This window comes from Nitrosopumilus sp., assembly GCA_029862745.1.
Taxonomy (GTDB): domain Archaea; phylum Thermoproteota; class Nitrososphaeria; order Nitrososphaerales; family Nitrosopumilaceae; genus Nitrosopumilus.
In genome coordinates this window covers 57,672-115,342 of sequence record JAOTWS010000006.1, presented here as the reverse complement: position 1 = coordinate 115,342, position 57,671 = coordinate 57,672, and the positions used below count along the sequence as shown (strand labels likewise).

General features: G+C 32.6%; 66 protein-coding genes, 2 tRNA genes and 1 pseudogene. 45 read left to right on the top strand and 24 right to left on the bottom strand.

What is annotated here, in order from left to right; all coding sequences use genetic code 11:
• The first annotated feature begins 39 nt into the window (after positions 1-39).
• From aroE to OEM44_07990, 7 genes are all read left to right on the top strand, one after another.
• Positions 40-861, top strand: coding sequence for a shikimate dehydrogenase (gene aroE / locus OEM44_08020; protein MDH3516744.1), 822 nt, complete (start codon positions 40-42; stop codon positions 859-861).
• Positions 861-1,715, top strand: a complete 855-nt coding sequence (locus OEM44_08015; GenBank protein ID MDH3516743.1) for a shikimate kinase — start codon at positions 861-863, stop codon at positions 1,713-1,715. Before aroE ends, OEM44_08015 begins: the two co-directional genes overlap by 1 nt.
• Positions 1,705-2,976 (top strand): 3-phosphoshikimate 1-carboxyvinyltransferase, encoded by a 1,272-nt coding sequence (aroA, locus tag OEM44_08010; protein ID MDH3516742.1) that lies wholly within the window; start codon positions 1,705-1,707, stop codon positions 2,974-2,976. The genes OEM44_08015 and aroA overlap by 11 nt, the downstream gene beginning before the upstream one ends.
• A 326-nt stretch (positions 2,977-3,302) precedes the next feature.
• Entirely contained in the window at positions 3,303-4,400 is a 1,098-nt protein-coding gene (aroC, locus tag OEM44_08005) for a chorismate synthase (protein MDH3516741.1), read from the top strand.
• Positions 4,401-4,434: 34 nt separating this feature from the next.
• Positions 4,435-5,775 (top strand): aminotransferase class I/II-fold pyridoxal phosphate-dependent enzyme, encoded by a 1,341-nt coding sequence (locus OEM44_08000; protein MDH3516740.1) that lies wholly within the window; start codon positions 4,435-4,437, stop codon positions 5,773-5,775.
• Positions 5,772-6,623: a prephenate dehydrogenase gene (locus tag OEM44_07995; protein ID MDH3516739.1), complete on the top strand. Its 852-nt coding sequence runs from the start codon at positions 5,772-5,774 to the stop codon at positions 6,621-6,623. The genes OEM44_08000 and OEM44_07995 overlap by 4 nt, the downstream gene beginning before the upstream one ends.
• A 5-nt stretch (positions 6,624-6,628) precedes the next feature.
• A complete protein-coding gene (locus OEM44_07990; protein MDH3516738.1) occupies positions 6,629-7,033 on the top strand; it encodes an NUDIX domain-containing protein in 405 nt (134 codons plus the stop codon).
• Here the strand turns inward: OEM44_07990 and thiC are convergent.
• Positions 7,016-8,350 carry a phosphomethylpyrimidine synthase ThiC gene (gene thiC / locus OEM44_07985; GenBank protein ID MDH3516737.1) on the bottom strand — a complete coding sequence of 445 codons (1,335 nt, stop codon included), beginning with the start codon at positions 8,348-8,350 and terminating at the stop codon, positions 7,016-7,018. The genes OEM44_07990 and thiC overlap by 18 nt on opposite strands.
• 459 nt (positions 8,351-8,809) lie before the next feature.
• Positions 8,810-9,001 carry a hypothetical protein gene (locus tag OEM44_07980; GenBank protein MDH3516736.1) on the bottom strand — a complete coding sequence of 64 codons (192 nt, stop codon included), beginning with the start codon at positions 8,999-9,001 and terminating at the stop codon, positions 8,810-8,812.
• A gap of 112 nt (positions 9,002-9,113) precedes the next feature.
• Between OEM44_07980 and thiD the strand changes: the two genes are divergently transcribed.
• Genes thiD through OEM44_07965 form a run of 3 tightly spaced genes read left to right on the top strand, consistent with a single transcriptional unit; the run spans position 9,114 to position 11,609 of the window.
• The gene (gene thiD, locus OEM44_07975; protein MDH3516735.1) at positions 9,114-10,412 is read left to right on the top strand and encodes a bifunctional hydroxymethylpyrimidine kinase/phosphomethylpyrimidine kinase; all 1,299 of its coding nucleotides are present in this window, start codon (positions 9,114-9,116) and stop codon (positions 10,410-10,412) included.
• Positions 10,413-10,461: 49 nt separating this feature from the next.
• Positions 10,462-11,163 carry a nucleotidyltransferase family protein gene (locus tag OEM44_07970; protein ID MDH3516734.1) on the top strand — a complete coding sequence of 234 codons (702 nt, stop codon included), beginning with the start codon at positions 10,462-10,464 and terminating at the stop codon, positions 11,161-11,163.
• 8 nt (positions 11,164-11,171) lie between these two features.
• Positions 11,172-11,609: a GNAT family N-acetyltransferase gene (locus OEM44_07965; GenBank protein ID MDH3516733.1), complete on the top strand. Its 438-nt coding sequence runs from the start codon at positions 11,172-11,174 to the stop codon at positions 11,607-11,609.
• On the opposite strand, the gene OEM44_07960 is transcribed toward OEM44_07965, so the two are convergent.
• Positions 11,606-12,046, bottom strand: coding sequence for a hypothetical protein (locus OEM44_07960; protein ID MDH3516732.1), 441 nt, complete (start codon positions 12,044-12,046; stop codon positions 11,606-11,608). The genes OEM44_07965 and OEM44_07960 overlap by 4 nt on opposite strands.
• A gap of 42 nt (positions 12,047-12,088) precedes the next feature.
• Positions 12,089-13,105, bottom strand: coding sequence for a galactose-1-phosphate uridylyltransferase (locus tag OEM44_07955; GenBank protein ID MDH3516731.1), 1,017 nt, complete (start codon positions 13,103-13,105; stop codon positions 12,089-12,091).
• A 166-nt stretch (positions 13,106-13,271) separates the two neighbouring features.
• Between OEM44_07955 and OEM44_07950 the strand changes: the two genes are divergently transcribed.
• Entirely contained in the window at positions 13,272-14,603 is a 1,332-nt protein-coding gene (locus OEM44_07950) for an alkaline phosphatase family protein (GenBank protein MDH3516730.1), read from the top strand.
• Here the strand turns inward: OEM44_07950 and OEM44_07945 are convergent.
• Positions 14,587-15,147 (bottom strand): DUF309 domain-containing protein, encoded by a 561-nt coding sequence (locus tag OEM44_07945; protein MDH3516729.1) that lies wholly within the window; start codon positions 15,145-15,147, stop codon positions 14,587-14,589. The two genes, OEM44_07950 and OEM44_07945, sit on opposite strands and share 17 nt — an antisense overlap.
• 83 nt (positions 15,148-15,230) lie before the next feature.
• Between OEM44_07945 and OEM44_07940 the strand changes: the two genes are divergently transcribed.
• Both OEM44_07940 and OEM44_07935 read left to right on the top strand, forming a co-directional pair.
• Positions 15,231-15,638 carry a hypothetical protein gene (locus OEM44_07940; protein MDH3516728.1) on the top strand — a complete coding sequence of 136 codons (408 nt, stop codon included), beginning with the start codon at positions 15,231-15,233 and terminating at the stop codon, positions 15,636-15,638.
• A complete protein-coding gene (locus OEM44_07935) occupies positions 15,638-15,811 on the top strand; it encodes a 30S ribosomal protein S27ae (protein MDH3516727.1) in 174 nt (57 codons plus the stop codon). Before OEM44_07940 ends, OEM44_07935 begins: the two co-directional genes overlap by 1 nt.
• Positions 15,812-15,898: 87 nt before the next feature.
• Here OEM44_07935 and OEM44_07930 read toward each other — a convergent pair whose 3' ends face one another.
• Positions 15,899-16,606, bottom strand: coding sequence for a hypothetical protein (locus tag OEM44_07930; protein ID MDH3516726.1), 708 nt, complete (start codon positions 16,604-16,606; stop codon positions 15,899-15,901).
• Positions 16,607-17,307: 701 nt separating this feature from the next.
• Here OEM44_07930 and OEM44_07925 point away from each other — a divergent pair.
• From OEM44_07925 to OEM44_07900, 6 genes are all read left to right on the top strand, one after another.
• Positions 17,308-18,207 carry a transcription factor TFIIB gene (locus tag OEM44_07925; GenBank protein MDH3516725.1) on the top strand — a complete coding sequence of 300 codons (900 nt, stop codon included), beginning with the start codon at positions 17,308-17,310 and terminating at the stop codon, positions 18,205-18,207.
• A gap of 61 nt (positions 18,208-18,268) precedes the next feature.
• The gene (locus OEM44_07920) at positions 18,269-18,601 is read left to right on the top strand and encodes a pyrimidine dimer DNA glycosylase/endonuclease V (protein ID MDH3516724.1); all 333 of its coding nucleotides are present in this window, start codon (positions 18,269-18,271) and stop codon (positions 18,599-18,601) included.
• Between the two features lie 87 nt (positions 18,602-18,688).
• The gene (locus tag OEM44_07915) at positions 18,689-19,042 is read left to right on the top strand and encodes a hypothetical protein (GenBank protein ID MDH3516723.1); all 354 of its coding nucleotides are present in this window, start codon (positions 18,689-18,691) and stop codon (positions 19,040-19,042) included.
• Positions 19,043-19,422: 380 nt separating this feature from the next.
• Entirely contained in the window at positions 19,423-19,551 is a 129-nt protein-coding gene (locus OEM44_07910) for a hypothetical protein (GenBank protein MDH3516722.1), read from the top strand.
• 29 nt (positions 19,552-19,580) lie between these two features.
• Entirely contained in the window at positions 19,581-19,817 is a 237-nt protein-coding gene (locus OEM44_07905) for a hypothetical protein (GenBank protein ID MDH3516721.1), read from the top strand.
• Positions 19,810-20,055, top strand: coding sequence for a hypothetical protein (locus OEM44_07900; protein ID MDH3516720.1), 246 nt, complete (start codon positions 19,810-19,812; stop codon positions 20,053-20,055). The genes OEM44_07905 and OEM44_07900 overlap by 8 nt, the downstream gene beginning before the upstream one ends.
• Positions 20,056-20,081: 26 nt before the next feature.
• Here the strand turns inward: OEM44_07900 and OEM44_07895 are convergent, their stop codons facing one another.
• The 3 genes from OEM44_07895 to OEM44_07885 are packed head-to-tail and all read right to left on the bottom strand — an operon-like array spanning position 20,082 to position 23,262.
• Positions 20,082-21,230, bottom strand: coding sequence for a tRNA pseudouridine(54/55) synthase Pus10 (locus OEM44_07895; protein ID MDH3516719.1), 1,149 nt, complete (start codon positions 21,228-21,230; stop codon positions 20,082-20,084).
• 24 nt (positions 21,231-21,254) lie between these two features.
• Positions 21,255-22,580, bottom strand: a complete 1,326-nt coding sequence (locus OEM44_07890) for a signal recognition particle receptor subunit alpha (protein MDH3516718.1) — start codon at positions 22,578-22,580, stop codon at positions 21,255-21,257.
• On the bottom strand, positions 22,573-23,262 hold the full coding sequence (locus tag OEM44_07885) for a diphthine--ammonia ligase (GenBank protein MDH3516717.1): 690 nt from the start codon (positions 23,260-23,262) through the stop codon (positions 22,573-22,575). The genes OEM44_07890 and OEM44_07885 overlap by 8 nt, the downstream gene beginning before the upstream one ends.
• A gap of 496 nt (positions 23,263-23,758) precedes the next feature.
• On the opposite strand from OEM44_07885, the gene OEM44_07880 reads away from it, so the two are divergent.
• Both OEM44_07880 and OEM44_07875 read left to right on the top strand, forming a co-directional pair.
• A complete protein-coding gene (locus tag OEM44_07880; protein MDH3516716.1) occupies positions 23,759-24,109 on the top strand; it encodes a hypothetical protein in 351 nt (116 codons plus the stop codon).
• Between the two features lie 627 nt (positions 24,110-24,736).
• Positions 24,737-24,862, top strand: a complete 126-nt coding sequence (locus OEM44_07875) for a hypothetical protein (protein ID MDH3516715.1) — start codon at positions 24,737-24,739, stop codon at positions 24,860-24,862.
• Between the two features lie 135 nt (positions 24,863-24,997).
• Here OEM44_07875 and OEM44_07870 read toward each other — a convergent pair whose 3' ends face one another.
• Entirely contained in the window at positions 24,998-25,408 is a 411-nt protein-coding gene (locus OEM44_07870; GenBank protein MDH3516714.1) for a translation initiation factor IF-5A, read from the bottom strand.
• A gap of 12 nt (positions 25,409-25,420) precedes the next feature.
• Here OEM44_07870 and OEM44_07865 point away from each other — a divergent pair, with 12 nt between their 5' ends.
• On the top strand, positions 25,421-25,609 hold the full coding sequence (locus OEM44_07865; protein MDH3516713.1) for a hypothetical protein: 189 nt from the start codon (positions 25,421-25,423) through the stop codon (positions 25,607-25,609).
• Positions 25,610-25,790: 181 nt separating this feature from the next.
• Here OEM44_07865 and OEM44_07860 read toward each other — a convergent pair whose 3' ends face one another.
• Both OEM44_07860 and OEM44_07855 read right to left on the bottom strand, forming a co-directional pair.
• Entirely contained in the window at positions 25,791-26,339 is a 549-nt protein-coding gene (locus OEM44_07860; protein MDH3516712.1) for an HD domain-containing protein, read from the bottom strand.
• Between the two features lie 101 nt (positions 26,340-26,440).
• Positions 26,441-27,052 (bottom strand): hypothetical protein, encoded by a 612-nt coding sequence (locus tag OEM44_07855; GenBank protein MDH3516711.1) that lies wholly within the window; start codon positions 27,050-27,052, stop codon positions 26,441-26,443.
• A gap of 106 nt (positions 27,053-27,158) precedes the next feature.
• Between OEM44_07855 and OEM44_07850 the strand changes: the two genes are divergently transcribed.
• Positions 27,159-27,285, top strand: a tRNA-Tyr gene (locus OEM44_07850).
• 98 nt (positions 27,286-27,383) lie between these two features.
• Here OEM44_07850 and OEM44_07845 read toward each other — a convergent pair.
• From OEM44_07845 to OEM44_07820, 6 genes are all read right to left on the bottom strand, one after another.
• Positions 27,384-27,575: a cold-shock protein gene (locus tag OEM44_07845; GenBank protein ID MDH3516710.1), complete on the bottom strand. Its 192-nt coding sequence runs from the start codon at positions 27,573-27,575 to the stop codon at positions 27,384-27,386.
• A gap of 71 nt (positions 27,576-27,646) precedes the next feature.
• Positions 27,647-27,958, bottom strand: a complete 312-nt coding sequence (gene eif1A, locus OEM44_07840) for a translation initiation factor eIF-1A (GenBank protein ID MDH3516709.1) — start codon at positions 27,956-27,958, stop codon at positions 27,647-27,649.
• 194 nt (positions 27,959-28,152) lie between these two features.
• On the bottom strand, positions 28,153-28,602 hold the full coding sequence (gene rpsI, locus OEM44_07835) for a 30S ribosomal protein S9 (protein ID MDH3516708.1): 450 nt from the start codon (positions 28,600-28,602) through the stop codon (positions 28,153-28,155).
• Positions 28,599-29,063 (bottom strand): 50S ribosomal protein L13, encoded by a 465-nt coding sequence (gene rplM / locus OEM44_07830; protein ID MDH3516707.1) that lies wholly within the window; start codon positions 29,061-29,063, stop codon positions 28,599-28,601. The genes rpsI and rplM overlap by 4 nt, the downstream gene beginning before the upstream one ends.
• Positions 29,056-29,379 carry a 50S ribosomal protein L18e gene (locus OEM44_07825; protein MDH3516706.1) on the bottom strand — a complete coding sequence of 108 codons (324 nt, stop codon included), beginning with the start codon at positions 29,377-29,379 and terminating at the stop codon, positions 29,056-29,058. The genes rplM and OEM44_07825 overlap by 8 nt, the downstream gene beginning before the upstream one ends.
• Positions 29,380-29,448: 69 nt before the next feature.
• Positions 29,449-30,114, bottom strand: a complete 666-nt coding sequence (locus OEM44_07820) for a DNA-directed RNA polymerase subunit D (GenBank protein MDH3516705.1) — start codon at positions 30,112-30,114, stop codon at positions 29,449-29,451.
• 252 nt (positions 30,115-30,366) lie between these two features.
• Here OEM44_07820 and OEM44_07815 point away from each other — a divergent pair, with 252 nt between their 5' ends.
• From OEM44_07815 to OEM44_07775, 9 genes are read left to right on the top strand one after another with little or no spacing between them, the layout of a single operon-like run.
• Positions 30,367-31,209 carry a ribosome assembly factor SBDS gene (locus OEM44_07815; protein ID MDH3516704.1) on the top strand — a complete coding sequence of 281 codons (843 nt, stop codon included), beginning with the start codon at positions 30,367-30,369 and terminating at the stop codon, positions 31,207-31,209.
• A complete protein-coding gene (gene rrp4, locus OEM44_07810) occupies positions 31,209-31,889 on the top strand; it encodes an exosome complex RNA-binding protein Rrp4 (GenBank protein MDH3516703.1) in 681 nt (226 codons plus the stop codon). The genes OEM44_07815 and rrp4 overlap by 1 nt, the downstream gene beginning before the upstream one ends.
• Entirely contained in the window at positions 31,889-32,623 is a 735-nt protein-coding gene (gene rrp41, locus OEM44_07805) for an exosome complex exonuclease Rrp41 (GenBank protein ID MDH3516702.1), read from the top strand. Before rrp4 ends, rrp41 begins: the two co-directional genes overlap by 1 nt.
• Before the next feature lie 2 nt (positions 32,624-32,625).
• Positions 32,626-33,444 (top strand): exosome complex protein Rrp42, encoded by an 819-nt coding sequence (gene rrp42, locus OEM44_07800; GenBank protein MDH3516701.1) that lies wholly within the window; start codon positions 32,626-32,628, stop codon positions 33,442-33,444.
• 1 nt (position 33,445) lies between these two features.
• The gene (locus tag OEM44_07795; protein MDH3516700.1) at positions 33,446-33,658 is read left to right on the top strand and encodes a 50S ribosomal protein L37; all 213 of its coding nucleotides are present in this window, start codon (positions 33,446-33,448) and stop codon (positions 33,656-33,658) included.
• Positions 33,642-33,887 (top strand): KEOPS complex subunit Pcc1, encoded by a 246-nt coding sequence (locus tag OEM44_07790; GenBank protein ID MDH3516699.1) that lies wholly within the window; start codon positions 33,642-33,644, stop codon positions 33,885-33,887. Before OEM44_07795 ends, OEM44_07790 begins: the two co-directional genes overlap by 17 nt.
• A gap of 23 nt (positions 33,888-33,910) precedes the next feature.
• On the top strand, positions 33,911-34,309 hold the full coding sequence (locus tag OEM44_07785; protein MDH3516698.1) for a prefoldin subunit beta: 399 nt from the start codon (positions 33,911-33,913) through the stop codon (positions 34,307-34,309).
• Between the two features lie 53 nt (positions 34,310-34,362).
• Positions 34,363-35,049 carry a helix-hairpin-helix domain-containing protein gene (locus OEM44_07780; protein MDH3516697.1) on the top strand — a complete coding sequence of 229 codons (687 nt, stop codon included), beginning with the start codon at positions 34,363-34,365 and terminating at the stop codon, positions 35,047-35,049.
• Between the two features lie 34 nt (positions 35,050-35,083).
• Positions 35,084-35,842: a rhodanese-like domain-containing protein gene (locus tag OEM44_07775; protein MDH3516696.1), complete on the top strand. Its 759-nt coding sequence runs from the start codon at positions 35,084-35,086 to the stop codon at positions 35,840-35,842.
• Here the strand turns inward: OEM44_07775 and OEM44_07770 are convergent.
• On the bottom strand, positions 35,801-36,307 hold the full coding sequence (locus OEM44_07770) for a nucleotide-binding protein (protein ID MDH3516695.1): 507 nt from the start codon (positions 36,305-36,307) through the stop codon (positions 35,801-35,803). The two genes, OEM44_07775 and OEM44_07770, sit on opposite strands and share 42 nt — an antisense overlap.
• A complete protein-coding gene (locus tag OEM44_07765) occupies positions 36,297-37,112 on the bottom strand; it encodes an NAD(+)/NADH kinase (protein MDH3516694.1) in 816 nt (271 codons plus the stop codon). The genes OEM44_07770 and OEM44_07765 overlap by 11 nt, the downstream gene beginning before the upstream one ends.
• A gap of 89 nt (positions 37,113-37,201) precedes the next feature.
• On the opposite strand from OEM44_07765, the gene OEM44_07760 reads away from it, so the two are divergent.
• The 5 genes and pseudogenes from OEM44_07760 (at position 37,202) to OEM44_07740 (ending at position 41,795) form a co-directional block, all read left to right on the top strand.
• Positions 37,202-38,047, top strand: coding sequence for a sulfurtransferase (locus OEM44_07760; GenBank protein ID MDH3516693.1), 846 nt, complete (start codon positions 37,202-37,204; stop codon positions 38,045-38,047).
• Between the two features lies 1 nt (position 38,048).
• On the top strand, positions 38,049-38,357 hold the full coding sequence (locus OEM44_07755) for a hypothetical protein (protein ID MDH3516692.1): 309 nt from the start codon (positions 38,049-38,051) through the stop codon (positions 38,355-38,357).
• A gap of 36 nt (positions 38,358-38,393) precedes the next feature.
• Positions 38,394-39,341, top strand: coding sequence for a 4Fe-4S binding protein (locus OEM44_07750; protein MDH3516691.1), 948 nt, complete (start codon positions 38,394-38,396; stop codon positions 39,339-39,341).
• 52 nt (positions 39,342-39,393) lie between these two features.
• A complete protein-coding gene (locus OEM44_07745; protein MDH3516690.1) occupies positions 39,394-41,472 on the top strand; it encodes a glycosyltransferase family 2 protein in 2,079 nt (692 codons plus the stop codon).
• A 221-nt stretch (positions 41,473-41,693) separates the two neighbouring features.
• A pseudogene (locus OEM44_07740) lies at positions 41,694-41,795 on the top strand (PEFG-CTERM sorting domain-containing protein).
• Between the two features lie 605 nt (positions 41,796-42,400).
• Here the strand turns inward: OEM44_07740 and OEM44_07735 are convergent.
• Positions 42,401-43,918: a chemotaxis protein gene (locus OEM44_07735; GenBank protein ID MDH3516689.1), complete on the bottom strand. Its 1,518-nt coding sequence runs from the start codon at positions 43,916-43,918 to the stop codon at positions 42,401-42,403.
• 422 nt (positions 43,919-44,340) lie between these two features.
• Here OEM44_07735 and OEM44_07730 point away from each other — a divergent pair, with 422 nt between their 5' ends.
• The 5 genes from OEM44_07730 (at position 44,341) to corA (ending at position 49,715) form a co-directional block, all read left to right on the top strand.
• Positions 44,341-45,663, top strand: coding sequence for a cation:proton antiporter (locus tag OEM44_07730; GenBank protein MDH3516688.1), 1,323 nt, complete (start codon positions 44,341-44,343; stop codon positions 45,661-45,663).
• Complete coding sequence (locus OEM44_07725) at positions 45,656-46,081, top strand: hypothetical protein (protein ID MDH3516687.1); 426 nt, start codon at positions 45,656-45,658, stop codon at positions 46,079-46,081. Before OEM44_07730 ends, OEM44_07725 begins: the two co-directional genes overlap by 8 nt.
• Before the next feature lie 949 nt (positions 46,082-47,030).
• Positions 47,031-47,378: a hypothetical protein gene (locus OEM44_07720; protein MDH3516686.1), complete on the top strand. Its 348-nt coding sequence runs from the start codon at positions 47,031-47,033 to the stop codon at positions 47,376-47,378.
• 35 nt (positions 47,379-47,413) lie between these two features.
• Positions 47,414-47,839 (top strand): transcription initiation factor IIB family protein, encoded by a 426-nt coding sequence (locus OEM44_07715; GenBank protein ID MDH3516685.1) that lies wholly within the window; start codon positions 47,414-47,416, stop codon positions 47,837-47,839.
• 229 nt (positions 47,840-48,068) lie between these two features.
• Positions 48,069-49,715, top strand: coding sequence for a magnesium/cobalt transporter CorA (corA, locus tag OEM44_07710; protein ID MDH3516684.1), 1,647 nt, complete (start codon positions 48,069-48,071; stop codon positions 49,713-49,715).
• A 215-nt stretch (positions 49,716-49,930) separates the two neighbouring features.
• Here corA and OEM44_07705 read toward each other — a convergent pair whose 3' ends face one another.
• Complete coding sequence (locus tag OEM44_07705; GenBank protein MDH3516683.1) at positions 49,931-50,449, bottom strand: ferritin; 519 nt, start codon at positions 50,447-50,449, stop codon at positions 49,931-49,933.
• Between the two features lie 153 nt (positions 50,450-50,602).
• Positions 50,603-52,429 carry a CBS domain-containing protein gene (locus tag OEM44_07700; protein ID MDH3516682.1) on the bottom strand — a complete coding sequence of 609 codons (1,827 nt, stop codon included), beginning with the start codon at positions 52,427-52,429 and terminating at the stop codon, positions 50,603-50,605.
• Positions 52,430-52,905: 476 nt separating this feature from the next.
• On the opposite strand from OEM44_07700, the gene OEM44_07695 reads away from it, so the two are divergent.
• Positions 52,906-54,579: an FG-GAP repeat protein gene (locus OEM44_07695; GenBank protein ID MDH3516681.1), complete on the top strand. Its 1,674-nt coding sequence runs from the start codon at positions 52,906-52,908 to the stop codon at positions 54,577-54,579.
• A 662-nt stretch (positions 54,580-55,241) separates the two neighbouring features.
• Here the strand turns inward: OEM44_07695 and OEM44_07690 are convergent.
• Positions 55,242-55,315, bottom strand: a tRNA-Gly gene (locus OEM44_07690).
• A gap of 730 nt (positions 55,316-56,045) precedes the next feature.
• On the opposite strand from OEM44_07690, the gene OEM44_07685 reads away from it, so the two are divergent.
• Positions 56,046-56,252, top strand: coding sequence for an Lrp/AsnC ligand binding domain-containing protein (locus OEM44_07685; protein ID MDH3516680.1), 207 nt, complete (start codon positions 56,046-56,048; stop codon positions 56,250-56,252).
• A 541-nt stretch (positions 56,253-56,793) separates the two neighbouring features.
• The gene (locus tag OEM44_07680; GenBank protein MDH3516679.1) at positions 56,794-57,105 is read left to right on the top strand and encodes a hypothetical protein; all 312 of its coding nucleotides are present in this window, start codon (positions 56,794-56,796) and stop codon (positions 57,103-57,105) included.
• Positions 57,106-57,671: the final 566 nt, after the last annotated feature.

Here is a 57,671-nt window from a genome sequence, read left to right as displayed (position 1 = left end):
AGTTGAGAGTTTAAATCAATCATATCTTTGAAGACAATAATGGGAAAATCATTTGCAGTAATTGGAGACCCTATTGATCATTCATTATCTCCAAATATTCATAGTGCGGCATTTAGAGAATTAAATTTAGATTCGTCATACATTGCATATAGAATTCCAAAGGGAGAATTAGAAGAAGGAATTGAAGGATTAAAAAAAATCAAGATTGATGGATTCAATGTCACCATACCACATAAAGTAGAGATGATGAAGTATTTGGATAAAACTGATGAATCTTGTAGTTTGATTGGGGCTGTTAACACAGTTACAAATAAGGATGGAATTCTTAAAGGATACAACACAGATATGGATGGATTCTTAGATCCATTTAAGAAAAAAAAATTAGATATAATAAACAAAAAAGTTCTTCTTATTGGAGCCGGTGGAGCAGCAAGAGCAATTGTTGCAGGATTTTCCAAAGAAAAAGCTAAAAGCATTACAATTACAAATAGAACATTAGAAAATGCAGAAAAGCTTGTAAAGTTTTCAGAACAAATTGGTTTGAATGCCAATGCAATTAAAATTGAGCAAGTCAAAAACATAGGAAAAGAGTATGACATTATAGTTAATGCAACGTCAATAGGTCTGAAAAACGAATCAAGCATCATACCACTCGACGGAATTAACGAGAAGACAATTGTGTATGATATAGTATACATGCCAATTAATACAGATTTTATCAAAAAAGCAAAAGAAAAAAACGCAATCATAATTTTTGGCTATGAAATGTTATTAGGTCAGGCAATCAGAGCATTTGAGATTTGGCATGGCATAGAAGCACCTTATAATGCCATGAAAAGAGCACTTCTAGGAGGATTTTGATGGCAAAGGCAAAAGCTACAGTCCATGGGGCAATTTCACTTGTAAATGCGATTGCAAATCAAAAAGGTGCAACGTTAGGGATTTCCTTAAAAGTAGAAGCAACAGTTGAAAGCACACAAGGTAAGGGAATTGTTATTCAATCTGAAAACCAAAGTCTTAGTTCTCGTCTGATTAACAAAACAGTTGAAAAGATAGTCTCAAAAAAAGATTTAGAGCAAAATAAGATTATGATTACTCTTGATTCCGAAATTCCAACTGGATATGGTCTTAAAAGTTCAAGTGCGATTTCTTCGGCAATTGCTCTAGCATGTGCAAAAATATTCAAACCAAAACTTACTGATCAACAAATACTACTTGCAGGAGTTGATGCATCAATAGAATCCAAAGTAAGTATTACAGGAGCATATGATGATGCATGTTCTTGTTATTATGGAGGATTTAATGTAACAGATAATGCAAAGAAAAAAAGAATTCATTTTGAGAAAGGACCATCAAATTTAGTTGCAGTTATATTTATTCCAAAAAATAGAAAAAGAGGAAATTTAAAAAAATTAAAAATTTTATCATCTGTTTTTGCAGTGGCATGGGAATTAGCAAGAAAGGCAAACTACTGGGAATCTATGACAATTAATGGACTTGCAACAGCATCAATTTTAAATTCAAATCCTAAAATAATTACAGATTTAATTGAAAAAGGTGCACTGGCAGCATCTGTTTCAGGTAATGGACCATCTATTGCAGCAGTAGTTAAAAAAGAAAATGAAGTAGCAATAAAAAAAATATTCTCAGTGTTGGAAGGCAACATAATAGTTTCAAAAATTAATAACGAAAAGGCAGAAGTCCATGAAGTGTAAAGTTGAAAAATCAAAAATTTCTGGAACAATTTTGTGTCCAGCAAATAAAAGTTATACCCACAGAGCAATTTTTCTTGCATCACTTGCAGGAAAAAATAGCAGGGTAGATAACATATTACTTTCAGCAGACACCATTGCAACAATTGAGGCATGTAAAAAATTTGGAGCCAAGTTTGAGATGGAAAATTCATCTATAATTGTCAAAAACCCAATAAAAATAGGAACACATGTATCTGAAATAAATGCAGAAAATTCAGGTACCACAATTAGAATTGCTGCAGGCATAGCAAGTTTATTTTCAGATGAAATCACACTCACTGGAGATTCTAGTCTTCAAAAAAGACCAATGCAATCTCTTCTAGATGCATTATCAAGTATGGGTGCACAGTGTCAATCCTCAGATGGAAAACCCCCAATCAAAATTAAAGGAAAAATTTCAGGAGGAGATGTCACCATTCCAGGAAATTTCTCTAGTCAATTCATATCCTCACTTTTAATTTGTGCTCCACTAACTGAAAAAGGAATTAATTTAATAATTGAAGGAAACTTGGTATCGAAACCCTATCTTGATGCAACAATTGCAGTAATGAGAACATTTGGTGTGTCAGTGCAAACATTAATTCCTTACAAAAGATATAATATCTCGCCACAGATTTACAAAGAAACTGCATTCACAATTCCAATTGATTTTTCAAGTTTAGCACTTCTTCTTTCAGCTAATGTGTTAAATGGTCAAGAAGTTATAATTAAAGGAAGTATTGGGAATTTACCTCAAGGTGATGAAGTGTTTATAGATATTTTAGAGCAATTGGGAGTTTCAGTAATAATTGATAATGATGAAATAAAAATTAAATCTCCTGAAAAATTAAACGGTGGTAAATTTGATTTGAGTAATTCCCCTGATCTTCTTCCACCCTTGTCTATACTAGCACTAAAATCACTAAAACCAATTGAAATAATTAATGTCAAACATGCAAGATTAAAAGAAACAGACAGAATCGCAATCATCACAAGAGAGATGGTAAAATTAGGAATTAGAATTCAAGAGAATGTAGATGGTATGATTTTAGAGCCATCAGAAGAATTGAGTAGTGCAGAATTGAATGCAGAAAATGACCACCGGTTATTTATGGCATTTTGTATCGCAGGAATGTATGTTGGTAATTGCACCATCACAGACCCAGAATCAGTCAAAGTGTCATATCCAAATTTTGTTGAAGAGATGAAACGTCTAGGTGCAAAAATCCAATTATTAGAATAGAACTTTCTAAAAAATAATTCTAAATGTAAAAGGCGCGACTCTGTATAGAGTGAAAAGCATTCTCTTCACTCACTGCACTTTCGTGCAGATAACATGTCTTTTTCGCAGAGCCGCGCAAATCATGCTTTATAATTTACATGTTTTTGCATGTATTGTATATGTTATTCTATTATTTAAGAATATAATGAGAATATTTCGTATTATTGCCTATTAATTTGTAAATATTAACAACTGATTATAAATTCTTAGGAATATGTGTGGATCAGAATAAAACCATTAAAAAAATTCAGAATGAGGAATTATAAGCATCATTTAGCTTTGATAGTATGTTGCCGGGAAGTTCTATTGGCCAGCGTCTTGTTTTAACAAGTTTTGGAGAAAGTCATGGGAAATCAATTGGTGCAGTTTTAGACGGATGTCCTGCAGGATTGGAAATTGATGAAGAAGATATTCAAAAAATGCTAGATCTTAGGAAACCAGGGCAAAATTTAATCTCAACTCAAAGAAAAGAGGGCGATATTGTAGAAATTATCTCAGGCGTGTTTAGAGGTTATACTACAGGGGCCCCAATTACTATGGTGATTTGGAATAGTGATCAAAAATCAAAAGATTATGAAAATTTGAAAACAAAACTAAGACCAGGACATTCAGATTACCCTGCCATGATAAAATATAATCACTACAATGATTATAGAGGCGGTGGAAGATTCTCAGGAAGATTAACTGCAACCCATGTTATGGGCGGGGCAATTGCCAGAAAACTACTCAAAGTAACCTTAGGTATCACAACACACTCTTGCACATCACAAATTGGAAAAATAAAGATGGAAAAAGAATTTAATGAAAAAATGTTTAATTCCATTTACAAAAATGAAGTTAGATGTCCTGAAGATAATACTGCAAAAAATATGAGGGCAAGTATTCTTGATGCAAGGAAAAAAGGAGATTCGCTTGGAGGAATTATAGAATCAATTACAACAAATGTTCCAACAGGATTAGGAGAACCAATTTTTAGTTCATTAGAATCAGATTTGAGTAAAGCAATTTTTTCTATTCCATCAGTAAAAGGAATTGAATTTGGTTCAGGATTCAAAGGTTCAGAATTATACGGTTCTCAAAATAATGATTTGTATACCATCAAAAAAGGAAAAATAGTAACAGAAACAAACAGATCAGGTGGAATTTTGGGTGGCATTTCAAATGGTATGCCAATAACAATGAGAATTGCATTCAAACCAGCATCATCAATTGCTCAAAAACAAAAAACTGTAGATATCAAAACAAAAAAAGAAACTAATCTTCAGGTTAAAGGACGACATGATCCTTGTGTAGTGCCAAGAGCTCCTCCTGTAGTGGATTCGCTTGTATCTTTAACTATTGCAGATCATGCACTGCTAGCAGGGACAATCAAACCTACATTATAAGAAAATGTCAGACATAAACGATCTTAGGAATAAAATGGATGATATAACGCTTCAAATGATAGGATTACTAAAAACTAGAACTGATATTGCAAAAGAAATAGGACAAGTCAAAAAGAATATCGGCAAGGGAGTGACAGATGAATTACGAGAAAGTAATTTACGTGAAAAGGTAATAACATTATGTAAAAACATAGGATTAGATGAAACAATTGCTACAAAATTTCTTAATTTTCTGTTAAATGAATCTGTGAAGGTACAGTCATCAGATAAGCAGACACATCTATCTATTTTCTTAAAAGCAAAATTACTTGAAGAACAAGGTAAAAAAATTATTCATATGGAAGTAGGGGAACCAGATTTTCCACCGCCACCAATTGTAAAGATTGCATTAGAAGAAGTTTTCAACAAAGGATTTCTAAAGTATGGCTCATCAAAAGGAATGCCTGTATTTAGAGAAGCATTATCAAACCATATTTATAAGAAATTCAATGTAAAAGTCACACAAGACAACATTATCGTTAGTCCTGGAGCACGATTCTCAGTTTTTACTGCAATTACAACCCTTCTTAATCCTGGAGATGAAATGATTGTAATTGAACCTGCATGGCCAGCTTACAAAGACTGTGCATTAAATTCAGGAGTTAAAGTAAGAACAATCAATACAACTTTGGAAGACAAGTGGGAACCATCAGTGGAACAAATCAAAAATTTAATCAATTCAAATACAAAAATGATTGTATTGAATTATCCAAATAATCCTACAGGTAAAATTCTAAATGAAACAGTTCAAGACACCATAGTAGAATTAGCTAGAAAAAATGATCTTTACATATTGAGTGATGAGATTTATTCAGAATATTCAACAAATAGTTGGAAAAGTATCCTAAATTATAATTATGAGAAAAGTATAGTCACACGTTCATTCTCAAAATCTCATGCCATGACAGGATTTAGAGTAGGATATGCCATTGCAAATTCAAAAATCATTGAAAAAATGGCAAAATTAGAGGCTTTGTGCCTAACAAATGTCTCAGAACCTATACAATACATTGCTATGAAAGCTCTAGATGCAGACATATCCAACAATTCTAATACTGTGAAAAACAGACTTGATGTATTGGTACAAAAAGCAAAAGAAATAGGACTAGACTTTATGATCCCAGATGGAGGGTTGTATCTTTTTGCAAGAGTTAATCAAGAAGAATTTGATGGAGTCCGATTTGCTAACAGTGCCTTAGAAAGGGGACTGGCAGTGGCACCTGGAGATGGATTTGGAAATTATAAAAATTTCATAAGAATATCTGCATGTCAAGACGAAAAAATACTAATTGAGGGAATGAATACACTAAGTAATATCATGAGTGAAAGTAAATGAAAAAAGTTACAGTTATAGGTGCAGGAGGTCAAATGGGCCAATGGTTTGCAAAATATTTTACAAGTAAAGGTTTTGAGGTTACAGGTTATGATTCAGAAAATAAAGTAGTTGGAAAAGATATTAAAGTTGCAGAATCTCTTGTAGGCGGAATTTTAAAATCAGATTATGTTGTTTTATGTACTCCTACTAGGAGAACCCCTGAAATTATTAGATTAATTGCAAAGGAGATGAAACGAGACACATATCTTATTGAAATATCATCTGAAAAATCAAAAGTAGTTACTTCGTTATCAAAAATGCCATCTAAAATTAATCCAATTTGTATTCATCCAATGTTTGGCCCAGGCATTAAAACGATTAAAGGACAAAATATAATTTCAGTTCCAATCAAAGATGCTAAAAAAGAACTAGCGATGGCAAAAACGCTTTTTGAAGGAGCTAATTTTGTTACAATCGATGCTGCAGAACATGATAAAAAAATTGCAGTCATTTTAGGATTAACCCATTTAATGAATTTGGTTTTTGCAAACATCCTATCAAAGGATGAAAAAATGTTACTTACAGAGAAAATGTCCGGAACCACTTTTAGAGTTCAGAAAATATTGGCAGAGAGCATAATGACTGAATCTCCAGAACTAATAGAGACAATTATTGCAAACCCTGAGATTCGTAGAGTTGCCGAGGAATTGTGGAAAGATATTGGTAGGTTACTTACTTCAATTCAAGAGTCAAAGACAGAGGAAGTGATAGATTATATCAAAGAATGTCAAGAAAGACTTGCCAAGCATAAGGACATAAATGAATCATACAAAAAACTATCAAAAATGGTAAAAACTGTTGAAAAATAACAGATATGCGTTCAACAAAGATAGTTACATCTTTTATTAAAAATGATGATCTATTATTGATTCTCAAAAGAAGTAATAAAGTAAAAACTATGAAAGGATTATGGGCAGGAATTAGTGGAATAATAGAAAAAAATGAAGAACCATTACAAAGAGCTAAAATTGAAATTTTTGAAGAAGTTGGACTTAAAGATGATCAAATCACACTAGTTAAATCAGCAGAAGTAATGAGAGTAAACTCACCACAATACATCAATCACGAGTGGGAGATATTCTCATTTTTGTTTGAATCACATAATTCAACAATTATACTCAATTGGGAAAATTCGGATTTTAAATGGATTAAAGTAGAAGAGTTGAAAGATTATGAAACTGTACCTAGCCTTCAGAAAGTATTATTCAATTTGTTGTAAATTTTCTTTTTCTTTTTCTTTTTCATATTTTTTCTGCTGTGGAAGCATCATGTACACACAAGCACCGCCACACATAGTACAAGGAACATTGTTTCCAGGATGTTGCCCAGTTCTACTATGGATTTTTGCAGCTTCTTCAGGATCTATGGATAATGCTAGTTGTTTTTCCCAATCCAAAGTACGTCTTGCTTCAGTCATTTCAATATCCCATTTTATCACTTTATCACGAATTTTAACAAGATCACCTGCATGAGCTGCAATTCTATATGCAATTAATCCTGCTTTGACATCCTCAGCATTTGGTAAAGAGAGATGTTCAGAAGGAGTAAGATAACATAAAAGATCAACACCTTCACTTGCAGAAACTGCAGCACCAATTGCACTTGCAATATGATCATGACCTGATGCAATGTCTGTAACTAAAGGCCCAAGTACATAATAGGGAACATCGCCAATTAATGATTTGGCTAATCTCACGTTAGCTGCAACTTCGTTTAATGGAACATGTCCGGGACCTTCAACCATTACTTGAATATCTTGTTTATGAGCACGTTTTGTCAATTGTGAAATATTGATCATCTCTTGAACTTGAAGTTCATCATGTGAATCCAAAATTGAACCTGGTCTGAGTGCATCTCCAAGACTAAATGTCACATCATATTTTTTGGCAATCTCAATTAAATAATCATAATGAGTCAAGTAAGGATTTTCTTTATCATGTTTTAACATCCATGCAGCAGTAATAGTTCCTCCCTTACTTACGACTCCTCCATATCTCTGAACTTTAAGAATTCTTTTGGCAATTTCTTTTGTAATTCCACAATGGATTGTAGTGTAATCAACACCATCTTTTGCATTATTTTCAAATGCGTTAAGATAATCATCCTCAGTTAAATTCAAAGGGTTTTTGTGAACTTCTACACCATAATTGTATGCCTCATAAATTGGCACGGTCCCAAATGTAATTGGAGCTGATTGCATTAGGGTTTGTCTAATCATTTTAACATCTCCCCCATCACTGAGATCCATCATTGTATCTGCATGGTATTTTACTGCGATTTTTGCCTTTTCGATTTCTTCTTCTAAATTTACATTTAGAGTTGAAGTTCCTATGTTTACATTGACTTTAGTTTTAAGACCTTTACCAATCCCAACATTATGAATTTTTTGTGGTCTGATATTATTACTTGGAATTATTATTGAACCACGTGCAATCTTTGGGATTAACCACTCTAGTGAAACATCTTCATCTTTTGCTACTTGTTTCATTTCATCAGTAGCAATCCCACGTCTAGCAGAGGTCATCTGAGTAGCCATTAACACTATCTATCCTTTTGCCTGATTTAAACAATCGTGAACTCGTCAAACGAATTGATGGATAAATTTTCTTAGCCTTATATTGATAAATTTGATCTACTTTTTTATGCAAGAATTACTAGTTTACTGTATGAGAGCAAATAGAGAATGCATTCATTGTGGTAGAGAATTTAACAGTATTAAAGATAGTTTTTGTTCTTTTGAATGTGCAACCCAGTCATCAGAATAAACGATTAACTCAAATTCTGTTTGTTTTCTAAAGATCGTCTCTCAGAGATGATTTCTGTAACTTTATTCACAATGGGCGTGACGATGTACCCCGACTCAAGGTGGTTTTACAAAGTTTTATTTTATTTTACTGATTTCACTTTTAATTCAATTTTTGGCTCAAATCAATGAAATGTAACTACCAATCTTATGATTCACAGATTTCAGGAGTTCTATTTCATGGTCCATATGTCATCTAGGAGGACTCCTACTTTCTTCTAGATCTTCATCTCCGTGTTTGGAAATCAAATATTGTTTTCCACATTTGAAACACTGCCATACAAATTTTCCATTTTTCATTGATTGATATTGCATGGGAAGTAAACAAACAGTACACTGTAATACTTCTGGTGGAGAATTGTGCTTTATTGGAATTCTAACCATCGATGAATTAATTCATACAAGTATAAAATAGATATCGTGGGTAACGATCAAAACTCAACTGAATTATTAATTTGAAAGAAAAATAGATTAGTACAGAAAACAACAAAATTTTATGAATTTACTTTCCATAGGCGGATCTGATCCTTCATCAGGTGCAGGAATTCAAAGCGATATCAAAACATTTTTTTCACTCAATGTCTATGGATTGACTGTAATCACAGCTATTACAGGTCAAAACACATCAACTTTTGGAATGATTGAACCAGTTTCTCAGAAAATTCTGAGAAATCAATTAGATTCAATATTAACAGATTTTAAAATTGATGGAATAAAAATTGGAATGGTGTTTAATTCTCAAATTATCAAAATTCTCTATCAAAAATTAAAGAAATCAAAAATTCCAATAGTTGTTGATCCGGTAATAAAATCAACTACTGGTGGATTGTTAATTGAGAAATTAGCAATCAAAGACTTTCAAAAATACATAATCCCACTTGCAACAATAATAACACCAAACGAATTTGAGGCAGAAATATTATCCAAAACTAAGATCAATTCAAAAAATTCTTTTAGAAAAATTGGAAAAATCATCCAAAAAATGGGAGCAAAGAATGTAGTAATCACTGGCATTAGAGGAAAAAACAATAAGATCACAGATTTTATTTTTGAAAATACACGGAATTATTCTATTTCAGGAGATTTTATTGCCAGAAATAACCATGGTAGTGGTTGTAATTATTCAGCGGCGATGCTTTTTGCTCTTGCAAAAAACAAAAGCATACAGGAATCAGTAAAATTTGCTAAAGAATTTACATACAAATCAATAAAAAATGCCGAAAAAATTGGAAAAGGAATTTCAGTTACAAATATTCAAGAAAAAGACAGAATTAATCTAGAGTTACTAATTGCAATTGATACCTTTGTAGAAATTAAAAATATTCATAAAAATATTCCAGAATGCCAAACAAATTTTGTATATTCAAAAGAAAACCCAAAATCAATAAATGATATTTTGGGTATATCTGGAAGAATAGTTAAGACTGGAAATGAAGTTACAGTGGCTGGAAATCTTAGTTATGGAGGTTCAAAGCATGTTGCAACTGCACTGCTTACAATTAGTAAAAAATATCCTGAGTTAAGGTCTGCAATTAATCTAAAATATCAAAACTCAACTATCTTAAAAATCAAAAAATCAAAATTAGTGATTTCAAGTTATGATCGAATTCAAGAGCCTAGAAATGTGAAAAGTAGTGGCTCATCAATAGAATGGGGAATAAAGCAAGCCATTAAGGATTTAAAAAATACTCCAGACATAATTTTTCATAAAGGTGATTTTGGAAAAGAACCAATGATCATAATTTTTGGAAAAAATCCAAATGACATAATAGAAAAAATTTTAAAAATAATTTAAAATCAAGATCTATCCTTGAACATAAATAATCACACATCAAATATGATTTATGAAAGCCGTGATTCTTGCTGGAGGATTAGGTACTAGGCTTCAACCATACACTACATTTCTTCCAAAACCAATGTTACCCTTAGGTGAAAAACCAATTCTGGAGCATCTGATTGATTGGACAAGAAAAAACGGAGTCAAATCAATCGTTTTGTGTGTAAGTTATCTTAGAAAAACAATCGAGGATTATTTTGAAGATGGACAAAGATTTGGAGTCTCTATAGAGTACGCAATATCAAATAAACCATTAGCTACTGCAGGTCAACTTAAAACTGCTGAAGAATTTATCGATGATACTTTTGTTTGTATGTATGGCGATTCAATTTTTAATTTTAGTCTTAGAAATATGATAAAACAACATTCTGCAAAAAGAGCATTTGTAACCATGAGTTTAAACGAATACAAAACTAATTTACCATATGGTGTTATTGAAACTTCTAAAACAGGTAAGGTTACAAGTTGGAATGAGAAACCAGAGATAAAAGCAAATGTAAACATGGGTTGTTATATTATGGAGCCTGAAGTTTTTAATTTAATTCCAAAAAACATACCCTATGGAATGGATGATATGATAAAAAAAGCGATGAATAAAAAAAGAATTATCAGTAGTTTCATAACAAAAAAAGGATTCATAGACATAGGCAATAAATTATCATACAAAAAAGCATATCAAGAATATATTCAAAAACTCGGTAAGATCTGAAAACAAAAATGAATAATTTAATCATAAGAGAATTAAGAAAAGAGGATCTCTGGAATGGATTTCTTACTTCCTTAGATTCTTTAAAACGAACAAGCAGCATTGACAAAAATAAAGCAAACGAGATTTTTGATAAAATTAACTCTAATCCTGATCATGTTATAGTAGTTGCAGAATTAGATGGGAAAATAGTTGGAGCGACAACTCTCCTAATTGAACAAAAATTCATTCATGCCGGTGGAATAGTTGGCCATATAGAAGATGTTGTAGTAGATAATAAATTCCAAGGTAAAAAAATAGGAGAAAAAATTATAAAATATGTTTTAGAATATGCAAAGAATCGGGGCTGTTACAAGACAATTTTGGCTTGTACTGATGAGATAAAACCATTTTATGAAAAAATAGGGTTCAAAAATATTGCAAATGAATTAAGATTCGATCACATCTAAAAGTATTCTTTCTTAGGGCGCGTATGTATATTCTTGACCAAGTATATACCAGTTCCCATTACGGCAAAGGATAATGCCATAAATAAAATAGGAATAAACTTGACTGAATCTGTAAGGTAAATTTCTTTAATATCTTCTAATAGGGCATAACATACCAACATTCCTGATAACAAAATTATCCCTCCAACAATAATTAATCCACCAATTTTTCTTGAACCATATTTTTTTGACATGATAAACGCAACTGCAGCTAAAATTCCAGCTGGTGCAACACCTATTGAGATAAATTGCAATATTTTGGGATCAGCAGTGAATGATGTTGCAAAGTCAAAATCTTCAGGAACATTAGCCATAAAATTATAAACTGAAATCATTTCACCTGCAAACATTGCAAACAAAGCAACACTAGTGACTGCAAGCCATTTTTCAATTGCCATGATTCTAACAGATTTTAGTTGATAAATAAACCATTCAAAAAATTAGATAATTCCAACAAGATTAGCTAATTCTTTCCTAGAACTTGCTCCAAGTTTTTCTGCAGCTTGTTCAGGAGATATATCATTTAAGAAAATTCCGTACCCTCGTTCCAATCCGGACCGAGATTTAGTAATTGGATAAATTTCAATATGCCAATGGATTTGCCTGCTATTTTTCTTTTCAGGAGAAAGATGGAAAACAAGATTGTATGATACGTTTTTAACAGTTTTTGATAAGCCGCCTAATGTAGCTCTTAAAATCAACGATAAATCATTGATTTCTTTTTGAGTGATTTTTGAAAAGCTTGTAGTGTGTTTTTTAGGGGAAATCCAAAACTCGTATGGATATGAAGGTGCCCAAGGAGAAAATGCAATGAATCCCTCGGTTTGTAGTATTTGCCTTGGACCACTAATTTCCTCATTTATTGTTTGACACATAGGGCATACGCCCTTTTCGTTCAGAATTTTATGTGATTCCTCAGCTTCTATCTCAATTACTGGTGGGATTGTAGAAAATGTTAATAAATTGAGATGAGGATGAGGATTTAGATTTCCTGCTAGTTCCCCATGGTCAGCATATATTGAAACGTATGTTACACCCTTTTGAGTGTAAAGCCATCTTAATCTGTCTTGAACAACAACTAAAACATTTGACCATTGTTCAGTATCAATTGTTGCAAAAGTATCTTTTTCATTTGGGGATGCAACAACAATGTAATGATAGCCATATGCTGGTTCACTATAAAATGGTCTGTCACTGTATGAATTCTCAGTGTCAATTGAAACTATTGGGTTTTTACTTTCAAAAACTCTAATAGCCCATCCCTCTACGTATTCATCTTCATTATCTTGTAAACGCTGAAGCATTCCATCTTTTGCAACAAGAGACAAGACAGAAGGATTTGTCATAGATTCATTGCCAGGCGCAAATGGTGATTTTTTTGGATCAATAACTTTGTCATCTTTTTTTGTTACAATCATGAAACGTTCAGAAACGTAATCTTTACGCATATCGCCCATAATTGTATTTAGAAGTCAGTCACTGTTAAAACGTTTACTAAGATCAAATAAAATTTAAAATCAAAAATTAAATGTATACTAGTATTCATGATTGAGATCTTTTTACTTTGATCAGAAATATGATTTTAAAAAAAATCATCATGTTTTATTTTAATCATGAATATTGTTGCAAGATTTAAAAGAGAGAATTCGATCTGAAGTAAACAGAGTCTTAATGGATAATTCTGATATTCACATGATCTATGTTCTTTTAGATGGAGTTGGAGATCTTCCGCATCCTGATTTAGATGGAAAAACCCCATTAGAAGCTGCAAATACGCCAATATTAGATAAAATTGCCAGTAATGGTGCTATAGGTGAAGTTATCTCAGTTGGAAAAGGGATAGCTCCTGAATCTGACATTGCGGTATTCAATATGCTTGGATACAAGTTCGACCATGCAGAGTATGTAGGTAGAGGCGTTATTGAGGCAATAGGAATTGGCATTGACTTTAAAGATGGAGATTTAGCATTAAGAGGAAATTATTCTACATTAGATGAGGAAGGTCTAATCATAGACAGACGAGCAGGAAGAAATATTGAAAAAGAAGATGCATATGGAATTGCAAAAGAAATTGAAGAAAAAATTACTTTTTCAAGTCCAGATACATCTGTAATAGTATCTCCAACAATTGGACATAGGGTTACAGTTAGAATTAGAAGTAATTCACAATTATCATCAAAAATTACCAACACAGACCCAGCTTACAGCAATATTGGAGGCATGGGAGTAGCAAAAACTGTTGGTGATTTTTTAAAGATTGAAAAATGTTTACCCCTTACAGACACCAAAGAATCCAAATTTACTGCAAATTTAGTAAATGAATTTTCAGAAAATGCAATTAAAATAATGAAGGAAAGTGAAATTAATAAAAAAAGAAAAGCACAGAACAAAAAGGAACTTAGTTGCATTTTACTCCGAGATGCGGGAAACAAATACCCTGATGTGATTCCAATTAATGAAAAATATAGTATGAATTTTTCATGTATAGTAGATATGCCCGTCGAGCTTGGAATTTCAGAAGTTCTAAAGATGAAAGCATTTGAAGCAGGCGGATTAACAGATTATGAGGAAAAAGCTAAAGTTGCTGCAAAAGCAATGGAAACTCAAAATTCCATATATGTGCATCTAAAAGGACCTGATGAATTTGGTCATGATGGGGATGCCATAGGCAAGATGAAAAACATAGAAGAGATTGATCAAAGATTTTTTAAAACTCTTGTTGAAAATATTGATTCAAGTAAAGTTGCAATTGTAATTTCTGCTGATCACTCTACGCCTTGTATTAATAAAGGACATAGTGATGATCCTGTCCCAATTTTAGTTTCAGGAGACTTTATCAAAAAAGATGGAACTACAAGAATGACTGAGCAGCAAGCAAAGAAAGGAAGTATAGGTTTGCTTCAAGGTGCAGAAGTAGTAGCTAAAGCTCTTGAATTAATTAAATCTCAAATATAGTCAAGTTATCTGCTTGTTGCATTTCGATGGCCTTGTTTCTTATTCTATCAATATCAATTGAATGATATGTAGATGGCGATGTTCCTAGTTTATCCAAAACTCTTCTGAGCATTCCTATTCCAATACTGATATCATTTTTTTGAGCATGAGCAAATGCAACTGCCATTAAGATTATTCCTTGCACTAGTTCTTTTTCTCTACCAAAGCATTGTTTCCAAACCCCCTCAAAGGCCTCATGACTTTCCCAGAATCGTTCATTATTAAAATAAAAAATACCATCAGATATCCCTTGTTCTTTTTCAATTTTCTCTTCTACAACATGTCTAATATTATCAATTGGCGCGATAACAGATAATTTTTCAACCATAGAGTCGAGATCTTTTTTTTCTACAGCTACATCAAATTCTATAAAATTTCTTGCAACCCTGGCAATCCGTACTGAAGCATTCATGTCAGATACCAGATCTCTAGCTCTGTAAACTAGTTCACGAGAATTTTTAGGAGAATAATCCGTATTTTTTAAATGAATCATATATCGTTCCATGGTATTATTTGATAGGTTTTTCTTAAATTTCTTCTGCAAGACCAATCAAGGTTTATATGAAATACACAAAGGATTTTGGATACATGTCTATCATTCAGACAATTACAGATGTGGATAATACCTTTCTATCCAGAAGGGAGATTACATGTAATTTTGCTGGATTAGGTGGTAAACTCAAAACCCTAGAAGCAGCAGACATGATTACAAAAGAATTCAAACTTGACGGTAAAGTCGTGATTCCAATTAACCTAAAAACCCAAGTAGGTAAATCCCTAGTTACCGGAACTTTTTATGTTTACAATGATGAAGCATTAGCAAAAAAACATGTTAATCCTACTATATTCTCAAGACTAGAAAAGATAAAAGCAAAAATTGCAGAAGCAGAGGCTGCCGCAAAAGAGACCGCAGAAAAAGACGCAGCAGCAGCAAAAGAGACAGCTGCCACTGAAGAATCACCAGCAAAAGAAGAAGAAGGGGAGAAAACAGAATAATGGCTGGAAAGAAAGGCTCTAGTCCTAATGTTTACAAATATTTTAAAGTTGACGGAGACAAATTAACAAGAATTAGAAAAATTTGCTCAAGATGCGGAAAAGGAGTATACATGTCCGAACACAAAGATAGACACACATGTGGAAAATGTGGACTCACAGAGTTTATTCAGTAATATTCTCTAAGTAATAATATACACTATCTTGTTTTCAAATCCTTCTGTTTGCAATTAAAATTTATTATTAACCTAAATAAAAATAAATTAATACAATCGCTTTTTATGGATTTTAGTACTTCTTTTTTCTAGTTGTTGGATTTTTAAAATAAATGCAGGATCTAATTTAATTTTAGAAAGAGATTCTGCAGATAATCTTACAGTGTTTGTATCTAAAGAAATATTGGATTTTGGAAGATCTCTCTTAACCCAAAATTTTATCACTTTATCTTCTAGCTTATAATCACGAAATCCTGCAGGGAATTTTTTTGTAATGTGTTGTAACAAAGTACGATCATTAAAAACAGCTCGTGGTTCAAATAACCTAGTTTCATCACTATATGCATTCTCAAATAAATTTCCAGAAATTTCATCAGAAATTAATTCCATTTTTGAAATTTTTCTCATCAAATCAAGAAAATGAAGAAACTCATGTGCTAAAATCGCATGTATTGTTCCTTTAAGACCGTAAGCAATCAAAGGAGCTGAAATCTGAATTACTACCTGAAATTTTTCTTCAATCATAATTGGAATAGTCCTGGCAAATAAGATACCATACTCATACGAATTTGGATTATCCGATGAAATTACAAGTGATGGTTCCACATAAGCTACTGGGTATTGAACCCCGGATGCTTTTTCGATTCTTTTTATTCCAGATAGGACAATAGGAAAGCGTTTTAGAACAAGCTCATAAGCGTCAGCAGGAATGATTCCTTTTGAATACGCATCTTTGAAACGCACTAATGGGTCCAATATTTCTCCTCAAAAACTTTGAATGTAAAAATGTTAATTCGATTAGGATCTAGGCTTTCCACTTTTCTTTTTTTTACGTCTATCTGCTCTTTGGTCAGCATGTCTTTGATGTTTATTTTTTTTCCTTTCTGGCATATAGTTTCATGATATTTAGTGCTAGTTAATTGTTATCATTAACGGACAAAACACTAGATTATTCTCTAATTGGGAAGGGGAGGATTACTCAGAAACATGTAGTCAAGATGGGAGTTTCAGATATGTCAAATGTAAAAAATATTAAAGATTTAACCCTTGATATAACTTCTAACAATAATTATTATTGTTTTAATAGTTTGTATTAGATATAGTACTAAAATTAGGATTATTATTGAGACATAATCATTTAAAAATAATTTTGTATTAATCCCTGATTTTAATAAAATTGTAAAGAAACCCGCAAAAAATATTTCATTATGACATTCTAAAAGAATGAAGAATACCTAATGATATAGTAAATGATCTAGGACATCCTACTTGCGGTTCAAATAATTTTGGAAATCTAGAGATAAAAAATTAAGATGTGCTCTCAACATGGGAAAAATTGCTATAATTGCAAAAAATTCTGGTATGCAGAATCTTGAAATGCAGGATTCATGTATTTGGTTTAGCACTATAAAAAAAATTACACGTGGTTAAAATTCAGTAATGGCCATTAATATCATATGCCTACAAATCATTTGGATAAGACATGTCTACACCCAATCAAGATTACTGATACAATGATCGGGGAGATAACATGTGGTAATTGTGGAGTTGTATTGTCTGAGAATGCGATTGATTTTGGACCTGAAAATGCGTTCCAAGGCATGGATGGACAACAGAATAGTGCAAGAACGGGACAAAAAATATCTCTGAAAATGGCAGATATGGGACTGTCTACAATTATGGAATCTAAAAACAGAGATTCCACTGGAAGATCCCTTTCTCCTGAAAACAGGAGAATGTTTTATCGCTTGAGAATGTGGGATAGAAACAGCAGATCTGCCATTACCAAGCAATCATACATCAAAGCATTTACATTTCTTGATGGGATGCGCTCCAAACTTGGATTACCTGAGTACGTTGTAGAAAAATCAGCATACCTGTTTAGAAAGGTGGAGCAGAAGGAATTATTGCATGGTCGCTCAAATCAGTCAGTGTTATGTGCAGTAGTGTATATTGCATGCCGTCTTACAGATACGCCTAGAACTCTGGCTGATATCGCAAATGCTTCAGGAATAAAAAAGAAGACACTCCAGCGTGTCTACCGCACATTGCACGCAAATCTTGATGAAGTCAATTCATTGTCTTACAGCCCATGTAAGTTCATAGAGCGCATATCAAGTGAGGCCAATGTTTCTGAAAAAACAAAACAAGATGCAAGAAAGATTTTGGAGTTTGGTCAGAAAAGTGAAATAACTTCCGGCAAGCATCCAATGGCCATGGCAGCTGCTGCAGTATATCTGGCAATACAAGACAACCATGAAAAAGTTTCACAGACAAGAATTTCCCAGATTTCAGGAATAAGTGCTGTAACTATTCGCAATAGAGTAAAAGAATTAGTGGTAGCCAAAAGAAAATAATATTGGCACTAGAAACTTTTAGTTTCAAATTATTTATTCATGCACTGAATATCTCTTTTAGATGAGAATTTGGGATATCTCTCCAAGTAGATTGTGTCGAAATCACCTACTGGGAGAACATCGTGAACTACATGCGATGTGGACTGTAATAACCGAAAAGAAAAAGGGATATTCTATGCATCCTGAAACAATTAGGTGGAAGGGAAAACTAAATGCAATGTATCTCAGACATGAAAAACTTGTAAAAGAGATGAGTCATAGGGGGTACAATCACAAGAGTCCACTTGACAAACGAAAGTTAACTGGAAAATATATTCAAGATGCCTTCATAGATACTCCCATTGAACAAATTGGAATTCTAAAAAACAAAAATTGTGATTGTAAAGTAACATGATCTTTTTATTTAATTGCAAAAGTTAGCACTATTCTAAAAGTTAGCATCATGTTATATTCTACAAAGTGTAATTAGTAGTGACAAGAAATGCAACAAACAAAAAACAAAAAAACACCACAGCTAAAGTTTCTAGCTATAGTAGCTGTTGCAACTTCAGTAATACTAGTCTTTACAATAACTCCTTGGAATATTGTTCCAACTCTAGTAACTGAGGATGTATCAGTAATCACTGTAACTGACTATGGTTGTGTTGGTGAGTCAAGTGTAGGGCGTTCAGTTGTTGTTCCAAACTGTGATGCAGATGTAGGAGATATTGTTTCTGCTACATTTTACATTCCAGCAGGAGAAATAAATGGATACCTGGAAGAACTTGATCTGAGACAAAACTCAATGGTAGATGCATGGGATAGAAATGTCAGCGGTACAGGTCTCTCCCCATAATTTTTTTATGTTATTTTTTAATACCATTTCATAATTTTTAGTAACTTTTCATTGATCGCTGATACGATGTTAAGAGATTTTCTATTAGTTTGTATTTGATATTACTATTATAATATTAACTTGTTATTACAACTCTTATTTTTCTCCATAAATACAATCAATGAGTATTAGATATCATGGATGAATCTCAATTCATAGTACCATTTTTGATCATTTTAGGAGTGGGGATTTTTGTGGGGACCAGAATTTGGATACTGTTTAAAAAATAATCTTTATAGATCATCTTTATGCTCTATCCAATCTAGGTATCATCCTGAATTTTTTTACCACTAGCCATCAAACTGCCATCGCTTGATATACTCTAATTAAAAATTTTAACCATGGTAATGAAACTTGATGAGAAAAAAACTATTCTTGCAGGATTATTAATTACACTTGGAATTACAATACTTGGAGGATTCATTCTAACTACGTTTTTGATGTCTGAATGTAGAGATGTGATGTGCTAAAATAAGGGAGACTATCAATAGAGAAATTCATGTTTTTAAAGTGGTACAAGTTTAAGTTCTTTGATTGGATTCCAACTATGATTAGATCTCAGTCAGTAAAAGACAAGGATTGGCAAATTATTCGTAAGTCGATGCTTAAAACAGATCTAGAATTCAAATACGAAACCTTGCAAAATTGGCTTGAGAAAAATAAATACTCGGATAAATCCAAAATTCAGACTCAAAACTACATGCAGGCATTAAAACGAAGTGGTTTGATTGAATAATCTGATAATTATTGTAGTTGTATTTGTAATTGCCATCATTATTGGGATTATAGGAAATTCAAATTATCAAGAAGTTGCAACAATACGTGATCAAAAGAACCTCCAACTAACGCTAGAGGACTGTAAAAGATTATTTGATCAAGGCTTAGATCGTGTAGATTGTTTTGATAAATCAATTAACATCTTTGGAACTGAGGAGCAAAAACTACAATGGCAAGCAGGATATTTCACTCCTTAGATTCTAAATGTTTTTCTTCATTATCATTATTGTTGTACTTCAATATCAAGAAAATCAAATTCTTGACATATGCATTGGGTGTTTAGAATATGATGTGGACTAGGAAAAATATCATCCCCGGTTACAAATCTTTTGATAGGTAGACCTCCTTCAGTTTTGATTTTCAATGTAAATATTTTTTTTGAATTTTTTTTATATCCTACACTAAACACTTTCTTCTCTGAGCGTTTTCCAGATTTATCATAAACTACTATAGGTTGCTTTTTAAGATCTTTTAATTTTTTAAGATTTTCAGTATCTATTTCAAAATCTGTGCATATTTTCACATTTATGATTGAAATAAATTTAACAGGTTTTTTAGGAGATTCGTTTATAGTTTTCAAATTGTTGATTTCAAGTGAACCAAGTTTAACATGCGTTACTCTCAATCTCCTTTTTAATGGATTTTGAATTTTAACAAAAAAAGGTCTCCCAGATCCCAACACCAAACTTGATTTATCCTCACCCCCGATCCAGGTAAATTTAGCAGTCGTTCCACCAAGTTTCTCAAAAAAGAATTTAGAAATCAAACCTTCAATGCTATTAAATTCTGAAATCCCATGAAAATTACAAATTCTACAGCCTTTTCCAGAACAATTACTGCATGGTTTTTGTTTTTGTGTGAGTCCTCTTAGAGTTTTTACATATCGCCCAGAAAAAGTGACAGATTTTGAACGTAATTGGCATAATTCATCTTTTAAATTTAAAGTAAAAGTGATCTCAGGATCCAAATGTTCAATTTTTTTTTTGGATTTTTTTGAAAAGGATCTTCCTAACTCTTTTGTAATGTCTGTCTTGATACTATCAATTCCTCTTAATTTGTATTCAGAACGAATATGGTCATCTCTTTCAATAATTGATGGTTTGATCAAAGCTCCGACACTGAAAGAGGAGAAGGAATAACCATCTGATTTCTCATTCATCAATTTTAAGTAAATATCTAAATGTTCAAACAGATTTTTGCAGATATAGCACTTTTGCTTTGAATTTAGGTTTTTTTTGAGTTTTCTACCAAGTAACTTGTTCGATGAAAGATATAATTTTTTAGAGAATAGTCTACCTAGACAATTATCACATAGGTTGTATTTTTTTATAATTTGATTTGCAATAGGAATAATTTTTTGATATTTAGTCATGTTAGAAAAAATTTACGTAAAAAATTATCCTAAACCCATTTTTCTAAGAGTACCTTGCATTTGACGTCCTTTAGATGCTTTCATCATATTCTTAGAGTTTTTGTAATTTTTGATGAGTTCCTTAACTTCACTTTCAGGCCATCCAGAACCACGCGAAATTCTTTTGATTCTAGATGCATTTATCAAGCTAGGATCTGCTTTTTCTTCTTTAGTCATACTTTGAATGATATACCTCCATTTTGAAACTCGGCCTTCCATTTGATCTACTTGATCATTTTTGACCATCCCTGAAAGTCCAGGCATACTATCCAAAAGTCCTCTCAAAGAGCCTACTTTTGTTACTTCTTCTAGCTGATAAAAGAAATCATCCATATTCATTTTTCCACTAGAGATTCTTTTCATTCTAACATCATCGCCTTCATTTTCTAATCTTTTTGCTAAATCTAACACAGCTTGAATATCTCCCATTCCAAGAAGTCGTCCCACAAATCTAGTTGGTGAAAATTTTTCTAAATCATCAATTCTTTCACCCGTGCCAATGTACATAATTTGTGCTCCTGTAGCTGCAGATGCAGCAAGTGCACCGCCTCCTTTTGCAGAGCTATCTAATTTAGTGATGATTATGCCTCCAACAGGAATTGTTTTGTGAAATGCCTCCGCTTGATTAAAACACTGTTGCCCAATAGTTCCATCAATAACAAGTAATACCAGATCAGGATCTGCTGCTTTGTTAATTCTTTCCATTTCTTCAAGCAGATCCTTTTCTTCTTTGTGACGACCTGCAGTGTCAATTAAAATGACATCTAATGGTTGTCCTTCAAAATGTTTTAATCCATTTCTTACAATGTTTGGAGAATCTTTATTGTTTTCTTCACCGTAAACTTCAACATTTGATTTTTCACACATTGTTTTAAGCTGAACTAATGCCCCAGGTCTGTAAGTATCTGCACCTATAACTCCAATCTTATATCCTTGTCGGGATAAAAATTTAGCAAGTTTAGATGCTACAGTAGTTTTCCCACTACCTTGAATTCCTAAGAGAATTATTTTATTTTGTTTTCCAGGTTTAAAATCAAAATTAGATTCATTTCCAAGTAATTTTGAAAGTTCGTCATATAGAATCTTGATTATGTGATCTTTACGTGAAAGTCCTGGTGGAGGAATTTCGTTTAGAGCGCGTTCCTCTAGGTGTTTTGTAATTTCAAGAACCAAGCGTACATTGACATCTGATTGTAACAGTGCTCTTTGGACATCTTTGGATAAATCTTTGATTAATTCTTCATCAATTCCTGAAGATTTGACAATTTTCTTGATTGCGTCACTTAAGCTATTCTTGAGTCCGTCAAGCATTGTAATTTAATTCAGCATCCACTATTTCAAACCTTCCTCTATACCCATCCCATATTTTTTTATATTTTTTAATTTTGATCGAATTTGAAAAAAGAGGACAATTAATTACAAATGTTTCTGCCTCACCACCTTCAAAATTTAAGTTAAATCCATACTTTTCGGATAATTTTTTTAATGTGCCAATGTCCGATTTCGAAATAGATTTACCAAGCCAGGAATCATTTAATCCATCAGAAGATACACTAGTCATTATAAACTCGTAATTGGAATCAAGTAGATCATTCATGTATTGTACTGGTTCAGAATCCCACAGAGGTGAAATTGGTATTAAATTAAATTTTGAGCAAATAGTTTCAAATTTTTCTTTTTGAAATTTACTTTTAATTCCACCATGTACTACCCCCTCAATATTAAATCGATTTTTTGCAATATCTAATAACTTTCCAAGAGTTATCAATTCATTATCAGATTCATCAGATGAGGCCTTGGTTGTTAATTGAGGAATGTTCATAGATTGTGATTGAAGATTTGTCCACTTTATATTCGGATGATGTAGTAAATGACTTTCTTCAGATTTTGGGAAAATACTCAGAAGACATACTATCTCATGTCCTTGTTTTTGTGCTAGATGGATTGCAAATGTACTATCTTTTCCACCTGAAAACAGGGAAGCTAATCTCATGATCTAAAAAAAATCAATTCAACAAACACTTCAAATTTGTTGAAAAATGATGATGCTTCATTACTCATAATCCTCATCAACATTCAGACGGCTTTTCCGCTCATCATCAGCATCAGATTAACTCTTAATGTGCATGATTTTAGTCCTACGGTCGAAATGAATTGGCTTGTTATTTTGCATTGAAGTCAAACTAGTTATTGATTGTAATTTAATTTGAGTATATTTAAGATAAATGAATTATATGTAATTTCAAGCAAGGAAATTGATATTTAGGTTTGATTCCTAAATTCATCTTTAAGTATATTGTACTGTGATTTGTCTTATCATTATTCATGGATTTGGATCGTCTGAAATTAGGAATACCTCAAGATATACACCTTCTATGAAACGTAATTGAATCCCTCAAAGGACTCAAAGGATACAAAATATTGAATAAGGTAATTTGCAATGAGATACAAAAAGAGAATTAATTAAGAAGATGAAAAAAATAAAATGATTGGAAGCAGAAACCCTTGATAACACAAAAGAGAAAGCACTTCAGATTGTTAAAAAGCAAATAGAAGAAATTAATGTAAAACTAAAAAACAATGATTATGATGAATGTAACAAAATTAATCATGATAAAATGGTATTAGAGAATCGAATTATGACTCTACAAAATAAAATGGTAATACTTGAAATGGAGAAAAGAATGTTAAATCAAGAGTCACAAGATATCAAATATTTTGAAAATAATAATTTAGTTATGCGTTATATTGTTGAGATAATCACTCAAGACAACAAGATAAGTAAAGATAAAAAAGATAAATTATTAAGCCTACTGGAAAAGTTTGAATTAAAAAAGTAAAACTCCATACTAGAATAATAAAAACGGAATGGTATACAAAATCATAAAAAGATAATTCCCTTCACTTAATCTTTTCAGTATCTACTTTTAATTGTCATCCTTAATTCCAATTCATTTAATATTAATATCATAGAAATTTAGTTTTGATTTGATGTTGGCTATCTTTGCATGGACATAGATATTAAGATCCAAAACTATTTCGTTATGATTTTCTTTCTACTATCAATTAAGTTTTAAATTATTTTTTGTTTAACTGTATCATTTGGTTTAATTGATCATTGTTGAATACGGTCAACCTCAGTATGCCTATAAGAATCCGAAGAGATTAGCTGACTTTGATATTCACCGTCATAAAAAATTAGTCTTTGTCTGTTTTATCACCGTCTAACATACGTGGACCTACCATGTCATGAGCGTGCAATATCTTCTTTTAATGCTCAAAATGTGGTCTATCTTTTGTGATAACTTCCACGACAATCATTAAATACAATTCTTATGTAATTGTGCAATTCCTTGAACACTCTCTTTTTTCAGAAAAGCTAGGTAATCAAGATGTATCAGATCATTGACTAAGATCTAATCAGTTTTTGATATTCTATCTTATCTCATTTTAATGATATTATAGGCATGATTGGAACATGCGAGGTATGCCATGATGCTGTAGTGGAAGTTACATTGACCAAGGTTCACAGTACTGTTGAAAAAACACATGGAATGATACTGATTCGTCTATGTAAGGCGTGCAGAGAATAGGTATGAGTTGATTTAATTCTAATTATAATGCCACTGTAAATTATGTTCATAATCATAAAACTTCTGGCACATTTACTTGCACCATCTAACTTTCTTAAAAACTGAATATGTGATATTTTGTAAAACTAATTAGCCCTAATTTTTAATACGCATGATTTTAGTTTTGTCCATAACAACCCAGTATTCCACATTCTGTCCGTTTTCCAATTTACCTTTAACCTCATCGTCAATTAAATTGATATCTAGTGTCTCAAACGTTTCTGAATCCATAACTTGTACGACATCTCCATTAATTGAAATGATTTGGCCTACTTTCTTGTTAATCATTGGAACATGAATCTGCATGCTGACTGGACCAACATGAGGTCTTTTTTGACCATCAAAGATACCTTCTCCAACAATTCTAGCTTTTGCTGCACCATGTTTTCCAGGTTTTGATGTGTCATATTCAACAATACGACATGGTTCCCCACTTGGTTGATCAGAATGTGGTAATAGGATGTATGACCCAATTTTTAAGGAACCAAGATCAGATGGTTTACTCATGCAAAACAGTTTTTGGTCGAATATTTAACTTTTCAGACAACAGAAGATATTCGAAAAGCCATATCCTTAATACAACCTAGACTGGATAAAAATTGTAAAATGGGATTACGTAATACTCTACGCAAATTTTGTGTCATGAAAAAAGTAAGAGACAAAGCAGAGGATTCTGAACAAAAAAAAGATAAGAAATCTAAAGATTAGATTCGATTTTTAAGATTTTTCTTTCCCGCAATGAATACACATATTCTTTGATAATATCTCAAACCATGCAAAATTATGAACAAATCCTTCTTTGCAACTCATATGGATTGTAGTTATCATACTAGAGAGTCAATCTAGAGCGTCAACAATAATATCGATCAAACTCAATCTTAATTCCAATCTAATAAAATATCCGTCTTTGACCCCATTTTTTTAAAATATCATTAATGGTCTCTATTAACGGAATGATTTTTGGATAATTACTATTTTGTATCAAATCATTTTTAATTGCTGTAAGATAATGCCTTTTTTGTTTGAGTATACGTAGTTTTTTTGACTTGGATGATTTGGTATTTTTTAGATCACTTAGGTTTGCAGAAATATCGCATAACAGTATTAATTTTGAATCTATTGATGATTCTTTAATTTGTTTAACATATGCTGCATCTTGTTGTTTTCGTGTTAATGATGGATCTTTAGATACTGAGGACACTAATACAGTTATTTTACTTCCAAATTGTTCGAAGAGATCATCAAAACTAGTAGATGTTTTGTCTATTACCTCATGAAGCCAACCTGCACATAGAATCTCTTCATCAATTACACCTAAACTTTTAAGCCTATTGACTACATCTTCTAGATGTTTTGAATAGGGAATAGTACTATCTTTAACTACCATCCCATAATGTTTCTTTTTTGCAAATAATTCACCTTTTTTTAGAAGATCCAAAAATCATTCTCCACAAAACCTAATGACGTCCTCTAATATTATGATAAATAAATTCCAAGTTTTATTGTAGCAGAGAATCACAAATTAGGAATCTATCTGTTTTACTTTAAAGATTCAAGAATAGACAGACTGAGAAGATTTGTAAGCGATAATCCTTTTCGGTTAGCATCACGTTTCGTTTGATCACAGTATTTCTTTACACTCTGATGACTCTTTTCACTAGCAATTTCAATCACCACAATATTTTCAGAATATGGAAATGTAAATTTTGCAGGATTAATACAAAATGTATTCATATTGCCAATACCTGATATCTTAATTTTATCTTTTTTCAAAAATAGGTTTGCGATTTCTTTAACATCTTCAATGTCATCCACATATTCTAAATAATATATAGAAATAAAATTAGCATTTCTCACAACTTCTCTTTGAAAAAATTCGTCTTTGATATTAAATACAAAAGATGTTTTGTTCTGATTATAAACAGTTAGTTCTTTAGATATCTGTTCATTGTCTTTGAATTTAGCTAAAAGATAGTGGTTTACAGAATCAGAAAAGTAAGGCTTGCATTCATTAGAAAAAGTTCCTGTAACAAAAAATAATTCCTCAATATTCTTGGAATTAATCCAAGTTTCTCTGAGATCAATAGATTGATGTGTGTTCGTATATGGCACGCAAACATAACCCGGATAAGGCAATGTCATTAATGACAACGAAACCTATCATTTTTTTAGGGTATTTATGCTTATTACAATTGAAATTATTAACCAATGTTATCTACGATAGTTTTTTAATAGCAGTAAACTTCGTTTTTCTTGTCCCAAGCTAGCTCAGCCTGGTAGAGCTTCCGGCTGTAGTTGTTGGCTTTAGATGGCTGACCGAAAAACAGCATATCAGGCATACAGAAACCGGGTTGTCGAAGGTTCAATTCCTTCGCTTGGGACCACACATTTCTGATGAATAAAAAAAAATAATCTTTAAAAATAAAAAGATAGACTGATTTAAGAAAACAAATTTGAACTCTTAAATTAAAAAATTTATTGCCTATGCTGATTTTTTGACTTTTTGGGCTGCTGGTCCTTTTTGACCTTCGCCTACCTCAAACTCGACTTTATCGCCTTCATTGATGAATCCGTCAACATCTGATTTGTGAACAAATAGATCGTCGCCAGATTCTCTTTCGATAAAACCAAAGCCCTTAGTACGGTTAAACCATTTTACGGTGCCTTGTTCCATTTAATTTTAGAGCAATCAATTCACTATATTAACTAAGTCATTTCTTAAAAATCAAATAATAATTAGAAAATTTAGAAATCTTTAGCAATATGCTCATTGTCTTTTAGCCATTCAACTTGAGGAAGAGTAAATCTCCAAACAATATCTCCGCGTTCAGCCTCATTAAAATCCCAAGGTGCAATAATGACTATATCATTATCTCTAATCCAAACTCTTCTTTTCAACTTTCCTCTGATTCTTCCTCGTCTAGTAATGCCATCAGCACATTTTACCATGACATTTTCACCCCCAAGCATTTTCAATACCCGTCCAAAAACTTCACCTTCTTCAGGTAGACGAATTTCTTTAAGTGCACTTTCATTCTTTACTTGGCGTTTACCCATAACACTGATTATGTTTATGAGCATATAACTGGTAGGGTAACCTGGACAAATTCACACATAATCAAATCCACTAATGTTTGCCTAAATCTATCCTGGTTTTACATACTGATAACCAATTGACATTCAAGAAACTTTTGATTTGAATGATCAAAATGTATTGGAGTTCTCTACCTACAAAAATTATCCTTAACAGTCTAACGGTATGATTTCTGTTTTCTTCTTCTTGCACCAGGGCCGCCAAATTTCTTTGGTTCTTTTTGTCTGGCATCTCCACTTACTAGATACTTGTCAAAATCTGAAATACGTTTTCTTAGGTCGTCTCTTGCAGATTTTGGGAATGGATGTTCTTTTGGTTCTTTTTTAGATTTAGTCCATCCAATAAGTGCTCTTGTAATCCCAGTTGCAATTGCACTGGCTTGCCCCATATAACCTCCACCTCTTACTCTAACAGAGATATCTATCTTGTCTCTTAAATCCCCTGTAATTTCTAATGGCGCTAGTATGACTTCACGAGCTGTTTCTTGCGGAATCATTTCTACTGGAACGTTATTGATTCTGACTCTACCCTGTCCTTTTGTAATGTATACATGTGCAGTAGCTGTCTTTCTAGTTGCAAAATAAATTTCTGTTTTTGGAATTGTCATTCAGTCCACCCTATTATTCTACACAATTCACCTATTGAAGTATAGTTTGATGATGTTTTCTTAATCTTAGCTTTTTCGAATTGAATTTTCGCTAATGACTTGAGTTCTTTTGGGGAACCAATGTATGTCCTTAGTCTTTGATGCGCTTCTTTTCCAGATGGTTTTCTATCATATGGTAGCATTTGACGAATCATCTTTGTCATGAGAGTATCTGGTCTTCTGTAATGGACTGGTCCATGCTTTGGATTAATTATACTGTTGATTTCTAAAAATTCTCTGTACTCCTTGATCTGGTTACTTCTTGTTCCGCTCATCATGATTTTTTCACAATTCACTACTGAAACTCTGTTTCCATTGATTAGTAATTTTGCAACATTTGATGATAATCTTCCTGCAATGTGGTCGGTTGCATCTACTACAATTGGTCTGTCTGTTCTGATCTCTGTTTGTTGTTTAGCCAAGCAGTACAACTCCCTTTCCTGTAGGATTTTTCTCAATCAGTTCTGAATAACTGATCAATTTTCCACCGTTTCCTGTTATTTTATTAGCAGCAGAATTTGAAATTGAAAATGAAAATAATGTAATTTTGTGAGGAATGTTACCTGTTCCAAGAACTTTTCCTGGAAATACAACTGTATCATTTTCTTTTGTCAGTTGTGCAATTCTATTCAAGTTAAGATCTCTTCTTGCAATACTTGGTTTCAGCGCATATTCTGCCAATTTTGCCCAAATTGGAGCATCGTTTTTGGATGATGCCTTTTTTAGATCATTGGCCATACGTATAACCACTTGATTAGTCATGTGAATAATGCGGTTTGAAACCCAAATATAATGTCTATGCTTAGATTATTCTTCGATTTTGTCAATCATTTCTTTGAATTGATCTAATCTGTTACTTACTTCGTCTACTCCTGAAATGATTATTTGTTCAGGATTTAGTGCACCAGTTGATTCTACGCTTAGAATCTTCTCATCTTCCTTATCAGTATCAATTAGTGTTGAGATGTTTGAAGCATTCCATTTGGCATGTTCAGTTCCACGTCCTAGTCTTGCATAACATTCAATTTTGATTCTTTGACCTGGTGCTAGTTGTACAATTGGAATTTTATCTGAAACTGGTTTTATTGTATCGTCTTCAGAGGATAACTCATTTGACAAAATGGTTCTTGTAACATCTGAATCTCCAGAATCTAACACTAACATTACTTTACAGTTTGAGCAACCTACCTCACTTTGACATTCACATTTGGATGGTTCGTTAAATCTCGACAAGTCTGTTTTTAATGGAATTAGTCCCAATCTATGAGCTAAACCTTCATCTGGTAATACTGAAGAATTCTCTACAATGTCTACTGTATCTATTGCAAATACTGGAACACCATTTAGACATACTCGTCTAAGTGCATTTGCATACTGTAATGGAACACCTTTTAGCTTTATAGAAATTTTATGATTATCTTTACTAATTACTTCTAATGATGACAAATCTTGAAGAAAATCTTCAAAATCCACATAAAAATCTAGCTAGCTTTAGGTATAGTGACTGCTAATTTTTGTTACAATACTTGACCATAAATAACAACATTGCACAGTTGTGACTATGAATCCTTCTAAATTGGTCAATCTTTTCTCTATAGATGATTTCTTTAGAAAAGTATGCTGACTAAGAGTAGATCTGTTTATTCTGAAAATATGGTAAAGCCAGCACTGAGCAATTGGATCCTTTTTACAATGACATGATGATGAAACTACTGAAAATGTTATTTGCTCGATAAAAGAAAGATAAGAAAAGAGATCGATAGTGTAAGATACTGGGTTGGTATGAGAAATGTCTCCACTTATTCATCTCTTCTAAGGGGGTTCTCAAATGAGAATGACTATGTACGTATAGATAAATATCAAATCTATGCTAGATTAGACATGGTTGATGTTACATTGGTTAGATATTCCTTTGAAGGTGAAAAATTTGAGATAATGGTAAAACCAGACCCTGCATTAGATTACAAACTTGGAAAGAAAAAGGACTTGGCTGCAGTTTTGGTTTCAGATGAAATCTATACGGATTCTGGAAAAGGAACAAGACCATCATCTGAGAAATTACTAAAGGCTTTCAAAACTGAGGACCTATCAGAAATTGCCAAAATTATTCTTGATAAAGGTGATCTGAATCTAACAACTGATCAAAGACGAAAAATGATAGAAGAAAAGAAAAAACAAATTGTTAGCTATATTGCTAAAACATATGTCGATCCTAAAACTCACTTGCCTCATCCTCCATTGAGAATTGAACAAGCAATGAAAGATGGTAGGGTTTCAGTTGATCCGCAAAAACATGTGGACGAGCAAGTAGCAAATATTGTTGAAAAATTACGTTCAATTATTGCTCTAAAGTCTGAGAATCTAAAATTGGAGATTACGATTCCGGCACAGTATGCATCTCAATCATATGCAGTTTTAAAATCTGTTGGTTCTCTTGGAAGTGAACAATGGCAAACAAATGGTTCTCTAAAAGCAATACTTGAAATACCAGCTGCAGCAAGACCAAATGTGATCGATAGATTAGGTTCTATAACCAAAGGATCTGCTACAGTTGAGGTAATGAAATAATGGATAATAAGAGAAAATATGTTATCCCTGGAGATGTAGTAACCACTGGTCCATTTCGACCTGAACAAAATGTAATTCTTGAAGGAAATAAGATAATCTCTACTACTATTGGCATTTCTGAAATCTATGATGATTCTGTTAAAGTAATACCATTAACTGGAAAATACATTCCTAAAATTAATGATCTTGTAATTGGTAAAGTCATATCTCATACTTCGTTGTCTTGGGAGTTGGATATCAATTCATGCTATGTTGGATTTCTTCCTGCACAGGATGTTTTTGGACGTGACTTTTCTGCTCATGCTGATGAACTTACAACCAAACTAAAATCAGGTGATCTTGTAGCTGCTAGAATTGCTAATTTTGATAGAACAAGAGATCCACTAGTAACTATAACTGATAGAGATTTAGGCAAAATTGACTCTGGTGACTTGATTAAAATCTCCCCCAGTAAGGTTCCACGCCTAATTGGAAAGAGAGGCACAATGATCCAAATGATAGAGATGGCAACAGATGCTGCAATAACTATTGGTCAGAATGGCTGGGTTGTAGTTTCATGCGAGTCTCCCGAGGGATTATTAAAGGCTAAAAAAGCCATTGAAATGGTAAATCAAAAAGCACATGTTGCTAATTTGACTGATCAAGTGAAAGAAATGTTAGAATTAAAAGGTGAATCATAATGGGCGGAAGAGACGCAACAATGGTCCTATTGGACGAGAATGGTATTCGTTGTGATGGAAGAAAAGTTGACGAACCAAGACGAATTATGATTAAAGCCGGTGGACTAAAAAATGCTGATGGATCTGCATACATCGAATTTGGAGATAACAAAATTCTCGTTGGTGTCTTTGGTCCTAGAGATGTTCATCCTAAACACATGTCAAATACTGATACTGGAATTTTACGAGTTAGATATCATATGGAACCCTTCTCTGTTGGTGAGAGAAAAAACCCAGCGCCTTCAAGAAGAGAGATTGAAATTTCTAAAGTTATTAAAGAAGCACTAGAGCCTGCAGTTATCTTGGATAAATTCCCAAGAACCGCAGTTGATGTTTTCATTGAAGTATTACAAGCAGACGGTGGAACTAGATGTGCTGCTCTTACTGCAGCGTCTGTTGCATTGGCAGATGCTGGAATCCCAATGAGAGATATGGTTGCAGCAATTGCAGCGGGAAAAGTTGCAGATACTGTAGTTCTTGATGTTAATAATGAAGAAGACCAAGCCGGTCAAGCAGATATGCCTATTGGTTATATGCCAAGTCTTGAAAAAATTACCTTATTACAATTAGATGGTGTTCTGACTCCTGAAGAATACAAAAAATGTGTTCAAGTAGGAGTTGATGGGTGTAAAGTTGTTTACGAACTTCAAAAGAAGGCACTACAAGAAAAGTACTTTGGAAATGGAGGAGAGTAAAAATGGCATCTACTTCTGTTATTGACGAATTAAAAAAAATACAAATCCTTGAATTATTAGAACAAGGAAAAAGAGTAGATGGACGCGCTCTAGATGAATCAAGAGAAATTTCTATTGAAACTAATGCCATACCTAAAGCAAACGGCTCTGCTAGAGTTAGACTAGGTGAAACCGAAGTTATTTGTGGTGTAAAAATTCAACCAGACAGACCTTTTCCTGATATGGGAGATAAGGGAATTTTTATTTGTACTGCAGAACTTTTACCATTATCTCATCCAACTGTTGAAACTGGTCCTCCAGGACCTGATGTAATTGAGTTGGCTAGAGTTGTGGATAGAGGGATTAGAGAAAGTCATATGATTGATGTGTCTCAATTAGTAATTGAGCAAAACAAATCTGTAGTTGGAGTATTTGCAGATAACGTAGTTGTCGATTATGATGGTAATCTCTTTGATGCATGCTCTTATGCTGCAACTTCTGCATTACTTTCATCCAAATCACCAAAATGGAATTGGGTTGATGACACACCAACACTTGTAGAAGGTGAAGATATGCCTATACCAGTATCTACTATCCCTGTATCTGTAACCATGGGAAAAATTGGAACTCACATAATTGTTGATCCTAATGGCGATGAATGGGGTAGCATGGATGCCCGAATTACAATTACTACTGATTCTGATGGAAATATTTGTGCATTACAAAAAGGTGGTAGTGATGGATTCACTCTGGAAGAAATTCATAGATGTGGAGACATTTCAGTCAAAGTAGGTGCAAAAATAAGAGAAAAATTAAAAGAAGTTCAAAAGGGAAGTCAATAAAATGGCAAAAGCAAAAAAATCACTAAAAGGTTTAGGCGCACGATATGGAATTAAACTTAGAAAACAGTACACAAAAATCCATCTCCAACTAAAAGAAAAGAGAACTTGTCCTGAATGTGGTTCAAAAACATTTGGAAGAGACGCTGTTGGTATTTGGTCTTGTAAAAAATGCAGTTACAAGGTGGCTGGAACAGCTTATGACATTAAACTTTAGCGCAAAAATCGTAGTTGATGCAAAAGACAAGACAAAGGCAATTTTTGATTCAATTAACGCAGATAATGAATTTTATCCTGAAAACCCCGTAAAAACTCAGATAGAATTTGATGAGAAAATAATAATTCTTGCCCGGTCTGATCATTTGACACATTTGAGGGCAAACCTGAACTCTACTCTTAGGTTCATTCAAGCCAGTCATGATTCAATTGAATCGGTAAAGATATAATGAAATAAATTTTTTGAGTAACTATGTCATCTGGACAAATGCCGCCTTGGCTCCAAGAGCAATTAATGAAATTACAACAATCTCAACAAAGTCTCCAATCATTAATGACGCAAAAACAACATCTTGAAATGGAAAAAGCTGAAACAGAAAAAGCCCTTGAGGAATTAAAAAAAATTACAGATGGTGATGCAGTCTTTAAACAAGCTGGAACCGTTTTAATAAAATCTACAAAACAGGAATTACTAGATGAATTACAAGAAAGATCTGAATTAGCAAAAACACGTTTAACAGTTCTTCAAAAACAAGAAATACGTCTTAAGGAAAGTCTCAAAGAACAAGAAGCAAAAATCACTGAATTGATGAAAAGCGGTTCTGCACCCCCACCACCAAAACCAACTACAGAAGATAATCCAAGAAAGTAATTACATCTCCTAATTTCATATAAGATATTAACAATTCATTACATCTAATATTTGTGAAATTAGAAAATCTTAGAATTGTTGTAGATGAGAGAGAACGAAAAAGTGGAATTCCTGATTTACTAAGATCAATTGGGATGAATATTGAAATGAAAACACTTCTAATTGGTGATTATATTGTTGCACCAGAAACTATTGTTGAAAGAAAAAGTATTCGTGATCTTATGGCCTCTGTTTTTGATGGAAGATTATTTGATCAGTGCTCTAGATTAAAGGAGCATTTTGAGCACCCGATTATTTTGATGGAAGGTAATGTGGATGAAATTGAAGAAATCACAGAAAATCCTTTGATATTTTATGGCGCTCTGTCTAGGATAGCACTTGATTTTAAAATTCCCGTTATTCCTACTCCTAGTGCAGATCATACTGCGAAATTATTGGTATCTCTGTGTTCTAGACTGGATTCTCATAAAGGCCCATACTTGAAAAAAATCAAAAAATCATCTGATTTAGAAAAGCAACAATTGTCAGTTCTTTGTAGTTTGCCTGGAGTGGGTGAAAGATTTGCAGTGCGAATGCTTGAAAGATTTGGTACTCCTCTGAAAGTTTTTAGTGCAACTGCTGCTGAGTTGGCAAAAGTTGAAGGTCTTGGTGACGCACGCGCAAAGAAAATAAAAAAAACTCTTGATTCTAAAAGTAATCTACTCAAGTCATCTGATCAAAAAACTTTACACGATACATGATACCATTAAATAAATTGACAAATTGTGGTTTTCTATGTTAGTTTCAACTGATTGGCTAAGAGAGAATATCTCTAATCCAAACCTTATAGTTTTAGATACTCGTCCAAAAACAATGTTTCTTTATGGGCATCTTCAGAATGCACAATCTCTTTCTGTTGATAAAGTAATCCAATTTGATAAATTTGGATCTAACCTTGTAATTGAATTGGAAAAAATTGTTGAACTTTTTAATGGTCTTGGAATTGATGAAAACAAAACTGTTGTTTTAGTTGGAGATCCGATGGATCCTTCTGCTGCAAGAATAGCCTGGTCTTTATTATATTTTGGTCATGCCAAAACTTTCTTGCTTGATGCTAATGCATCTGATTTACAAAAATATGGTTTTAAATTAACTAAACAAATATCCTCTGTTACCCCAACATCATTTACTCCTAAAATTAACTCCGAAATTAGAATAGAGTCTGAGTTTTTAAAAGATAATTTGAATAACTTTGAAATTTTGGATGCACGTAGTCCTCAAGAATTCATGGGTGGACATTTACCTAACTCAAAACTTGTTCCATTCACTGACGGTCTCGGATTTGACGGTAAACTATTCCGTGATCCTGAATCTCTTAAAACTATGTTTTCAGAAAATAAAATCTCTAAAAATAAGGAAATTGTTTGCTATTGTATGCATGGTCATCGAGCATCAAGTCTGTTCTTACAATTAAAAATTGCAGGATTTGATAAAGTAAAACTCTATGATGGTTCATTTGTTGAGTGGCATGGAAAACAGTTTCCGCTTGAGTAATTTTCTTTTTAATACTGTTCCGCAAATTGGACATTCCTTGCCCTTGGTGTGATTGGTACGGCATCCTGGACAATAATGAACCCATTTTCCTACATCTTTGATTCCTTGGGTCATAATTGGTGATATCTTCAAACCCAAGTTCCTCATTACATTTGAAATAGCAAAATCATCACTAATTATCTCACCGCTCATCTCAATACATAAAGCAATAATTGAGATATCTTGTTTTGAGAGCTGTTGGAAATCTCCTGTGTCTTTTGAGGCTTTAATTGCTGCATTGACAGAATCTTTGTCGGGTTCTCTAATTTTTAACCTATTAGTTTCAAGTAAAGTTCCTAATGCATCTTGATCTTTCTTTATGTGTTTGATTTCATCGTACACTAAGGATGTTGTATAGCACTCATCAGATGATCTAAAAGGTACTCCTGCATAAAATGCACTAGAATCTAAAATTCTAAAATCCAAGTTTGCTCATCTGTCTTAGTCCTCGTTTCTTCAATCTTACAAAGACTGCTGGTTTTTTATATTTCTTAATAATTATTGATTCACCATATCCAGCTACTTTAACAACTTGTGCATCTACTGCTATGTTGCAATCATGTGAGCATATGATTTCAATTTTTTCATCTGGAACTACCATTGATGCCAATCTGTATACTGGTGCAACTGGAGTGATAATTAAAACATCTAAACTTTCGTGTAAAATTGGTCCACCTAATGAAAATGAATGACCTGTTGATCCACTTGGAGTTGAAATAATTACTCCGTCCATTTTTTGTTTTACTGTGTCATTTTGAAATTTTATCTCAATCTCTGCAGTTTTAGTCAAGTTAGCTCTACTAATGTAAATTTCATTTAATGCTGGAGGAAATTCTTTACCTCCACACGATGCAGTAACTCTAATCCTTTTATCTAAAAAGAAATTGTCTTTTATGATTTGAGTAATTGCAACATCTATCTCTTCAATTGTTATTTCTGCTAATATTCCTCTATTTCCTCCAACATTTATTGTCAAAATCGGAGTTTCATTTTCTAAATTCCTAAATACTCGAAGAGTTGTCCCATCACCACCAAGTGTGATGACAAGATCTAGGTTCTCTTTCTTTAATTCCTCCAATGCCTCCATTTTTTTTGCCCCCTCTACATCAATTGGTGAAATGGTGTATACGATAATTTTTCTTGCCAAAAGTTTTCGTGTTACATCCCTTGCGGCCTGCTCAGATTCCTTAGAACCTACTTTACTTACCACTGCAACTTTTTGTAGTTTCAAGTAATTCTTATGGATTGTATTTACTTAAAAATCATATTTTTAGCCATACTAGAAAAACAATTAAGTATGAAAACAAATCATACTAAAACATGAGTTATGCCCATCCAGAAGTTTTGGTAGATACTGAATGGGTATCAAAAAACCCTCCTAATGAAAAGAGAAAACTAGTTGAAGTTGATTATGATCCTGTCAATGGATATCAAAAGGGTCACATTAGTGGTTCAAGTCTAATCTGGTGGAAACGCGATATCAATGATCCAGTTACACGAGATATAATTGGTAAAAAACAATTTGAAGAATTAATGGCAAAGAATGGAATTACTTCAGATACTGAAGTAGTTCTTTATGGTGATTTCAATAATTGGTTTGCAGCTTTTGTGTTCTGGGTTTTCAAATTCTATGGACATGAAAATATAAAGATAATGAATGGTGGAAGAAAAAAATGGGAGTTAGAGAGTAGAGATTATACTACAGATGAACCACAAATACCAAAATCAACATATGTTGCACAACCTCCAGATGAAGGACTTCGTGCGTATTTGTTTGATGTAAGTCGTGCATTAGGAAAAGAAGACACAGTAATGGTTGATGTGAGATCACCTGCAGAGTTTTCTGGTCAAATTACAGCACCTCCAGAATACCCAATGGAACATGCACAAAGAGGCGGACATATTCCAAGTGCACATAATATCCCTTGGGCAACTGCAGTTAACGATGCTGATGGTACATTCAAAACTGTTGAAGAATTAAAACAAAACTATGAACCAAAAGGAATAACTCCTGACAAAGATGTAATCTGTTATTGCCGAATAGGGGAAAGATCTTCGCACAGCTGGTTTGTTTTGAAATACCTACTTGGATATCCAAGAGTTAGAAACTATGATGGCTCTTGGACTGAGTGGGGTAACATGATAGGAAATCCCGTGGAAAAATAACTTGCTTTTAGATATCCCTGTTCTTAAGAAAGGAGTTTTTTATTTTATCAAAGATGGTGAGTCTGATATTATTTTAGAGGATAAAACTAAACGGGGTCTTACTGTACAAGATACATCTATTGATGAAAAAATCAATGTAATGTCCGATAAGGGTATGATTCATGATATGGATGGGATTGGTCATTGGGTTCCAATCAGATGGTATTTTTCAAAAGACCTCTATAATCTATCTGATGTCGCCTTTCATGCTGATGCAATGGAAAAAAAATACCTCGAACTTCGAGAATTAACGTGTCCAGATGATGACTGATAACCTTTTTAAATAAATTAAAGCTACTAAAACCAGATGTCATTACTTCTAAAAGATCGAGTTTGGTCCATGGAGGCCCCTACTGCAAAGCGTGGTGTTTATCCACTACACGGTTTCAAACTTGGACTTTACAGATTACCTATTAAACTTGAAGATCCTTTGGAATTAAAATCTGTTCATGATGGTCTCAAAAAAGCGTTTGAAATGGATATGTATGCTGACAGAATTTTTGCAACATATAGATGGAAAGAACAAAATAAGAAAGATCCCGATGCAAAAGGCTACGAAGAAGTTGATCTGTCAGTTACAGTAGAAATTGTTACTGGTGAAGTTGTAGATATTATTTATCAAATTTTCCCTATTGAAAAATTTGGTGATCCTAATTGGGTAAAAGATTATAGAAAGAAAGCAGATCATTTTGCAAAAATGGTTATTGATACTATATTACGTAATACCATTTTGGCTGACAAGATGGTCTCATATTTAGCAAAGACTGAAAAAATCTCCGAAGTTGCAGCTATTCAAAAACTTGAAGAATTAACCCCTCTTGCAAAAATTGTTCTTGGTGCAAAACCAAAACCTGTTGAAGCAACAGAAGATGATATCGAGGAAGATGATGGTGAAATTGAAATCCCAGATGGTGCAAAGCCTGGCCCAATTGATGTAGAATTCAAATCAAAAATGAAACCATCTACGCCATATGAAGCACCTGAGCATACGATCAAAACTTGGGGTAGAAAAGGTAGCAGCAATGGCATTATGGGTGTCTGGGGAGAATTTGTTTCAGTAGATTATGATATTTGTATTGCAGATGGTGGGTGTATTGAAGCATGTCCTGTTGGCGTTTATGAGTGGTTTGATACTCCTGGAAATCCAGGCTCTGAAAAGAAACCATTAATGTCAAAAGAACCCGACTGTATCTTCTGTCTTGCTTGTGAAGGTGTATGTCCTCCTCAAGCAATCAAAATATTTGAACAAAAATAATTAGTCTGTTGCAAGTATAAATATCGACTAACGATTCTATCCAATTAGGGATATGATAATCAACCCTTTCACTCAACTAGTATTTGATCTGTTTATTTTATCAGCTATTGTAATTACTGCATATACTTGTAATTTTTACTATCTTGCATTTCTTTCTAGAAAAAAAAATACACTTACAAAAACTGATTGTGGAACTCCTTCCATTACAATTCAACTTCCAATATATAATGAAAAGTATGTCGCCAAGAGACTCGTAGATGCAGTTTGTAATTTGGATTATCCAAAAGACAAAATGCGAATTATGGTTTGCGATGACTCTGATGATGATACAGTTGAATTACTTGGAAACATTGTAAAACAGTATCATAAACAAGGATTTCAAATTGAGCATGTAAGGCGTGGAACAAGAAAAGGGTACAAAGCCGGTGCATTAAAGCATGCTATGCAAACTACAACCACCGAATTTGTTGCAATTTTTGACGCTGATTTTATTCCTCCAGTGTGGTTTCTAAAAAAAGCAATTCCTCATTTCTCAAAACCAAACATTGGTCTTGTTCAATGTCGTTGGGGGCATGTAAATGAAAACTATTCTGCAATTACTCAAGCACAGGCTCTTAGTCTTGACTTTCATTTTCTTATTGAACAAAAAGCAAAAAGCAATTCTCATCTTTTCATAAATTTTAATGGCACTGCTGGAATTTGGAAACGTAGTTGTATTGAAGCTGCTGGCGGTTGGCATACTGCTACATTAGTTGAAGATCTTGATCTTAGTTATAGAGCGCAAATGGAAGGATGGAAATGTATTTTCTTACCTGATATTGTAGTTGATGCAGAACTACCTGTTCAAATGAATGCAGCTAAAAGACAGCAGTTCCGTTGGGCAAAGGGATCTATCCAATGTGCAATCAAACTACTTGTTGATATTGCTCTTAAACGTAAAGTCTCAATTGAAGCAAAGATTCAAGCGTTCATCCAATTAACTCGTCATATTGTTTACCCATTAATGTTGATACAATTTTTGACATTACCAATTTTGTTAGCAGGACAAGTTAATCTCTATGTGATTAGTTTTCTTCCTGCATTAACAATTGCAACTTATCTAGCAATGGGGCCTGGTGCATATATTCTCATTATACAGAGTATGTATCACAAGTCATGGAAATCAAAAGTAAAGATATTACCTGCCTTATTGATATACAATACAGGATTATCTGTAAATAATACTGTTGCAGTATTTGATGCAGTTTTTGGAAAGAAAAATGAATTTCTCAGGACCCCGAAATATGGTGTGTTAAAGACAAAAAATGATTGGAAAAACAATGCATACAATTTGCCTTTCTCAAAAGTAACTCTTCTTGAAATTTTCTTTGGTGTTTATGGTGTACTTGGAATTTTTGTTTCTATATTTTCAAACAATCCTATATTTGTTCCAATAATTGGATTGCAAACTATTGGCTTTTTCTATATTTCTTACATGAGTTTGTCTCATACTCGCTTTAAACAAAATAAAATCAAAAACAAACATGTAAAGACTAAAAATGAAAAAACTGCAAATACCATTTACAAACTTTCTATGACTGGAATTATTGCAATTATCATAGTTGGTGGCTCTATGGCAGTTATTGGCTATAACTCTGAGATTTATCCTCTTGATAGAATTAGAGGAAATCTTGATGGAGTTATTGGCTCTTCTGATCCAGTCATGATTCGTAATCATTTGCTGACAATTCAAACAGATCTTGATATGGTGATGACAAATATGCCTGAAACTACTAACATAAATAACAATATTGTATCTAAAAATCCCGTCTGGATATTTGCTACAGAATCTACTAATTTCATTAGGATACAAAATGATGTTGATTCTATGCTTACAGGTATTGATGACATTGCATCTATTCCAAAAACAAACTCTGCATATCATACTGGAATGCTAGATATCAATGATAGAGCATTATCTCTAAAAACCAACATCATGGATGCCACCCCCTACATGTATGTTAGTCCTGCAAACATCTTGTTCAGTACTATTTGGATTGCCTCAATACTTGGAATCTTCACTGCACTAAAACGAAAGAAAGAACAACTCAGAAAAATAGATAATTTGAAGATTAACATACCTCTATCGTAAAATTGATTTCATTTACTAAAATTTCATGTAGTTTTTATGGATCACAAAAATTATTCTCTTTGATGAATACTAGATTCATTTCTTCGTTATTTATTTTGTTTATTCTTTCATCTGCAATAATTTCGGCATCTGCTTTTGCGGATTATTCTGAAGTTGCAATTGTATTGCCATCTAACTCTGAATCCTCTAATGAAAATATTTTGACTGAACCAACATATACTGAAATAATAACAAAAGTTGTTCCAGAATTTGGCACAATTACAATGGTTATATTGATTATTGCAATTGTGGGTATCATCGCTGTTACTGCAAAATCTAGACTTACATCCGGTACTGCTAAATTAGATGCTGCTGGTAAACCACCAATGAGAAATACCATTTACAAACTTTCTGTGATTGGAATTATTGCAATCGTTATCTTTGGAGTTTCTATGGCATTTATTGGCTATAATTCTGATATTTACCCTCTTGATAGAATTAGAGGACATTTTGATGGGATTGTGTCTTCTTCTGATCCTCTTGTAATTCGTAATCACTTGTTAGATATTCAAAAAGATTTGGATCAAGTAATGGAGCATTTGCCTGAAACTACTACAAATAACAATATTGTATCTAAAAATCCCGTCTGGATATTTGCTACAGAATCTACTAATTTCATTAGGATACAAAATGATGTTGATTCTATGCTTACAGGTATTGATGACATTGCATCTATTCCAAAAACAAACTCTGCATATCATACTGGAATGCTAGATATCAATGAACGTGCAATGCTGTTAAAAACCAACATCATGGATGCCACACCCTACATGTATGTTAGTCCTGCAAACATCTTGTTCAGTACTATTTGGATTGCTGCATTAATTGGAATCTTTGCTGTAGTGAAACGAAAGAAAGAACAATTCAAAGAAACAGATGAAATTGGAGTTTAACTGATATTCAGGTCTCGTCTGATTTCATCTACTGCTCTAATTCCGTAAATGTCTCTTACTTGTTGAATTCTTATAGCTTCTTTTAACATGTCACCTCCTATAGCGTTTGTTAGAATTGAATATACGTCACTAAATCTAATCTCCCATTTGTCTGCACAATCCAGGATTTTACTTACTGCCCACTGTTTTACCTCGTGGGGAAGTGGAATATTATCTCTTGACTGAATCGAAATTTTATCAAACAATTTAATAATTTCTGCTGTTTGTGTTGCCATATTTTCAATATCTTTTACTTCCCCATACTTTGTTTCCCCATTCATTCTGATGCTTGATTGATATTCAGAAAGCTTTAGCAATGCCATCATTTCTTTAGATGAATCATCTGATGCTTTGTTTGTAACATTTTTGACTGTTTGTATCTCTTCAAATAATTTCTCAGATTTTTCATGAAATTCTTTAGTTGATTCATCTTGTCTCTTTAATGTGTCTGAAACTGAAGAAATTTTTTGTTCAATGCTGTTTGTTTTATCAAATACATTTCGTTTGAAATCTGAGAAATCTGTTTGAACTGATTTGAGTCCTTCGCCAACAAATGCAGTTGCATCTGCTCTCTTTGCAAGTGCTCCAATCTCTGTTTCAATTTTATCTATTTTCCCTCCTAATTCTTTTATGGATTCGATGCTCAAATTGTCTAATGAATCTGCCTTTGCTGCTATTGTATCAAATTGTTGCTTGAGTCCTTCAATTACCAGTCCTAATGAATCTATTTTTGAGGCTTTGGAAGATATGGCATCAATTGTGATTTTGATTGCATCTAATTCTGTATTCAGGTTTGATGCTGTTGATGCTCCTTCAGCAATTCTTTCAAATTCCTGTTTGAGGCTTTCTATGATCTGAGACCCTGTATCTAACTTTGCAGTTTTCCCTGAAATCTCTTCTATACTTGTTTTTAAATTGTCTATCTCATTTCCAATTTCTACAAATGAATCTGCTTTCCCTGAAACTTTTCTTAGATCCTCTCTTACTTCATCGATTCTTTGAGCAATTTTAATGATCATCTGAGAATTATTCTTAATTGAATTCATACTGTCTTCTACTTGTTGCGATAATTCTTGTGATTTGGAAATTTTTTGTAATTCTGAAATTCTGTTTATTTCTTCTTGCAATTTTTCAGTTTGATCATTTATCTTTGTAACCAAATTAGATTGTGTTCTAATTTGATTTAATCCTGCAAATAGTTTTTGAGTGTCATCTTCTATAATGTCAATCTGTTTTGATTGTTTTTGAATATGTTCTAATGTAGATGTTAATGTATCTATCATTCCTTTCATTGATACTAACACTTTTTGGTTTTCGCCAAAAATTTTTGACATTACTTTGATCTCTTTTTGTAATGTCTTGTTGGTGTCTGATACTGATGCTACTTTTCTAAGTAATGCTGATGAACTTGGTTCTCTTTTTGTTACTTTCTTCACTTGATTTGTTATTTTTTTACTTGACGTTTTAGTAACCATATGAGTTGAGTTAAAAATTTGAAGATAAAAAAGTTGGGTCTGAAATAAAAAATGTAAAGAGTTACTTGTTTACAACTTCTGGTTCATGTAGTAACTCATGAAATGTCTTTTCAGCCAGCCCATTTGCTGTTTCAATAAACCCTCTTGGGCAATATTCACATTGAATCATATAGTACGGTATGGTACCGTACTATTAATGACAAGGTGATTACACTGTAACCAATTATGCAGTCAGATACCCCAGGTCATATCTCTTCATTCTATTCAGTTGACCTACTCATCACTCTGCACATGGATTATGATAATTAGGCATAAAGAGGTTAAACATTCCGAACATTTTTGAATCTGTCTGAATTCAATGAGTTTTATCTTTTGAATTTTCATTAAGATCCACTTTTAAACAAATTTGATAACTGACCATCATGGAGCATATTTCACTTCAATTGGATTCAAGTGGAATTCATAGCTCCCTTAACAGTACTGTGAATAGTTTGATTGAGCAAATCACTCCTGAATTACCTCATACGAGTTTTGTTACTGATTTGGCATTCATTATGATAATTGGTGCTGTAGTGACTCTTGCATTTTTTAAAATAAAACAACCATTAATCATAGGTTATCTTTTTGCAGGAATGTTACTTGGACCTCTTTCTCCTGTTTGGTCTTGGATTTTGCCTGATGGTAATCCTTCTCAAATTTTAGGAGGTGTGGGAATTCTGTCTGATATTTCTGCGTTAAATCTTTTTGCTGAAATTGGCGTTATTTTACTTCTTTTTGTAATTGGAATAGAATTTCCATATGCAAAAATAAAGAGTATTGGCCGTGAGGCAGTCGGCATCGGATCTGTGGGATTGTTCTTAACTATGGGAGTTGTGTATTATGCTGCTAGCGCAATTGGGTTGGAATTTATGGATGCATTATTTATTGCTGCAGCATTATCTGTGTCAAGTACTGCAATTATTGTAAAACTTTTAGAAGAGATGGGGAGAATCAATAAAGAATCGTCTATTCTAGTTCTTGGTATTTTAATTGTAGAAGACATTATTGCAGTCATTCTAATATCATCATTACAATCTATTGCTTTAGTAGGAACGGTATCTCTAGAATCTGTTGTTGTCATAGTTTTAGTTGCAGCGGGTCTTATTGTCGGAACATTTACTATTGGAACACGTGTAATCCCACCTTTAATTGATAGAGTTGCTGCAGCAGAGCATCGTGAAATTCTGTTACTTGGCGTTCTTGGTCTTTGTTTTGGCTATGCTTTATTTGCAAATATCGTAGGGCTATCAGTTGCAATTGGATCTTTTCTAGCTGGAGTATTAGTAGCTGAATCAAAATCGGCTGAAGTTGCAAAACTACTTTCTAGCCCTATCAAAGATATGTTTGTGGCAATCTTCTTTATTTCTGTAGGGGCACTGATGGATGTCTCTGAGCTAGAAAACTACATTCCTATTGCTATTGCTTTGATTGCAGTCTCAATCGGAATGAAGTTTGGAGGAAACATGCTTGGAAATATAATTTTCAGACAAAAACGTGATAAGGCACTTCGTTGTGGTTTTACATTGGCTGTCCCACGTGGTGAATTCTCAATTGTAATTGTAAAAGTTGGTATTGATATCGGTGCTGTTAGTGCTTTCTTATTCCCATTAATTGGTATAATTTCTATAATTACAGCATTTATTTCACCTCTTTTGATGAAATCTGGTGATAAAATAATCTCTAAATTGGAAAAGAAAAATGTCTGATGAGCTAAAGAAATTATTGGATCAAGTGCATAGTGGTATCACTACTTTTGATTTTGAGGGGAAACAAACTCCCTGTATTGAAATTGAGGAGAAAAAATATGATGAAATTATTTCCAAAGTTGCAGGACAATCATTATCGATTAATACTGATTTGAATATTTTACATGATGGGCTAGGAAATGTGTTTGTTGAAGTTTTTTTAACATTTTCAAAAGGAAATATCACTGAAAAATTTCTTATCAATGCAAAAACAGATCTTGCATTTTTTGAATCTCTTGCAGCAACATCCATGCTTGCACTTTCTTCTCCGAAATCTCATTATGGAAAAGATAATATATTCATGATTCAATTACCTCGTCCAGAAAAAGCTCAAGATGCATTAGACATTATTAAAAAAGCATTACTGCCAAAGAATTAATGATAAATGAGACAGTTACTGTCTATCTATTATCAAAAAGTTCAAAGATTTCATTTTGGAAATTCATAAAGAATTCCGATGTTTTGGCTTTGTATATGGAAAAATAAGATTGTTCTAGTACCCCTTTGTTTTGCCACACAGAGGTGACTTTGATTTACTCATCTTATCACCATAGATAATTGATTACTTTTCAGTTTTCTTTTATGACCTATTTCACTCTTGCACATCTATCCCAAACTTTGAATCCTTCTCCAAACACCCATTGGCGTCATGATTTGTATTCGTTACTTTGTTGGGAAAATGAATATTTATGAAACATGATTCTTTTTCGAGATATTTTTTGAAAAATCATACCCTATGAAAAATATTCTGATAAAATTGAAAGAAAAGAGGTACAGAAAAAATACATGATACAGAACCTATATCTGCCAAATTTTTTAGCCTACGTTAAATATTATGGTTTTATCTTAGTGATGTAAATGGCAAACAAGCTAACTGATTCCCAGATAGAAGAGATAGTGAAGTCTGTCATTGATTCTGAATATATTTTTTGTATTTACAATGATGATTGAAATACAACGATATGGGTGCAGAATATGGATATGGATAAAATAAATTGTTGTAAAAAGATATTAGAAGAAATTTTAGCTCCGTTGTTATTTCAGCCTTACACCATTTTCATTGATACCAAGCCAAAAGAATCTGGTTTTTAGTTTGTAGTGGTAATACATTGTAGTTTCTATCAGTTACAGCATTTTCATATAAGCATCCTAATGAAATTTCTATTCTCATTCTATAGAACAAGAACATCATCTATTAAGTTATAGAATAACCAATTTTATTATACTGTATTTAATCAGACATTATTAATTATGATCTTTCTAATATCAATACTATCTAGTACTAATTTTAATGAGGTTTAAAAGATATAAAACATATCTTGAATCATATGTTACAAAAATGTCAATTAGATAATTGTAGTAAGAATAATCTGATCACAGATATTTTCAGTGGAGAGATTTTTTGTGGTAATTGTGGCACTGTAATAGAAGAAAAACTAGACAACAATAATGAAACACAGATTTACAATCTTGAAGATTTTATGACAAAAAGTCATGTTGGACCCAAACAATCTCTTTCAATGTATGACAAAGGAATGTATTCTGTGATTGGAAAAAATGCCGATTCAACTGGTAGACCACTAAACTCTATTAACAAATCAAGATTTAATCGATTAAGAATATTAGATAATAGAAGTAAAATTAAAAAATCATCTCAGAGAACACTTCTAAAATAACTGCTTTCTTAAATGGGTTAAAAGAAAAACTAGGTATTTCAGATAACACCGTAGAAGTTACTTGTTCATTGTTTCGACGTGCACAAAAACATAACCTTACTAAAGGTAGAATTTCAAACTCTTTGATGGCTGCATCATTATATGTGTCTTGTAGACAAACAATGACTCCAAGAAGTCTAGATGACATTTCACATACTGGTAATATAAGTAAAAAACATCTTCAAAAAGCCGTCCGAATTTTAATCGATGAATTTAGTTTGAATCTACCTCAGTATAACATCGCTTTGTTTCTATCAAAACTATCAAGTGATATGGGTATTTGTGAGAAAACTAAACGTTATGCCTTGAAAATTTTGGCTGATGTTGAAAGATTAGGATCATCTGCTGGAAAAAATCCAATAGGACAAGCAGCTGCATCCTTGTATCTTGCATCAATGTTGAATGGTGAAAGAGTTAATTAGAGGAAATTCTGTGAAATTTCTGGTGTGTCCACTGTTACCTTGCGTAATAGGAAAACACTATCCAGAAATTATTGGATTTCTGATTTGTAAAAAGAGTTCTCAGAGGCTAGAATAAAAATTTGTTGTTTGTTGTTAAAGATTATTATCATAACTCGAATAGAAGAGGTCATAAAAAATAAACCAACATTAATTAGAATACATTGAACTTTAATTAAATTACGGGTGAAAATTGAGAGATAAAATTGGAATTATAATTAATCGACTTGTTTATGGATTTACTTTTGCATTTTTGTATCAGATAGTTATTGGAATAGCTACATCATTACTCTCATTACCTTTAACTGGAAATATTCAAGATCTTATTTCTGGTGTAGAGCAAATTGACTCGCAGCATGGACCTTGGCTTGTAATTTGGTGGATTACCTCTACAATTATAATCACTGTTATGGCTTTAATGATTATTAGATATAAAAAATACATTTCACCCTACAAAGAAGAAAAAAATATTGAGGTTCCTCCACAAATCACTGCAGTTACAGCAATAATAATTGGTGCGTTGATTTCATTTCTGTTTTTCCTTCTTGATTCTGTAATAGGCTTAGTTGTAGAAGCCGGGACTAAGACTGATGTAGAGGCAATATATCAGGCTGCAATTGTTGGTGATTTTACTCCACTAGTAATTAGCATTGTTTTCTCAATTATGGCAGGATTCATTATTGTGGGAGTGGCAAGCAAGACATCAAAAGTTAAAGAAATAACCAAAGATATTGGATTGCAAGATCTTACAAAAATTTCACAGATAATCAATAAAACCAAAACTCAAAAAACTTCCTTATCCGATACAATTGGTCAAAGCCCAGGAGCATTAATTCACGTAGGAGAACAAAAAGTAGAGAATGTTAGAATAGATATGTTGGAATATGATGATAAAACAATTGATGAAAAAACTGATGTAAAAATTGAAGATTGTATAGAATCTAAAGATAAACCAAATGTTACATGGATAAATGTGATTGGCATTCATGATCCACACATCATAGAGACATTTGGAAATAGTTTTGAAATCCACCCACTTCACCAATCAAATATCATGAACACCGAACTGAGGCCCTCTATTGAAGTTTCTGACAAATATGTTTTGATATTGTTGAAGATGCCTCATTTTGTAAAGGAAACACAAAAGCTTGAACTGGAACAAATTTCAATAGTTTTGGCAAAGCATCATGTTATTACATTTCAAGAAATTGAGGCTGATTTCTTTGATCAAATTAGAAATCGACTGAGAAGTAATACAGGCACAATTAGAAATCAGAAAAGTGATTATCTTACATATGCAATTGTTGATGCAATAGTTGATAGTTATTTTTTGGTCATAGAACGAATTGGAGATATTACCGAAGAACTGGAAGAAGAGTTGATGCAAAACCCTACTGCAGATACCATGCAAACAATTCAAACATTAAAGCGTAGAATGATTGCTTTGAGAAAATCAATTTGGCCTGCTCGTGAAATAATAGATTTTCTAGGACGTGATTCAACTATGTTAATTTCAGATAATACTAGAACTTATTTGAGAGATGTTTACAATCATACAGTTCAGGTAATAGATACCATAGAGGGTCTGCGAGATGTTATTGGTGGTATGCTTGATACTTATCTCTCAAGTGTAAGTAATCGAATGAATGAAGTAATGAAGACCCTCACTATAATTGCAGCTATTTTCATACCTATTACATTTATAGCTGGTCTTTATGGAACAAATTTTGTTTATGTTCCCGAATTACAATGGGAGTATAGCTATTTTGCTATGTTATCTGTAATGGCTGTTATTACAACCCTTATGATAATATGGTTTAAAAAAAAGAAATGGCTCTAAGTCAAAAACTATTCCAAATAATTTAACTTTCCATTTTTTTAATTCCACTTGGGTCTGATATATAGATCATAATCGATATACGTTATGTTCCCACGCAGACTTGTTCTATCATACTAACTTTGCTAAATACAATGTATGAAATTTTAGACAAGCTAGAATTCCAAAAAATCTAAATGGATTTATTTCAAACATTCTTTTTTAGGTGTATTTGATTTCTATTTTGTTTCTAGTTCTGAATTTTGTTCACTTAATGATTGCATGTACTTGTCAATTTCATTAATTGCAAGTTTGTCTCGTCCAATTACATCAAACTTTTGAAGAACCCTATCAATTGTATCTTCTTCTTCGATTTGTTCTTTTACGAACCATTGCATGAAATCAAATGTCCTTCTATCCCGTTCTTTCTCTGCCAGAGTAATTATCTCATGAATTGATTTTGTCACTTTTTGTTCATTTTCTAGTGCTGCTTTTACTATGTCTTCTAATGAATCTAGGTTTTTTGGAGGTTCCTTTATTGTTGAAATATTTGCAATTGTCCCCAATCTGTTCATATAATGTACTATTTTGAGCATATGTGTTCTTTCCTCATCTGATTGTTTATAGAAAAACTTTGATGCACCATCATGACCTGAAACCTCACACCAAGAAGCCATATACAGATAAAAACTTGCAGCCTCGGACTCCATCACTATTTGTTCATTGAGTACCTTTATCATGGCATCTGATAATCTCATGTGTAAACAATTCATTCATTACATATTAGTTTACGCACAAAAGGTTTATCCAAAATAAAAATATCCTAGAATACTACTGATACCACTATGATGATACAACTAAAAATAATGTGCTACTCATAATACTATGAATAATAAAAATAGACATTCTAGTTAATCCCCTAACCTTCTAACAAAGATGTATACTATAGCTATTATTTCTAATCTTCCAACAATCATCATAAAACTCAGAAGAATTTTTGTTGAAGGATTCAAATTTTCAGTAATTATCCCAGTTGAGAGTCCGCCTGTAGTAACTATGCCGGTTGCATCAACTATGGCATCCGTAAATTGAAACCCATAATCTGTAAGGTGCATTGCAATCAAGAATATGATTATTGGAAAAGCACTGATCACTATAACATTTGATATTAGTTCATTCTTGGGTGATTTAACACGGTCTTCTTTCTTTTTTGTAATGTTTTTTGCACTGTTTTTTGTATAGTTCCATACCTCCAAGAATCGATATATCTTTATTCCTCCTGCAGTTGAGAACCCACAACCTCCCACAATCATAAGAAGTGTAATAAAGTACTTTGAAATTAAACCAAAATTCTCAAAGTTTTCAATTTGTATTCCTGCAGTAGTTCCTGCAGATACTATATCAAACAATATGTTGATAGGTTCCAAGTCTGGCTCCAAAATGAAAAATACGATGACGGATACTATCAACAGAATAAAAAATATTTTTACTTCTGCACCTAATTTTTCTGTTAAATAATGAGGTCTAAAAAATGCATAGTGAAGTGTAAATGGAAGTGCACCTAGGATCATACCTCCCATCAATATTGTCTGGCCCTGCCATCCAATAGATGAGAGTATGTCCGAAGATGGAACAAATCCTCCTGTAGCAACAGTAGACATTGCAAGTGAAAAGTTATCGATTATATTCTGTTGTCCAATTAGATATAACAAAACCACCATTACAACAATATAAGAAAAAAAGATTATTGAAATGGTTCCAAATAATTCTCTTAGTTTCAGTGTTTTGCCGGAGATAAATCCACGCATAGCTTTTAGTTTTCGTTCAGGATAAAATGCTGTCATTACAAGGTAGATGAAACTCATGCCACCTACCATCTGACTGAAACTTCGAAAAAAAGTAAAGCTTTGTGATAACTCTTCTGGGTGCTCATAAAACGAGATGCCACCTGTGGTAAAACCTGCTGCACTGGAAAAGAAACTGTTAGAAAATATATCTAGATAACTGTCGCCAATTGGTGCAACGTAAATGTACGGTATTGTGCCAAACAATATCAAAATTGCATAACTTAAAAAAACTAAAATCGATGCTTGTTGTAAATTAATATGTGCTTTTTCACCATAGGAATTCAAAAAAAATCCTATTATGAGTAGTAATACAGATGTAAAAAATATGCTTGCTGCTGTCAGGTTGTCATTTAGGAAAAATGCAAGTACTGCTGGAATCATAATCAAAAACCCCGAAAACTGCAAAACAAATCCCAAATTCCCCAAGATAGCCTTTAGTGGGGGACTGAGAAGTCTAGGGGGTTTTACCGCTGATGCTCTTATTGCACGTGAAATGGCTGATTGGAATATAATCCCTTGAATCTTGTTATTATTGTCAACTACAGGAAGTTTCTTTATGTTTTTGTCACGCATTATCTGCAAAGAATCCTTCAGAGAATCTGAAAGATTAACTGTAAAAACTGGAAATGTCATAATTTGATTTAGTTTTGTGTCTTCTGCATAGATTGTTGGGTCACTAACTACTTTTAGGATATCCTGATCAGTAACAATCCCTACAGGTATTCTATCTTTGTTGATAATTACAATATCTGTTTTATTGTATCTTTGTAACATTGACGTAGCTACCGAAGTATCTGCATTTTCATTTAGTGTAATGACATCATCTTCCATATATTCAGACACGGGTTTTCTAAGAATATATGAAATTGAAAGTTTTGGGTTTGATGACATTTCAAATATTCTTTATGATCTCATGTGTTTAAGATTATGCTTATGTTGTTTTTACAGAATTAAACTCAACATTAAATGTAAGAGTTAATTATTTATGTTCTACTTGAAAATCTTTTGTTTTTTACATAAGTATGATTTTGTTAATTTATTTACTATTGAATACATGACAAATTCATTTTCTTGTAGACATATTAAAATAAAAAGAACTTCTATCTATTCCTTAACAACGAGAGTAAATACTTTTACTAATGTATGGCCTATTAGTTAAATACAGACATTCTAAAAATAAATTCTGTGATTTGTATATTACAATAAAAAATAGTAATAAATCGAGGAAAGATTCTGAAACACTGGTACTCGGGATATTTCAATTGATAGGTATGCACATCACTCATAAACTACGAGTCATACTAATGTATGGTTACACATAATGTCCTAATAAGTAGAGTTAAGTATATGAAAAAGATCTATTTTACATGAGAAGAATTTTACTATCTTTTACTGTACTGATATCACTGATTTCACTTTTATCGTATATTCCAGATGATGACACTTCAATTGTATCTAAACAAGGAACTCATATTATCGACATGGCTTTTGCAATAGAATATTCTCCTCCAATGATCATTTCAAATCCTCATGATCAGTCTGACTTTCATTTTGGTCAGGTACTAGAAACAGTAGGAGATAAAATAATAATTGGTAATCCTGATTCAAATCTGGCCGGATCAACATCTGGTTCTGTATTTGTATACGATGAACAACTTGGCAATCTTCTTACAACAATTAAAAACCCAAAACCAAACCCTGCTGCTGATTTTGGAATCTCTTTAGCGGAACTAGATAAAACAAGAGTAGTCATTGGAGCTCCTGGTGTACAGAATTCAGAGCAACAGTCTCAAGTAGGGTCTACTTCAGGATTGGATAATAGCGGTGCCGTTTACATTTTTGATGTAGATTCTGGAGAACAACTATTAGAAATCTATCCTCCTGATAAAGTCTCTAAAATGAAGTTTGGTGCATCAGTAGATGTAACTGACAATCTAGATATCATTGTGGGTGCACCAAAAGCCTCTGAATCAGGACAAAGTGGAGGAATTGTTTATTTGTTTACGTCTTCTGGAGAACTATTACTTACAATTTCTGATCCCTATGGTGAACAAGGCAGTGAGTTTGGTTCTGTAGTTGCAGCTTTTGGAGATGATATTCTGGTTGCAAATCCTGTAGCATTTACTGGCAAACAACAAACAGGGCACGTCTATCTTTTTGATGGAAAAACTGGTGAGTTAATTAGGACATTTGAAGATAATAATAATAATAATAATAATGATAGTTCAAAGTCATTTGCAAGATTTGGTAACTCTATTTCTGTAAATCAAAACTATGTTCTAATCGGTGCTCCAAAAGATAACTCATCAGATTCTCAGGCAGGTTCAGTATTTCTTTTTGATGGTGATTCTGGAGAACTAGTACACAAAATAACCAATCCTGATCCTGTTCCATTTGGTGAATTTGGTTCATCTGTAAAACTAGTTGATGATTACATCTTTGTTGGCGCTCCAAAAAATCTTGGAAGTTTTGATGTGATTCCAAAAGAGAATCCGGAGATAATTTCACAACCAGACGTAAATGTTAATGTAAACCCAAATTCTGGAATTGTCTTTGTATTTGAAATAAAATCCGGAAATCTTCTAGTAACACTAGAGAATCCAACTCCAAATAATGATGAACATTTTGGTATGACATTAACATCATTTGGAAATAACATTGTAGTTGGAACTCCTTTTGATACTTCTGGGATAACAAAGACTGGCTCTGTCTCAGTTTTTTATGCTGATGGTGATTCACCATACACACATGATAGAGTAAAGACAACAGAAGCACTTGCAATACCTTCATGGGTAAAAAATACTTCTGAATGGTGGTCAAAAGATGCAATTTCAGATGCTGAATTTATAGATTCTATTCAGTATTTGATTACAAAGGGATTGATTATTGTAAGTCAAGTAGAATTCAATGAGAATGCTCCACAAGAGATACCTGACTGGATAAAAACAAATGCAGGATGGTGGGCCCAGGATAAAATATCTGATTTTGAATTTTTAAATGGCATAGAATTCTTAATTGAAAACGGTTTGTTGCGTACCTGAGTTTATTCAGATTATTTTCTAGTTAGTATTGGGTTATCATACACATGAAAGATATTCTAGTTTTAGTCTATTAATTTCAATCATTTGAAATTAATTTCATCAGCAGTTTATTGTCTTGTGAAAAAAATTGAATTTGCTTCTTTGCTAGTTTCCTTACTTACATTGGCATACATAAAAGATAAAAGAAAACAGTGATCCTAAGGATATTTGGCTCCATGTTTAGGTTTTCTATTTTTTTAATTCCTTTCTTATTGAGGTAAGATAGATTGCTCTGTTTGGAACGTTGAGAATGATAATTAATTTTGTAACCATGATGACACCCAGATTATCAAACAAAGTGAGATTTAAGAAAGCTAAAAAATAAGCAACAATGATTTATTATCTATTTATTATTTTCAGCGCATTTTGTATTGTTTTTTCAAATTTCTGATACCCAAAAGGATCAGAACATGTTTGTCCTAAAGAATTTCATCTGGCAAAAATTGGCTCGAAATCAGGTGCAAACCAAACGTTAACATTTTTGAAATAGTTGGGAGACAGCATGGAAAAATCTTTTGATTCTGATGATCTAGTAATGAAGGTTAATTCCTTGTTTTTATAATCTATCCTCGTGTAATTGGTAGACAATATTGCCCTGTCAGGTATTTGAATTGAAAGCTAAGTGCAGTTACCGGGATTTGAACCCGGGTCACGTACTTGGCAAGCACGAGTACTAACCAGACTGTACTATAACTGCAACAATCCTCAAGATTGAATTTGGATATTAAACTGTTCTTAAATGAGTCTCTGTTGGATTTAAATAAATTTCAGATGTAAGTTAACCATACAACAAAGTTTACTATTTGAACATTCATAAAAAATTGAAAGCGACAAGAAAAATATACAAATATTTTTTGGAGAATTTCAAAAATTATTATAAATTAAATGACTATTACTCTATAACTGAAATACCACAATTACAAAACAATCATGACTGAATCTACAAACAAAATCAATTTATATGCTACAATATAGGATCATTTCGCATCCCGACTAATAACGAGAATATGTGAAAAATTCATTCTCGTTAATTCTAATCACTTATCGTTTTACATAACCGATGTTTTTGCAAATTGTACATCTAACATTTTCCACAAATTCTTCACTTGATGGTGATGTCAAGTCAATGTTATTTGGTATTTCTATTTTTGGATTACCTTTGCAGTACTTACAGTAAAGTATCTCCTCTCTTACTGTATTGAGTCATACATGTGTATTATTTTGAGATTTAAAGTAATTGTGGATTAAAAGTGTAGGAATTATTAAATAATATGTAAAAAAATATCCATTTGTTTAGCCATAAATATTATTATTTGATATAAATTTCATCATTTATCCATTTTAAGGCATTGCACAATTACATAGAATCTTTTAATTATTTTGGATGTATATGGTTCTCACTGCATCAAAATGAACATTCATTTGTATTGGTCACATGTGATAAGGGACACATATATGATATAATTGAAAAAATACAGTCAATTCCTGCTGTAATTGATATAAGCCATATCAAAGGATTTTATGATGTTTTAGTTCATCTAAATGGTTCAAATGATTCCACAAAGGAAACAATTAACACCAAAATAAAACCCATTGATGGTATAACTTCTACTCTCACGTTGTTTTGCACGTAGGAATTATACACATTCCTTTTTAGTCTGAAAATGTTAATATTAGATTCAGGAGGTGGGATGATCTTTTATATGGCTTTGCCATATACTATGTGAACCTGTCTCTCAATTTTACATAATTGTTTCACTACAAACGTGTACGACAAGAAATCAGGATAACAACATTTTATCATATATAACAACATTTTATCATATATAACAACAATATCTGAATTGAGATTAATCCTCAAGCAAGAGATCTTCTATTGGTAGTTAGAGTCTATTTGAATATACAATAAGTATGAGAATTTCTACGATGATGAATCTGAAGAATAAGAAAGCACTTCTTTTTCTTTATTTTTTTGTTGTCAATCTATTCTATGTGGTTCAAATTTAGTTGGCAGCCCTATAGGATTATGAAAAAGAAGTTGAATCTGAAACTTGCCAAGTCTGATACTTTAATATTTTTTATAACATATAATGTTTAATTACAAGTTCTTACCAAATAAAATAATGTTCGAAGAAGAATCATTTTTAGTATTTGGTGGATTGGTGTTATGACTTAATGTCTACCATGAAAAGATTAGCAGTGCTAGTAAAAAATGAAAAAGCTGATACCGTTATAGTATCTCTACGAGAACTAGACCTAGATGCAATAATATATGATGTAAAGAGTGCCGGAAAAGAAAAGGAAAAAACACGATCTGGTAGAGGAACAAGTACCATGAATTCTGTATATGTTCCACGAAAAATAATTGCTACCGTTGTAGAATCTGACAGAATTCAAGATGTATCTGCTGCTATAAAGAACGCTCTAGGTGGTGAAAGTAAGGGTGTAATCATTGTTTCATCTGTAGATGATTTTATTCCATTCTAGTTTTTATAAATATAGAAAATTGTTTAAAATTTGTGGTTAAGTAATTGATTATTGCATAATCTTCTCTAATGTTAAGGGATACCCGTATATGCCATCATAAAACATGATTATTTGTCCTAATTTCTACAAAAATAAAGAAGTTGTGTTAGTTTAGCATGTTTTATTATTAGAAAATTAAATCAAATTTATGCATATAACTAACAATAAGAAATTATCAGTAAGAATACTATCATAATATTTCATAATACTATGGATATTATGAAAATAAAGTAATGAATCATTAGTGTGATATATTAGAAAATAATGATGGATTTTATCAATCTCATAGTTGGAATATTTTTAGTTGGTATGGGGATGATAATCATATTTGTTGGACACTATTACAGCAAAAAAATTGGAATTTTACATGTAATAATCTATTTTATGGCATCCTTTGTTATGTTAACTGGAATTCTCTTGCTATTTTTGTATGATAAACCATCTATTATCTAAAAAGTTTGTTTTATCAGTATTTTGACTCTAACTTATTTTTATAATTACACAATACACACTTGAAAGTCATTACA

Bases quoted from the DNA above. Each gene is read 5' to 3' on its own strand.
- aroE (MDH3516744.1), top strand. From the start codon at position 40: ATGGGAAAATCATTTGCAGTAATTGGAGACCCTATTGATCATTCATTA.
- OEM44_08015 (MDH3516743.1), top strand. From the start codon at position 861: ATGGCAAAGGCAAAAGCTACAGTCCATGGGGCAATTTCACTTGTAAAT.
- aroA (MDH3516742.1), top strand. From the start codon at position 1,705: ATGAAGTGTAAAGTTGAAAAATCAAAAATTTCTGGAACAATTTTGTGT.
- aroC (MDH3516741.1), top strand. From the start codon at position 3,303: ATGTTGCCGGGAAGTTCTATTGGCCAGCGTCTTGTTTTAACAAGTTTT.
- OEM44_08000 (MDH3516740.1), top strand. From the start codon at position 4,435: ATGGATGATATAACGCTTCAAATGATAGGATTACTAAAAACTAGAACT.
- OEM44_07995 (MDH3516739.1), top strand. From the start codon at position 5,772: ATGAAAAAAGTTACAGTTATAGGTGCAGGAGGTCAAATGGGCCAATGG.
- OEM44_07990 (MDH3516738.1), top strand. From the start codon at position 6,629: ATGCGTTCAACAAAGATAGTTACATCTTTTATTAAAAATGATGATCTA.
- thiC (MDH3516737.1), bottom strand. From the start codon at position 8,350: ATGGCTACTCAGATGACCTCTGCTAGACGTGGGATTGCTACTGATGAA.
- OEM44_07980 (MDH3516736.1), bottom strand. From the start codon at position 9,001: ATGGTTAGAATTCCAATAAAGCACAATTCTCCACCAGAAGTATTACAG.
- thiD (MDH3516735.1), top strand. From the start codon at position 9,114: ATGAATTTACTTTCCATAGGCGGATCTGATCCTTCATCAGGTGCAGGA.
- OEM44_07970 (MDH3516734.1), top strand. From the start codon at position 10,462: ATGAAAGCCGTGATTCTTGCTGGAGGATTAGGTACTAGGCTTCAACCA.
- OEM44_07965 (MDH3516733.1), top strand. From the start codon at position 11,172: ATGAATAATTTAATCATAAGAGAATTAAGAAAAGAGGATCTCTGGAAT.
- OEM44_07960 (MDH3516732.1), bottom strand. From the start codon at position 12,046: ATGGCAATTGAAAAATGGCTTGCAGTCACTAGTGTTGCTTTGTTTGCA.
- OEM44_07955 (MDH3516731.1), bottom strand. From the start codon at position 13,105: ATGGGCGATATGCGTAAAGATTACGTTTCTGAACGTTTCATGATTGTA.
- OEM44_07945 (MDH3516729.1), bottom strand. From the start codon at position 15,147: ATGGAACGATATATGATTCATTTAAAAAATACGGATTATTCTCCTAAA.
- OEM44_07940 (MDH3516728.1), top strand. From the start codon at position 15,231: ATGTCTATCATTCAGACAATTACAGATGTGGATAATACCTTTCTATCC.
- OEM44_07935 (MDH3516727.1), top strand. From the start codon at position 15,638: ATGGCTGGAAAGAAAGGCTCTAGTCCTAATGTTTACAAATATTTTAAA.
- OEM44_07925 (MDH3516725.1), top strand. From the start codon at position 17,308: ATGCCTACAAATCATTTGGATAAGACATGTCTACACCCAATCAAGATT.
- OEM44_07920 (MDH3516724.1), top strand. From the start codon at position 18,269: ATGAGAATTTGGGATATCTCTCCAAGTAGATTGTGTCGAAATCACCTA.
- OEM44_07915 (MDH3516723.1), top strand. From the start codon at position 18,689: ATGCAACAAACAAAAAACAAAAAAACACCACAGCTAAAGTTTCTAGCT.
- OEM44_07910 (MDH3516722.1), top strand. From the start codon at position 19,423: ATGGTAATGAAACTTGATGAGAAAAAAACTATTCTTGCAGGATTATTA.
- OEM44_07905 (MDH3516721.1), top strand. From the start codon at position 19,581: ATGTTTTTAAAGTGGTACAAGTTTAAGTTCTTTGATTGGATTCCAACT.
- OEM44_07895 (MDH3516719.1), bottom strand. From the start codon at position 21,230: ATGACTAAATATCAAAAAATTATTCCTATTGCAAATCAAATTATAAAA.
- OEM44_07890 (MDH3516718.1), bottom strand. From the start codon at position 22,580: ATGCTTGACGGACTCAAGAATAGCTTAAGTGACGCAATCAAGAAAATT.
- OEM44_07885 (MDH3516717.1), bottom strand. From the start codon at position 23,262: ATGAGATTAGCTTCCCTGTTTTCAGGTGGAAAAGATAGTACATTTGCA.
- OEM44_07875 (MDH3516715.1), top strand. From the start codon at position 24,737: ATGATTGGAACATGCGAGGTATGCCATGATGCTGTAGTGGAAGTTACA.
- OEM44_07870 (MDH3516714.1), bottom strand. From the start codon at position 25,408: ATGAGTAAACCATCTGATCTTGGTTCCTTAAAAATTGGGTCATACATC.
- OEM44_07845 (MDH3516710.1), bottom strand. From the start codon at position 27,575: ATGGAACAAGGCACCGTAAAATGGTTTAACCGTACTAAGGGCTTTGGT.
- eif1A (MDH3516709.1), bottom strand. From the start codon at position 27,958: ATGGGTAAACGCCAAGTAAAGAATGAAAGTGCACTTAAAGAAATTCGT.
- rpsI (MDH3516708.1), bottom strand. From the start codon at position 28,602: ATGACAATTCCAAAAACAGAAATTTATTTTGCAACTAGAAAGACAGCT.
- OEM44_07825 (MDH3516706.1), bottom strand. From the start codon at position 29,379: ATGGCCAATGATCTAAAAAAGGCATCATCCAAAAACGATGCTCCAATT.
- rrp4 (MDH3516703.1), top strand. From the start codon at position 31,209: ATGGATAATAAGAGAAAATATGTTATCCCTGGAGATGTAGTAACCACT.
- rrp41 (MDH3516702.1), top strand. From the start codon at position 31,889: ATGGGCGGAAGAGACGCAACAATGGTCCTATTGGACGAGAATGGTATT.
- rrp42 (MDH3516701.1), top strand. From the start codon at position 32,626: ATGGCATCTACTTCTGTTATTGACGAATTAAAAAAAATACAAATCCTT.
- OEM44_07795 (MDH3516700.1), top strand. From the start codon at position 33,446: ATGGCAAAAGCAAAAAAATCACTAAAAGGTTTAGGCGCACGATATGGA.
- OEM44_07790 (MDH3516699.1), top strand. From the start codon at position 33,642: ATGACATTAAACTTTAGCGCAAAAATCGTAGTTGATGCAAAAGACAAG.
- OEM44_07785 (MDH3516698.1), top strand. From the start codon at position 33,911: ATGTCATCTGGACAAATGCCGCCTTGGCTCCAAGAGCAATTAATGAAA.
- OEM44_07775 (MDH3516696.1), top strand. From the start codon at position 35,084: ATGTTAGTTTCAACTGATTGGCTAAGAGAGAATATCTCTAATCCAAAC.
- OEM44_07760 (MDH3516693.1), top strand. From the start codon at position 37,202: ATGAGTTATGCCCATCCAGAAGTTTTGGTAGATACTGAATGGGTATCA.
- OEM44_07750 (MDH3516691.1), top strand. From the start codon at position 38,394: ATGTCATTACTTCTAAAAGATCGAGTTTGGTCCATGGAGGCCCCTACT.
- OEM44_07745 (MDH3516690.1), top strand. From the start codon at position 39,394: ATGATAATCAACCCTTTCACTCAACTAGTATTTGATCTGTTTATTTTA.
- OEM44_07735 (MDH3516689.1), bottom strand. From the start codon at position 43,918: ATGGTTACTAAAACGTCAAGTAAAAAAATAACAAATCAAGTGAAGAAA.
- OEM44_07730 (MDH3516688.1), top strand. From the start codon at position 44,341: ATGGAGCATATTTCACTTCAATTGGATTCAAGTGGAATTCATAGCTCC.
- OEM44_07725 (MDH3516687.1), top strand. From the start codon at position 45,656: ATGTCTGATGAGCTAAAGAAATTATTGGATCAAGTGCATAGTGGTATC.
- OEM44_07720 (MDH3516686.1), top strand. From the start codon at position 47,031: ATGTTACAAAAATGTCAATTAGATAATTGTAGTAAGAATAATCTGATC.
- OEM44_07705 (MDH3516683.1), bottom strand. From the start codon at position 50,449: ATGAGATTATCAGATGCCATGATAAAGGTACTCAATGAACAAATAGTG.
- OEM44_07700 (MDH3516682.1), bottom strand. From the start codon at position 52,429: ATGTCATCAAACCCAAAACTTTCAATTTCATATATTCTTAGAAAACCC.
- OEM44_07695 (MDH3516681.1), top strand. From the start codon at position 52,906: ATGAGAAGAATTTTACTATCTTTTACTGTACTGATATCACTGATTTCA.
- OEM44_07680 (MDH3516679.1), top strand. From the start codon at position 56,794: ATGTCTACCATGAAAAGATTAGCAGTGCTAGTAAAAAATGAAAAAGCT.